The sequence below is a fragment of the Kocuria rhizosphaerae genome, from assembly GCF_044462265.1.
Taxonomy (GTDB): domain Bacteria; phylum Actinomycetota; class Actinomycetes; order Actinomycetales; family Micrococcaceae; genus Kocuria; species Kocuria rhizosphaerae.
This window is the reverse complement of record NZ_JBISWL010000155.1, coordinates 1-57671: the sequence shown is the minus strand read 5'-3', so window position 1 is coordinate 57671 and position 57671 is coordinate 1. Positions and strand designations below refer to the sequence as shown.

The 57671-nt window shown below is 69.8% G+C and carries 45 protein-coding genes and 1 tRNA gene (1 of these 46 running past the window's edge); 29 read left to right on the top strand and 17 right to left on the bottom strand.

Annotated elements, in window-relative coordinates; translation table 11 throughout:
* The 5 genes from ACH9EU_RS18280 to ACH9EU_RS18260 form a co-directional block, all read left to right on the top strand.
* On the top strand, positions 1 to 3601 hold the 3' portion of the coding sequence (locus tag ACH9EU_RS18280; RefSeq protein ID WP_396415334.1) for a PKD domain-containing protein. 401 nt of this gene lie to the left of the window's left edge; 3601 of the gene's 4002 nt are visible here — the last part of the coding sequence; its start codon lies off the left edge, out of view; it ends in the stop codon at positions 3599 to 3601.
* A 150-nt stretch (positions 3602 to 3751) separates the two neighbouring features.
* Positions 3752 to 5056, top strand: a complete 1305-nt coding sequence (locus ACH9EU_RS18275) for a DUF1972 domain-containing protein (protein ID WP_396415333.1) — start codon at positions 3752 to 3754, stop codon at positions 5054 to 5056.
* The gene (locus tag ACH9EU_RS18270; RefSeq protein WP_396415332.1) at positions 5053 to 5793 is read left to right on the top strand and encodes a CDP-alcohol phosphatidyltransferase family protein; all 741 of its coding nucleotides are present in this window, start codon (positions 5053 to 5055) and stop codon (positions 5791 to 5793) included. The genes ACH9EU_RS18275 and ACH9EU_RS18270 overlap by 4 nt, the downstream gene beginning before the upstream one ends.
* On the top strand, positions 5790 to 7040 hold the full coding sequence (locus ACH9EU_RS18265) for a glycosyltransferase (protein WP_396415331.1): 1251 nt from the start codon (positions 5790 to 5792) through the stop codon (positions 7038 to 7040). The genes ACH9EU_RS18270 and ACH9EU_RS18265 overlap by 4 nt, the downstream gene beginning before the upstream one ends.
* Positions 7037 to 7489: an adenylyltransferase/cytidyltransferase family protein gene (locus ACH9EU_RS18260; RefSeq protein ID WP_396415330.1), complete on the top strand. Its 453-nt coding sequence runs from the start codon at positions 7037 to 7039 to the stop codon at positions 7487 to 7489. Before ACH9EU_RS18265 ends, ACH9EU_RS18260 begins: the two co-directional genes overlap by 4 nt.
* Before the next feature lie 3 nt (positions 7490 to 7492).
* Here the strand turns inward: ACH9EU_RS18260 and ACH9EU_RS18255 are convergent, their stop codons facing one another.
* Complete coding sequence (locus ACH9EU_RS18255) at positions 7493 to 8971, bottom strand: hypothetical protein (RefSeq protein WP_396415329.1); 1479 nt, start codon at positions 8969 to 8971, stop codon at positions 7493 to 7495.
* Between the two features lie 208 nt (positions 8972 to 9179).
* Here ACH9EU_RS18255 and ACH9EU_RS18250 point away from each other — a divergent pair, with 208 nt between their 5' ends.
* Positions 9180 to 10433, top strand: coding sequence for a ScyD/ScyE family protein (locus ACH9EU_RS18250; protein WP_396415328.1), 1254 nt, complete (start codon positions 9180 to 9182; stop codon positions 10431 to 10433).
* Between the two features lie 163 nt (positions 10434 to 10596).
* On the opposite strand, the gene ACH9EU_RS18245 is transcribed toward ACH9EU_RS18250, so the two are convergent.
* Positions 10597 to 12444: an ATP-binding cassette domain-containing protein gene (locus ACH9EU_RS18245; protein ID WP_396415327.1), complete on the bottom strand. Its 1848-nt coding sequence runs from the start codon at positions 12442 to 12444 to the stop codon at positions 10597 to 10599.
* A gap of 1008 nt (positions 12445 to 13452) precedes the next feature.
* Between ACH9EU_RS18245 and ACH9EU_RS18240 the strand changes: the two genes are divergently transcribed.
* The 4 genes from ACH9EU_RS18240 (at position 13453) to ACH9EU_RS18225 (ending at position 17106) form a co-directional block, all read left to right on the top strand.
* Entirely contained in the window at positions 13453 to 14214 is a 762-nt protein-coding gene (locus ACH9EU_RS18240; protein WP_396415326.1) for a hypothetical protein, read from the top strand.
* 62 nt (positions 14215 to 14276) lie between these two features.
* Positions 14277 to 14349, top strand: a tRNA-Gln gene (locus tag ACH9EU_RS18235).
* Between the two features lie 229 nt (positions 14350 to 14578).
* Positions 14579 to 16123, top strand: coding sequence for a bifunctional UDP-N-acetylglucosamine diphosphorylase/glucosamine-1-phosphate N-acetyltransferase GlmU (gene glmU / locus ACH9EU_RS18230; RefSeq protein ID WP_396415325.1), 1545 nt, complete (start codon positions 14579 to 14581; stop codon positions 16121 to 16123).
* A 2-nt stretch (positions 16124 to 16125) separates the two neighbouring features.
* Positions 16126 to 17106: a ribose-phosphate diphosphokinase gene (locus tag ACH9EU_RS18225; RefSeq protein ID WP_396415324.1), complete on the top strand. Its 981-nt coding sequence runs from the start codon at positions 16126 to 16128 to the stop codon at positions 17104 to 17106.
* A gap of 87 nt (positions 17107 to 17193) precedes the next feature.
* Here the strand turns inward: ACH9EU_RS18225 and ACH9EU_RS18220 are convergent, their stop codons facing one another.
* The 4 genes from ACH9EU_RS18220 to ACH9EU_RS18205 form a co-directional block, all read right to left on the bottom strand.
* Positions 17194 to 18348 carry a CAP domain-containing protein gene (locus tag ACH9EU_RS18220; RefSeq protein WP_396415323.1) on the bottom strand — a complete coding sequence of 385 codons (1155 nt, stop codon included), beginning with the start codon at positions 18346 to 18348 and terminating at the stop codon, positions 17194 to 17196.
* Positions 18345 to 20183 (bottom strand): GH25 family lysozyme, encoded by a 1839-nt coding sequence (locus tag ACH9EU_RS18215; RefSeq protein ID WP_396415322.1) that lies wholly within the window; start codon positions 20181 to 20183, stop codon positions 18345 to 18347. The genes ACH9EU_RS18220 and ACH9EU_RS18215 overlap by 4 nt, the downstream gene beginning before the upstream one ends.
* 181 nt (positions 20184 to 20364) lie before the next feature.
* Positions 20365 to 20889 carry an arsenate reductase/protein-tyrosine-phosphatase family protein gene (locus ACH9EU_RS18210; RefSeq protein WP_396415321.1) on the bottom strand — a complete coding sequence of 175 codons (525 nt, stop codon included), beginning with the start codon at positions 20887 to 20889 and terminating at the stop codon, positions 20365 to 20367.
* A gap of 82 nt (positions 20890 to 20971) precedes the next feature.
* A complete protein-coding gene (locus ACH9EU_RS18205) occupies positions 20972 to 21922 on the bottom strand; it encodes a helix-turn-helix domain-containing protein (protein ID WP_396415320.1) in 951 nt (316 codons plus the stop codon).
* Between the two features lie 525 nt (positions 21923 to 22447).
* Between ACH9EU_RS18205 and ACH9EU_RS18200 the strand changes: the two genes are divergently transcribed.
* The 10 genes from ACH9EU_RS18200 (at position 22448) to ACH9EU_RS18155 (ending at position 34081) form a co-directional block, all read left to right on the top strand.
* Entirely contained in the window at positions 22448 to 23383 is a 936-nt protein-coding gene (locus ACH9EU_RS18200; protein ID WP_396415319.1) for a glycosyltransferase, read from the top strand.
* Positions 23380 to 24393 (top strand): CgeB family protein, encoded by a 1014-nt coding sequence (locus ACH9EU_RS18195; RefSeq protein ID WP_396415318.1) that lies wholly within the window; start codon positions 23380 to 23382, stop codon positions 24391 to 24393. The genes ACH9EU_RS18200 and ACH9EU_RS18195 overlap by 4 nt, the downstream gene beginning before the upstream one ends.
* Complete coding sequence (locus ACH9EU_RS18190) at positions 24393 to 25418, top strand: RNA-binding protein (RefSeq protein ID WP_396415339.1); 1026 nt, start codon at positions 24393 to 24395, stop codon at positions 25416 to 25418. Before ACH9EU_RS18195 ends, ACH9EU_RS18190 begins: the two co-directional genes overlap by 1 nt.
* Complete coding sequence (locus tag ACH9EU_RS18185; protein ID WP_396415317.1) at positions 25415 to 26206, top strand: acylneuraminate cytidylyltransferase family protein; 792 nt, start codon at positions 25415 to 25417, stop codon at positions 26204 to 26206. The genes ACH9EU_RS18190 and ACH9EU_RS18185 overlap by 4 nt, the downstream gene beginning before the upstream one ends.
* Entirely contained in the window at positions 26203 to 28458 is a 2256-nt protein-coding gene (locus ACH9EU_RS18180; RefSeq protein WP_396415316.1) for an N-acetylneuraminate synthase family protein, read from the top strand. The genes ACH9EU_RS18185 and ACH9EU_RS18180 overlap by 4 nt, the downstream gene beginning before the upstream one ends.
* Positions 28458 to 29606, top strand: coding sequence for a glycosyltransferase (locus ACH9EU_RS18175; RefSeq protein WP_396415315.1), 1149 nt, complete (start codon positions 28458 to 28460; stop codon positions 29604 to 29606). Before ACH9EU_RS18180 ends, ACH9EU_RS18175 begins: the two co-directional genes overlap by 1 nt.
* Positions 29603 to 30829 carry an ABC transporter permease gene (locus tag ACH9EU_RS18170; RefSeq protein ID WP_396415314.1) on the top strand — a complete coding sequence of 409 codons (1227 nt, stop codon included), beginning with the start codon at positions 29603 to 29605 and terminating at the stop codon, positions 30827 to 30829. Before ACH9EU_RS18175 ends, ACH9EU_RS18170 begins: the two co-directional genes overlap by 4 nt.
* Entirely contained in the window at positions 30826 to 31884 is a 1059-nt protein-coding gene (locus tag ACH9EU_RS18165) for a glycosyltransferase (RefSeq protein WP_396415313.1), read from the top strand. The genes ACH9EU_RS18170 and ACH9EU_RS18165 overlap by 4 nt, the downstream gene beginning before the upstream one ends.
* On the top strand, positions 31881 to 32843 hold the full coding sequence (locus ACH9EU_RS18160) for a glycosyltransferase (protein WP_396415312.1): 963 nt from the start codon (positions 31881 to 31883) through the stop codon (positions 32841 to 32843). Before ACH9EU_RS18165 ends, ACH9EU_RS18160 begins: the two co-directional genes overlap by 4 nt.
* Positions 32844 to 32959: 116 nt before the next feature.
* Complete coding sequence (locus tag ACH9EU_RS18155) at positions 32960 to 34081, top strand: glycosyltransferase (RefSeq protein ID WP_396415311.1); 1122 nt, start codon at positions 32960 to 32962, stop codon at positions 34079 to 34081.
* A 55-nt stretch (positions 34082 to 34136) separates the two neighbouring features.
* On the opposite strand, the gene ACH9EU_RS18150 is transcribed toward ACH9EU_RS18155, so the two are convergent.
* Positions 34137 to 35633, bottom strand: a complete 1497-nt coding sequence (locus ACH9EU_RS18150; RefSeq protein WP_396415310.1) for a polysaccharide biosynthesis tyrosine autokinase — start codon at positions 35631 to 35633, stop codon at positions 34137 to 34139.
* Between the two features lie 96 nt (positions 35634 to 35729).
* Between ACH9EU_RS18150 and ACH9EU_RS18145 the strand changes: the two genes are divergently transcribed.
* From ACH9EU_RS18145 to ACH9EU_RS18125, 5 genes are all read left to right on the top strand, one after another.
* On the top strand, positions 35730 to 36200 hold the full coding sequence (locus ACH9EU_RS18145) for a VanZ family protein (RefSeq protein WP_396415309.1): 471 nt from the start codon (positions 35730 to 35732) through the stop codon (positions 36198 to 36200).
* The gene (locus tag ACH9EU_RS18140) at positions 36197 to 37312 is read left to right on the top strand and encodes a glycosyltransferase (protein WP_396415308.1); all 1116 of its coding nucleotides are present in this window, start codon (positions 36197 to 36199) and stop codon (positions 37310 to 37312) included. Before ACH9EU_RS18145 ends, ACH9EU_RS18140 begins: the two co-directional genes overlap by 4 nt.
* Positions 37313 to 37615: 303 nt before the next feature.
* Positions 37616 to 39271: an ATP-binding cassette domain-containing protein gene (locus tag ACH9EU_RS18135; RefSeq protein ID WP_396415307.1), complete on the top strand. Its 1656-nt coding sequence runs from the start codon at positions 37616 to 37618 to the stop codon at positions 39269 to 39271.
* Positions 39272 to 39600: 329 nt separating this feature from the next.
* Positions 39601 to 40464, top strand: a complete 864-nt coding sequence (locus tag ACH9EU_RS18130; protein WP_396415306.1) for a glycosyltransferase family 4 protein — start codon at positions 39601 to 39603, stop codon at positions 40462 to 40464.
* Positions 40461 to 41363, top strand: a complete 903-nt coding sequence (locus ACH9EU_RS18125) for a glycosyltransferase (protein WP_396415305.1) — start codon at positions 40461 to 40463, stop codon at positions 41361 to 41363. Before ACH9EU_RS18130 ends, ACH9EU_RS18125 begins: the two co-directional genes overlap by 4 nt.
* A 99-nt stretch (positions 41364 to 41462) precedes the next feature.
* On the opposite strand, the gene ACH9EU_RS18120 is transcribed toward ACH9EU_RS18125, so the two are convergent.
* The 3 genes from ACH9EU_RS18120 to ACH9EU_RS18110 form a co-directional block, all read right to left on the bottom strand.
* Positions 41463 to 42542, bottom strand: a complete 1080-nt coding sequence (locus ACH9EU_RS18120; RefSeq protein WP_396415304.1) for a glycosyltransferase family protein — start codon at positions 42540 to 42542, stop codon at positions 41463 to 41465.
* 95 nt (positions 42543 to 42637) lie between these two features.
* A complete protein-coding gene (locus ACH9EU_RS18115) occupies positions 42638 to 43087 on the bottom strand; it encodes a DapH/DapD/GlmU-related protein (protein WP_396415303.1) in 450 nt (149 codons plus the stop codon).
* Between the two features lie 71 nt (positions 43088 to 43158).
* Positions 43159 to 44034 (bottom strand): hypothetical protein, encoded by an 876-nt coding sequence (locus ACH9EU_RS18110; RefSeq protein ID WP_396415302.1) that lies wholly within the window; start codon positions 44032 to 44034, stop codon positions 43159 to 43161.
* Positions 44035 to 44976: 942 nt separating this feature from the next.
* On the opposite strand from ACH9EU_RS18110, the gene ACH9EU_RS18105 reads away from it, so the two are divergent.
* Complete coding sequence (locus ACH9EU_RS18105; RefSeq protein ID WP_396415301.1) at positions 44977 to 45816, top strand: glycosyltransferase; 840 nt, start codon at positions 44977 to 44979, stop codon at positions 45814 to 45816.
* Between the two features lie 93 nt (positions 45817 to 45909).
* Here the strand turns inward: ACH9EU_RS18105 and ACH9EU_RS18100 are convergent, their stop codons facing one another.
* From ACH9EU_RS18100 to ACH9EU_RS18090, 3 genes are all read right to left on the bottom strand, one after another.
* Positions 45910 to 46413 carry a DapH/DapD/GlmU-related protein gene (locus ACH9EU_RS18100; protein ID WP_396415300.1) on the bottom strand — a complete coding sequence of 168 codons (504 nt, stop codon included), beginning with the start codon at positions 46411 to 46413 and terminating at the stop codon, positions 45910 to 45912.
* 241 nt (positions 46414 to 46654) lie between these two features.
* Positions 46655 to 47752 (bottom strand): glycosyltransferase, encoded by a 1098-nt coding sequence (locus ACH9EU_RS18095; RefSeq protein WP_396415299.1) that lies wholly within the window; start codon positions 47750 to 47752, stop codon positions 46655 to 46657.
* 25 nt (positions 47753 to 47777) lie between these two features.
* Positions 47778 to 48761, bottom strand: a complete 984-nt coding sequence (locus ACH9EU_RS18090; protein ID WP_396415298.1) for a GDP-mannose 4,6-dehydratase — start codon at positions 48759 to 48761, stop codon at positions 47778 to 47780.
* A 172-nt stretch (positions 48762 to 48933) separates the two neighbouring features.
* Between ACH9EU_RS18090 and rfbB the strand changes: the two genes are divergently transcribed.
* Positions 48934 to 49932: a dTDP-glucose 4,6-dehydratase gene (rfbB, locus tag ACH9EU_RS18085; RefSeq protein ID WP_396415297.1), complete on the top strand. Its 999-nt coding sequence runs from the start codon at positions 48934 to 48936 to the stop codon at positions 49930 to 49932.
* Positions 49933 to 49943: 11 nt separating this feature from the next.
* Positions 49944 to 51335, top strand: a complete 1392-nt coding sequence (locus tag ACH9EU_RS18080; protein ID WP_396415296.1) for a sugar nucleotide-binding protein — start codon at positions 49944 to 49946, stop codon at positions 51333 to 51335.
* A gap of 1 nt (position 51336) precedes the next feature.
* Here ACH9EU_RS18080 and ACH9EU_RS18075 read toward each other — a convergent pair whose 3' ends face one another.
* The 4 genes from ACH9EU_RS18075 to ACH9EU_RS18060 all read right to left on the bottom strand — a co-directional run bounded on the left by ACH9EU_RS18075 (position 51337) and on the right by ACH9EU_RS18060 (position 56486).
* On the bottom strand, positions 51337 to 52428 hold the full coding sequence (locus tag ACH9EU_RS18075) for an acyltransferase family protein (RefSeq protein ID WP_396415295.1): 1092 nt from the start codon (positions 52426 to 52428) through the stop codon (positions 51337 to 51339).
* Between the two features lie 127 nt (positions 52429 to 52555).
* Positions 52556 to 54088: an exopolysaccharide biosynthesis polyprenyl glycosylphosphotransferase gene (locus ACH9EU_RS18070; RefSeq protein WP_396415294.1), complete on the bottom strand. Its 1533-nt coding sequence runs from the start codon at positions 54086 to 54088 to the stop codon at positions 52556 to 52558.
* A 283-nt stretch (positions 54089 to 54371) separates the two neighbouring features.
* Positions 54372 to 54833, bottom strand: coding sequence for a hypothetical protein (locus tag ACH9EU_RS18065; RefSeq protein WP_396415293.1), 462 nt, complete (start codon positions 54831 to 54833; stop codon positions 54372 to 54374).
* 177 nt (positions 54834 to 55010) lie between these two features.
* Positions 55011 to 56486, bottom strand: a complete 1476-nt coding sequence (locus ACH9EU_RS18060; protein WP_396415292.1) for an exopolysaccharide biosynthesis polyprenyl glycosylphosphotransferase — start codon at positions 56484 to 56486, stop codon at positions 55011 to 55013.
* Positions 56487 to 56992: 506 nt separating this feature from the next.
* On the opposite strand from ACH9EU_RS18060, the gene ACH9EU_RS18055 reads away from it, so the two are divergent.
* Positions 56993 to 57610, top strand: a complete 618-nt coding sequence (locus ACH9EU_RS18055) for a 50S ribosomal protein L25/general stress protein Ctc (RefSeq protein WP_396415291.1) — start codon at positions 56993 to 56995, stop codon at positions 57608 to 57610.
* The last annotated feature ends 61 nt before the right edge of the window (positions 57611 to 57671 follow it).

The window sequence follows — 57671 nt, the reverse complement described above, 5'->3', positions numbered from 1 at the left end:
CAACGGGGAGACACGCAACCGGATCGCGGCCGTGAACCCCACGACGGGCGCCGTGGACGCCGGCTTCCGGCCGTCCCCGGACTCCCGCGTCAACGCGATCGTGACGGACGGCAAGACCGTCTACTTCGGCGGCTGGTTCAGCGCCGTCGGCAACCAGCCGCGCGGCCGGCTCGCCGCGGTCGACGCCACGACCGGGGAGCTGCGCAACTGGACGCCCGTGGCCGACGACATCGTGGAGGCGCTCGTCCTGTCCCCGGACGGGAAGAAGATCGTGGCCGGGGGCATGTTCGAGAGCCTCAACGGCTCCGACGATCCCGGCATGGGCATGGGCGCCCTGTCCACGGCCGACGGCACCCTGCTGCCGTGGAAGGTGGGCTCCACGGTGCGCAACGGCGTGGGCGACGGCGGCATCTCGGCGCTGAGCACCGACGGCACGCACGTCTACGGCACGGGGTGGACCTGGCTGCGGAACTCGAACCTCGAGGGCACGTTCAAGGCCACGTGGACGGACGGGTCCATCGCGTGGCTCCAGGACTGCCACGGCGACTCCTACGACGTCGCCCCGCACGCCGGGGCGGTCTACGTGGGCACCCACGCCCACAACTGCGAGTCCCTGGGGGAGTTCACCGACACCAACCCGCGCACGTTCTACCGCGGCGTGGCCTTCAGCGAGGCGACCACCGGGGTGCTCGGCAGCACCTACGACAAGTACTTCGACTTCTCCGGCAACCCGGCGCCGTCGATGCTCAATTGGTACCCCGACCTCGAGGCCGGCTCCTACACCGGCCAGTACCAGGCGGCGTGGACGGTCGAGGCGGCGGGCGACTACGTGCTCATGGGCGGGGAGTTCCCACGGGTCAACGGCAAGGGCCAGCAGGGCCTGGTCCGCTTCACCACCCGGGCCAAGGCGCCCAACGCCGTGGGCCCCCGTCCCGGCGGGGCCGAGATGGGCCTCACCGCGTCCTCGCACAGCGGCGGCACGGTCAGCCTCACCTGGACGGCCGCGTCCGACCAGGACAACCAGAACCTCACCTACCGCGTGGTCCGGGACGGCAACACGGCCCAGCCGGTCGGCGAGGTCAAGGGCCGGCACCGGTTCTTCAACCGCGCCCGCATGGGCTACACCGACCTCACCGCGCAGGCCGGCAAGCAGCACAGCTACCAGGTCGTGGCCGTGGACCCGACCGGGCGCACCGTCGCCTCGTCCCCGGTGCAGGTCACCACGGCGGGAGGCTCCGCGCCGACCGGGTTCACCCGCTCCGTGCTCCAGGACACCCCGACCCACTACTGGCGGATGGGCTCCCTGACCGCCGGGCTGCAGGACGTCGCCGGCGGCGCGCCGCTGGCGCCGGACGGCCGGGTCTCCGGCCCGGTGCCCGGAACGGTGGCCGGCTCGGCGGAGGCCACGAGCTTCGCGGGCCCCAGCCTCACCCAGTCGGGCGGGTTCGCCGTGACGAAACAGATCGAGCCCGCGCCGCAGTCGTTCACCGCCGAGACCTGGATCAAGACCACGACGAAGACCGGCGGGAAGATCCTCGGGTTCTCGAACTCCACGACCCGCACGCAGAGCAAGGTCGACCGGCACCTCTACATGGACACCGCCGGCCGGCTGCACGCCGGGGTCTACCCGGACCGTGCGGAGGTCGCCTCCTCGGCCCAGGCCTACAACGACGGCAAGTGGCACCACGTGGCCATGTCGCTCGGCGACGACGGCCTGACCCTGTACGTCGACGGCACGAAGGTGGCGCAGAACACCGAGGCCACGAGGGCCGAGTACTACAGCGGGTACTGGCACCTCGGCGGCGGCAGCCTCCGGAACTGGCCGAACGCCCCGCTCGTCACGGACTTCACCGGCCACGTGGACGACACCGTGGTCTACGGCACGGCGCTGCCCGCGGACCGGATCCGGGCGCACTACACCGCGGCCGGCTCCACGCAGACCGAGCCGGTGCCGCCCACCGCGTCCTTCACCGCCACGGCCACGGACCTCACGGCGGCGTTCGACGCGAGCGGCTCCACGCCCGGCGACGCCGCCCTGGAGTCCTGGACCTGGAAGTTCGGGGACGGGGCCACCGGCACGGGGAACAAGACCACGCACGACTACGCGAAGGCCGGCACCTACACGGTCGAGCTCACCGTGAAGGACGCCGACGGCCGGAGCGCGACGACGTCGCGCTCCGTGACCGTCACCGCCCCCGAGCCGGACCCGGACCCCGGTGACCCGGCCGAGCCCCGGGTGCTCGTGGACGACGCGTTCGACCGCACGGGCAGCGGCTTCGGCTCCCCGGGCGCGGGGATGACCTGGAGCCCGTGGAGCTCCAAGGCGACGCTGTCCACGGCCGACGGCTCCGGGCGGATGGCCTGGTCGGCGCCCGGGGCGATGGCCTCGGCACGGCTGATCGGGCTCAGCGCGCGGGACTCGGACGTGCGCACGAAGGTGCGGTTCGCCGACGCTCCCAACGGCGGCGGAGGCTGGTTCTCCGTGCAGTCCCGGCGCTCGGGCAGCGACTACTACGCCGCGACCCTGCGGGCCCGCACGGGCGGGGCGGCGTCGCTGGCGCTGGTCCGGTCCGGCGGGGGCCAGGAGGTGACGCTCGGCACCGCGACGCTCGCGGACCTGCCGGTGGGCAAGGACCAGGAGCTCAACATCCGCTTCGAGACGGTCTCGGCCGCGGGCGGGTCCGGCAGCACGCTGCGGGCGAAGGCCTGGCCGACCGGGACGGCGGAGCCGGAGCAGTGGCAGGTCGTGGCCGAGGACACGACCGCCGGCCTGCAGCGCGAGGGACTGTTCGAGCTCGGCTACTACGTCTCGGGCAGCGCGACCAACGCACCGGGGAACCTGCACGTCAACCACTTCACGGCCGCCGAGCCGGGTGCGTCACCCGCGCCCGAGCCCGAGCCCGAGCCCGAACCCGAACCGGAGCCCGAGCCGGATCCGGCCGAGCCGGCCGTGCTCCTGGACGACGCCTTCGACCGCACGGGTGCCGGTTTCGGGTCCCCCGCCGAGGGGCTGACCTGGAGCCAGTGGGGCAACAAGGCGACCCTGTCCACGGCGGACGGATCCGGGCGGATGTCCTGGACCGGCGCCGGGGCCGCGGCCTCGTCGCGGCTGTACGGCCTGAGCCGGCTGGACTCGGACGTCCGGACGAAGGTGCGGTTCGCACCGGCGCCCGACGGCGGCGGCGGGTGGTTCTCGGTGCAGTCCCGCCGTTCCGGTGGGGACTACTACGCCGCGACCCTCCGGGCGCGCACCGGCGGGGACGCCCAGCTGAGCCTGGTCCGGGCCCTGGGGAGCAAGGAGGAGGTCCTGGACGTGGTGACGCTGCCGGACCTGCCCGTGGCGGCCGACCGGGAGCTCAACGTCCGGCTGGAGACGGTCACGGCCGGCGCCGGCAGCACGCTGCGGGCGAAGGTCTGGCCCACCGGGACCGCGGAGCCGCAGCAGTGGCAGGTGGTCGCCGAGGACGCGACCGCCGGACTGCAGCGGGCAGGGCTGTTCGAGCTCGGCTACTACGTCTCGGGCAGCGCGACCAATGCACCGGGGACGCTGCACGTGAACCACTTCACGGCACGCGCCGCCGCATCCGGGGCGGCCGGCTGATCCGGCCGGACGCCGCGCGGAGGGGTCCTCCGCCGGACGCCGGGGGTGACCGGCGGAGGACCCCGCACCACATCGCACCATCAGCAACGGCAGGCCGTGGGGACGGCCGACCGGCTCCCGCACCGGGAGCGGCACAGGGGGAGAAGCACCATGACGACGAACACGGGCCGCACCACCGATCCACTGCGGATCGGCATGATCGGGACCCGAGGGGTCCCCGCGGCCTACGGGGGGTTCGAGACGGCGATCGAGGAGATCGGGTCCCGGCTGGCCGCCCGCGGCCACGAGGTGGTCGTGCACTGCCGGCCGGGCAACGCGGCCAAGCTCAGTGGGGACCCGGCCACCTCGGACCCGGACACGCACCTCGGCATGCGCCTGGTGCACCTGCCGGCCGTCCGCGGCAAGGCCGTGGAGACCCTCAGCCACACGACGGCGTCCGGACTGCACCACCTGGTGCGGCCGGACACGGACGTGAACTTCGTGTTCAACCCGGCCAACGCTCCGCTGCTGCCGCTGCTGCGCCGCAGTGGGACCCCGGTGGTCGTCCACGTCGACGGCCTCGACTGGCAGCGGGGCAAGTGGGGGCCCGCAGGGCGCGCCTACTACCGGCGCGCCGAGGCCCTGGCCGTGCGCTGGGCGGACGCCCTGATCGCCGACGCCGTGGGGATCCAGGACTACTACCGCTGCGAGTTCGGCGTCGAGACCACGCTGCTGGCCTACGGGGCTCCCGTCCTCGAGGACACCGGCTGCGCGGCGCTGGGCCGGTGGGACCTGGCCCCCCGCGGCTACCACCTCGTGGTCGCCCGGATGGAGCCGGAGAACCACGTGGAGATGATCGTGGAGGGCTACCACCGCAGCGCCGCGGAGTTGCCGCTCGCGGTCGTGGGCACCGCGCCCTACGCCGCCGAATACATCGACCGGATCCGGCGCACCGCCGAGGCCGACCGGCGCATCCGGCTGCTGGGCGGGGTGTGGGACCAGGACGCGCTCGACCAGCTCTACGCCAACGCCCTGACCTACGTGCACGGGCACTCGGTCGGCGGGACGAACCCGTCCCTGCTGCGCGCGATGGGCGCCGGGGCCTCGACCCTCGCCTACGACGTCGTCTTCAACCGCGAGGTCCTCGGACGGGACGCGGAGTTCTTCCGCGCGGCCGAGGACCTGCCCGCCCTCCTCGCGGCCGCGGAGGCCCACCCCGCCGAGCACCTGCGCCGCGGGCAGCGGTCCGCGGCACGGATCCGGCAGCGCTACGACTGGGACAGGGTGGCCGAGGGCTACGAGCGGCTGGCCCGGCGGGTGGTGGCCGGGGCGACGACCCGAGGCTCCGTCTCCGGCCGGCGCACCGGCCGCGTGTGGGTCTCGGACCCCGCGGTCGCGTGGGAGCCCGGCGGTGCCCCCGCCGGCCGCGGGGGCCCGCTCCGGGTGCCGGTCGTCGAGGAGGTGCGGGTCCCGTGAGCACGCTGACGGACCGGTCGCACCGGCCGACCTACCGCGAGACCGTCGCGCTGCTGGCCGCCGCCCAGAAGGGCCGGGCGGCCGGCTCCCCGGCCTACTCGGTGTTCGTGAACCGGCCCGCGGGGCGGCTGCTGGCCGCGGCCGCCCACCGGGCCGGGCTCGGCCCCGACCAGGTCACGGCGGTCAGCGCGGCGTGCTCGGGCGCCGGGATCCTCGTCCTCGCCCTCGTCCCGCCGACCGCGTGGTCGGGCGTGCTCGTGGCGTTCCTGCTGGCCCTGGGCTACGCCCTCGACTCCGCCGACGGGCAGGTCGCACGCCTGCGCGGCGGCGGCTCCGTGGCGGGGGAGTGGCTGGACCACGTCATCGACTGCCTGAAGATCTCGCTGCTGCACACGGCCGTGCTGCTCGCGGCCGTGCGCTTCTTCGACGTCCCGGCCGTCTGGCTGCTCGTGCCGCTGGGCTTCGCGGTGGCCGACAACGCGCTGTTCTTCGCCCAGATCCTCAACGACTCGCTCAAGCAGATCAAGGGCGCGCCCCTGCGCCGGCCCGGCGCGTTCCGCCCGTGGCGCTCGTTCGTGCTCCTGCCCGTCGACTACGGGGTGCTCTGCCTGAGCTTCCTGCTCCTGGGGTGGACCGGCGCGTTCGTCGTCGTCTACACCCTGCTCTTCGCGGCGACCGCCGGCTTCACGGCACTGGCGCTGCCCAAGTGGTTCCACGACATGAGGAGGCTCGGATGAACGACCGTCCCCGCACCGAGAACACCAGCACCGCCGACAGCACCGGGCGGGCCCCGATCCTCGTGGTGCACCCCAGCTCCGACCTCTACGGCGCCGACCGGATGCTCCTCGAGGCGGTCCGGGAGCTCGTCGTCGTCCACGGCGACGTCGTGGTCGCCGTCCCGGGGCCGGGGCCGCTGGTGCCGCTGCTGCTCGAGGCCGGCGCGCGCGTCGAGCACGTCTCCACCCTCGTGCTGGAGAAGCGCTTCCTGGATCCGCGCCACTGGCCCGCGCTCGTGCACGACACGCTGGCCGGGATCGGCCCGGCGCGGCGGATGCTGCGCCGCCTGCGGCCCCGGGCGGTCTACGTCAGCACGGAGGTGCTGCCCCTGTGGCCCCTGCTGTCGCGGCGGGCGGGGGCGTACTCCGTCGTGCACGTCCACGAGGCCGAGCTCGAGATGCCCGGCTTCATCCGCCTCGGCCTGGCGCTGCCGGTGATGCCGGCCAACCGGGCGCTCGTCAACAGCGAGTGCACGCTGGGCGGGCTCGTGGACTCCGTGCCCCGGCTGGCGCGCAAGTCCACGGTCGTGCTCAACGGCGTGGCCGCCCCGCCGGGAGGGCCCCGCCCCGCCCGGGAGCGGCTCGACGGCGAGCTGCGCATCCTCTACGTGGGGCGGCTCTCGGAGCGCAAGGGCGTCCACCTCCTCGTCGAGGCCCTGCGCCTGCTCGAGGAGCGCGGGGTGCCCGCGGTCCTCGACCTCGTCGGCGACGTGGTGCCCGGCAAGGAGTGGTACGAGCACAGCCTGCGCCGGCTCATCGCCGAGGCCGGGGTCACCGACCGAGTGCGCTTCCGCGGCTTCCACGCCGACGTGTGGCCGTGGATGGAGGCCGCCGACGTCGTCGTCGTCCCGCCCGTCGTGACCGAGGCGTTCGGCAACACCGCCGTCGAGGCGGTGCTCGCGGCCCGCCCCGTGGTGGTCGCCGACCACACGGGCCTGCGGGAGGCGGTGCGGGACTACGGGTGCGTGGTGGGCGTGGACACCCTCGCCCACGACGCCGTGTGGCAGCTCGCCGACGCGTTCGAGCAGGTCCGGGCCGACTGGCCCCGCCTGCGCGCCGCCGCGCTGGCCGACGCCGAGGAGGCGCGGGTCCGGCACGAGCCCCGCGTCTTCGGGCGCAAGGTGGCCCAGGCCGTCGCCGAGCCGTGGCCGGAGGCCCCGTCCGTGCCCCCCGCCCGGGGCCACGCGGCGAAGGAGATTCCGGCATGACCACGGACCGCGCCGTGACGAGGCCGCGCGTGGGCTACGCGGCAGGGGCCTTCGACCTCTTCCACGTGGGCCACCTGAACATCCTGCGCAAGGCCCGCCGGCACTGCGACCACCTGATCGCGGGCGTGGTCTCCGACGAGCTCATCGAGCTGACCAAGGGTCACCGCCCGGTGGTCCCGCTCGCGGAGCGGATGGAGATCGTGGAGCACATCCGCTACGTCGACCGGGTCCACGCCGAGGTGCTCCTCGACAAGCTGGAGACGTGGGAGCAGCTGCGCTTCGACGTCTTCTTCAAGGGCGACGACTGGCGCGGCACCCCGAAGGGGGAGCGGCTCGAGCGGCAGTTCGCGGCGGTGGGCGTGGAGGTCGTGTACTTCCCGTACACGGTCCACACGTCGTCCACGAAGCTGCGCGCCGCCCTGGAGGTGCTCTCGCTGCCGGTGGGCTGAGAGTCAGTGCCGGTTCTCCGGGGGGATCTGCCGTCCGGTGTTCTCACCCGCCCACGGCGGTCGCGGCGGTGGTCCCGGGAACGGCCGTCCCTGCGAGGGCAGCCCCTGAGGCGGTCCCGCCGGCGCGGCGTGCCCGGACCCGGTGTGCCCGCTCTGGTCCCGTTCCGCGCGGCGGCTCGCCCGGGCACGGCGCGCGGCGTCCCAGATCCACACCGCCAGCGCGCCGAGGCCGGACAGCGCCACGAGCAGGGCGACGACGGGACCCAGATAGGGCACGGCCCGCAGCAGCACGTAGACCAGCAGACCGAGGACCAGGGCCAGCACGCGCCGGCCGTATCCCGCCGGGGCCCTGTCCCGCAGCAGGAGCCCGACCGCGGTGTAGCCCACCACGACCGGGGCCAGCAGGGCCACGGCGAGCACCAGGCCGAGCACGAGCACGAGGTCGAGGACCACGCCCGTGGTCACGACCGCGGCGGCCAGCCCCGCGAGGGTCGTCCAGCCCAGGCCGACGGCCAGCAGGATCGATCCGACGAGCACGGCGATGACGGCGACCACCGTTCCGGCGACCGCCAGCGCACCCCACCCGAGGCTGAGCCAGGGCCTGGTGCGCAGAACGCCCGCCGCTCCGGTCATGGTCCGGGGCACCAGCCACAGCGCGAGCATGCCGACCACGAACAGCGTGATGAACAGACGCAGCCCCTCGATCAGGAGCGCGAGCGGGCCCGTGGGGCCGACCGGATCCTCCTCGATCGCGACCTGCTCGTAGGTGACCTCGCCGGCGATCTCGGAGCCCGGGGCGATGGCGGCCTCGGTCCTGGACCGGTAGGACAGGTCCCCCTCCAGTCGCGCCGCGTCGGTCAGGGTCAGACCGGGGTCCACGCGGGGCACGGCCACCTCGGTCATCGGCGCCCACGCAGGGCCGGCCTCGGCCGAGGAGCCCACGTTCGCCTGCACGTTCCCGCCGATCGTGCCGGCCAGGGCGAGGGCCGTGGCGCCGGCCGTCACGTCGCCGTCGACCGTTCCGGCCAGCAGGGCCTGGTAGGCGCCCAGGAGCACGTCGCCCCCGATCTCGGTGCCGGGGCGTGTCTCCAGGCTGTATCCCGCCGTGACCAGGTCGTCGGCCACCCTGGCCTGCTCACCGAGGGAGAGCACCTGACCGGCCACGCGGGCGTCGTCGCCCACGGTGCCCTCGATCACCACGGTCTGGGCGGCCGCCATCAGGTCCCCCTCCACCGTGCCGTTGATCGTCACCGTCCCGGCGGCGGCGAGGAGGTCGCCGCGCACGGTCCCGTCGACCACGACGCTCCCGCCGGTCACGTACAGGTCGTCGTCCACGACCTCGTCCGCCGCCACCACGACGTTCTCCGCACCGCGCACCTGGGCCGCCCCGGCGGCCCCGGCGGTGAGCAGGGTTGCCGTGAGCGCGAGGGCCAGGACGGCCGACAGGCGGAGCAGGAACGGAACGGGCGAGGTGCGAGGCACCGGCAGGGACTCCATGCCGTCGAGTGCACGCCCGGGGCAGCGCGGGTGTCAAGGAAGGGGCCGCGCATGACGGGCCGGCCGCCATGTACCCGAGCGTAGGTCAAGAGGTGATCACGGTTGGGGATCGTTCCTGGTGAGGGGGGAACCGTGGTCCTAGCCTGGGCCTGTCGCGCGGCTCGCGCGCGGCGAACGGGACCGGGGGTGGGTCATGGGAAAACTCGGAGCAGGAGCGGTCACGGCGGCGGTGGTGGTGGCCGGGCCGTTGCCGGCGGCTCTCGCGCACGGGGGCGAGAGTCCAGCGGGGCCGCGGGTGGTCGCGGAGGGCCTGGACAATCCGCGCCAGCTGAGCCTGGACGGCAGGCACAAGTCCCTGGTCGTGGCCGAGGCCGGCCGCGGCGGGACCGAGTGCACCGAGATGGGCTGTGCCGGGCCCACCGGCGCGGTGACGCTCGTGGAGAAGCCGTGGCAGCGCACGCCGGTGGTCTCGACCGTGGCGGAGGGCTTCATCTCCTACGCCGGCCCCGATGGGTCCTTCGCGGTGGGCGCCAACGGCGCGGACGCCACGGACGTGGCCGGCGAGTACATCGTCGCCGGCTACGACCCGGCCGGCCCGTTCATGGAGAACGGCTCGCTGCTCGTGACCTTCGAGCAGGAGCCGGACGTGCGGGCGATCTTCCCCTACGCGGACCTGCAGGCGGCGGAGGCGGAGCTGAATCCGGACGGGGCGCAGATCCACTCCAACCCGTACGCGGTTCTCTTCGTGGACCGGGACCGGCACAACTCCCCGGACGGCTACGCGCTCGTGGCCGATGCCGGGGCGAACGCCGTGTGGAAGATCGAGCCGGACTTCTCCACCGCCACCGAGACCAGCCCGCCGGAGTACGAGATCACCGTGTTCGCGTCCTGGCCCAACACGGCGCTGCCGGACGGCACGGACGATCCCGAGGGGCCCACCGAGTTCGTGCCCACGTCCCTCACGAGCGACGAGCACGGCAACGTGTTCGTGGGCGGTCTCGGCTCCGACCGGCCGGGTGAGGCCTCCGTGGTCCAGTTCTCCCCGGACGGCACCGAGCTGAAGCGGTGGGACGGCTTCACCGCCGTGACGGGCGTGGCCGTGGACGGCGGGCACCTCTACGTCTCGCAGCTGTTCGGCCCGACCCCGCCCATGCCTCCGGGGGAGACCCCGGCGGACGAGGCGCCGCCGGCCGCCGACGGGGCGCCGGGCCAGGTGGTCGTGCTGCACCGGCACGGGCACGGTCATCACCGATGGGCCATCGACGTCCCGCTGCCGGCCGGCCTGGCCGTCAGCAGGCACGGCCGCGTCTACGCCGCGGTGAACAGCGTGGCCCCGGCCGAGGGCATCCCGGCGGGACCCGAGAACCCGTTCGGCGCCATCGGCGGCGGCGCGGTCTGGGAGCTGGACTTCTCCGGCGCCTACCGGCTGGAGAGCCCGCAGTCGTAAGGCTGCGCACGCACCGGAACGACGACGACGGCGGTGGCGCGACCGGGTCGCGCCGCCGCCGTCCCCCGTCGCGGCCCGGACTCCTGTCGCGCTCCCGCAGCAGGCCGACGCCCACCCGAGGTCCCGGCCCGCGGACGGCGGCGCCACCGGCGCGTCGACGTGTCTAGACCAGCTCCTCGGAGAGCGCCAGCCAGCGGGATTCCAGCTCCTCGATCTCGTCCTGGACCGCGCGCAGCCGGGCGTTGACCTCGGCGAGGCCGGTGTAGTCGGACTGGTCGTGCGCGGCCATCTCCCGGTGGATGGTCTCGACCGTCGCGGTGAGCTTCTCCAGCTTCCGCTCGATCGCGCCCACCTCCTTCTGCGCGGCACGGGCCTGGGCGCCGGACATCCTCGGCGCCCCGTGCGCCGTCGTCCCCTTCCCGTCACCCGAGGACGCCCCGGTGGCCGCCAGCGGGTTCGAGGCGCCCGCGGAGCCGGCGGCCGTGCCGGTGCGGGACTGGGAGGCGAGCTCCAGGTACTGCTCCACACCGCGGGGCAGGTGCCGGAACCGGCCGTCGATCACGGCGTACTGCTGGTCGGTCACCCGCTCCAGGAGGTAGCGGTCGTGGGAGACCACCAGCAGCGTGCCGGGCCAGGTGTCGAGCAGGTCCTCCATCGCGGCGAGCATGTCGGTGTCGAGGTCGTTGGACGGCTCGTCGAGGATGAGCACGTTCGGCTCGTCCAGCAGGATCAGCAGCAGCTGCAGCCGCCGCTTCTGCCCGCCGGAGAGGTCCTTCACCGGGGTGGACAGCTGCTCGTTGGTGAAGCCCAGGCGCTCCAGGAGCTGCCCGGGGGTCATCTCCTTGCCGTCGGCCACGTAGGTGGTGCGCTTGGACGCGACCACGTCCGAGACCCGGTCCTCCGCCACGTCCTCGAGCTCCGAGAGCTGCTGGGTCAGCGTGGCGATCCGCACGGTCTTCCCGCGCTTCACGCGCCCGCTCGTGGGCCGCACCGCACCCGTGACCAGGCCCAGCAGCGTGGACTTCCCCGCGCCATTGACGCCCAGGATGCCCGTGCGCTCGCCCGGGGCGATCAGCCACGTCACGTCCCTGAGCACCTCGCGCCTGCCGCCGTCCTCGGTGGGGTAGGAGACGGAGACCTTCTCCAGGTCCACCACGTCCTTGCCCAGCCGGGAGACGGCCAGCTGGGACAGGGCCACGGTGTCGCGCGGCGGCGGGACGTCGTTGATCAGCTGGTTGGCGGCCTCGATCCGGAACTTCGGCTTGGCCGTGCGGGCCGGGGCGCCGCGGCGCAGCCACGCAAGCTCCTTCTTCATGAGGTTCTGCCGCTTCGCCTCGACCGTGGCGGCCTGGCGGTCCCGCTCCACCCGCTGCAGCACGTACGCCGCGTAGCCGCCCTCGAAGGCCTCCACCGTCCGGTCGTGGACCTCCCACGTGGTGGTGCACACGGCGTCCAGGAACCACCGGTCGTGGGTGACCACGGCCAGCCCGCCCTGGTTCTTCGGCCACCGGTTGTTCAGGTGGCGGGCCAGCCACGTGATGCCGTCGACGTCGAGGTGGTTCGTGGGCTCGTCCAGGAAGATCACGTCCCAGTCGCCGGCCAGCAGCGCGGCCAGCGCCACGCGGCGCTTCTGCCCGCCGGAGAGCTCGCCCGCCCTGGCCTCCCAGTCCAGGTCCTTGACGAGCCCGGAGATCACGTCCCGCACCTTCGCGTCGCCGGCCCACTCGTGCTCCTCACGGTCGCCGACGACGGCGCGGCCCACGGTCTGCTCCGGGTCGAGCGCGTCGGCCTGGTCGAGCATGCCCACACGCACCCCGGAGCGGACGGTCACGCGACCCCCGTCGGGCCGGAGGCGGCCCGCCAGCAGCTTCATGAGCGTGGACTTGCCGTCGCCGTTGCGGCCCACGATGCCGATCCGGTCGCCCTCGTCGATGCCCAGACTGACGGCGTCGAAGACGGTCTTGGTGGGGAATTCCAGGTGCAGGTTCTCGCCGCCGAGTAGATGTGCCACCCGTCAAGGGTACTCGGGGCCCGCCGGGCCCGATTCCTGTCCCGGTCCCTGGCCCGGTTCCTGTCCCGGCGGGGTCGCTCCGCGCGCGGCGGGACTGCCGAACTCCGGAACGTCTCGCTCCGCTGCGCCGAGTCGCCGGGCGCCCCGCCCTGAATCACCCAGTCCCCAGCCCGCCATGGCCCGCTGCCCCGCGCCCCAGGCGACCGCGCTCCGGGGTCGCCGACTCCCCAGCCGGCTGTGGCCTGTTGCCCCGCGCCCCAGGCGACCGCGCTCCGGGGTCGCCGACTCCCCAGCCGGCTGTGGCCTGTTGCCCCGCGCCCCAGGCGACCGCGCTCCGGGGTCGCCGACTCCCCAGCCGGCTGTGGCCTGTTGCCCCGCGCCCCAGGCGACCGCGCTCCGGGGTCGCCGACTCCCCAGCCGGCTGTGGCCTGTTGCATCCACTCCCCAAGCGACCGCGCCCCAGCGCCGCCGACTCCCCAGCCGGCCGTGGCCCGCTACATCCACTCCCCAATGCGGCTTCAGTCCCCCAAGCGCCGGTTTGGGGGACTGAAGCCGCATTGGGGAGTGGGCCGCGAGGGTGGGGAGTCGGCGGGAGAGCAGGGCAGCAAGGGCAGTGAGGGCAGTGAGGGCAGCAAGGGCAGCGAGGGCAGCGAGGGCAGCAAGGGCAGCAAGGGTGGCAAGGGCTGCAGTGAGGGCAGTGAGGGCAGCAAGGGCAGCGAGGGCAGCGAGGGCAGCAAGGGCAGCAAGGGTGGCAAGGGCTGCAGTGAGGGCAGTGAGGGCAGTGAGGGCGGCAAGGGCAGCAAGGGCAGTGAGGGCAGCGAGGGCAGCGAGGGCAGCAAGGGCAGCAAGGGTGGCAAGGGCTGCAGTGAGGGCAGTGAGGGCGGCAAGGGCAGCAGGGGGCAGCGGCAGAGCGGGGCCGGAGTAGCGGGGGAGGTTTGGTGTGCGAGGGGTGGTGTGCGAAGGGAAAGTTCACAGGGAGAATCGGCGTGCGGGTGACATCATGTGCGCATGGAGCAGAATTCCACCGAAGGTCCCCCGACCGCCCCGCGTCCGCTCGGCACGCGCCTGGACGGGGTCACGGACCTGGCCGCCGCGGTCCGGGCGGTGCGGGAGCACCCGGGACCCGTGGAGATCCCGGCCGGACCGGGCCAGCTGGCCGGACGCCATCTCGGCACGGTGCCCCAGCACCGGGTGGGGGAGGCCCTGCGCGAGGCCGGCGCCGACCCCCTCATCCTGCGGGCGGACATCTCCATCGACGAGGACATGCCGGACGAGGGCGTCATCGCGGTCCTCGACGACCAGCTCTCGCTCGCCGCCGGCGTGGGCGCCGAGTACCTCGTGGTTCCCCGGGCCGGTGTCAGCGGCCGGGGCCGGAGCGAGGACCGGCTGTTCTCCATGCTGGCGGCCCTCGCCGAGGCGGCCTCCGCGCACAAGGTCCACCTGCTGCTCGAGACGGAGGGGGCCACCGCGGACGAGGTGGCACTGGTCGAGTTCCTGGAACGCTCCCGCCGGGAGGGCACGCTCGACGTGGACCCGCACTACCTGGCCTCGGTGGCCTGGAACGTGGGCGCCTCCAGCGGGGCGGGGGAGGGGCCGGCCGCGGCGTTCGAGCGGATGCGCCCGCTCCTGGACCGGGCGCCGCTGATCGTGTGCGGCCTGGACGAGGAGATGGTGGAGGAGCTCTTCGCCGCCGTGCCGGAGCTCCGGGCTGCCGCCGAGGCGAGCCGGATCCTGGTGGTCCTGGGCCGTTCCGGGACGGCCGGGGCCTGAGGGCCGGGTGGTAGGGTAACTGCCTGTGCACAGCGTGCACCACTGCCGTGCCACGGCGGTGCTCCGCCTTGGTGTAATCGGCAGCACCCCGGCCTTTGGAGCCGTGGAGTCTAGGTTCGAGTCCTAGAGGCGGAACGTCCGCACCCCGCCCCAGGAGCCCGACGAACCCGAAGAGTCCGAGGGTCGTGACGGCGACGGACCCGGCGACGCCGCCGATCCGACGCCCGGGACGGCCGAGGACCGCACCGCCCGCCGGGACGGTCCAGGACCGCCTCGACGTGCTCCGGCCGACCGCATCGACGACCGACCCCTCCGACCGACCGCATCGACGACCGCATCGACGACCGAGGAGCTGCATCCCGCCGTGAGCATCCCCCCCACTTCCGCCACGCGTCCCGGTGCGGACGGCGGGCCCGCCGCCGTCATCGTGCTCGCCGCCGGCAAGGGCACGCGCATGAAGTCCAAGACCCCCAAGATCCTGCACAGGATCGGGGGTCGTTCCATGGTCGGGCACTCGCTGGTGGCCGCCCGGAGCCTGCGCCCGCGGCGGCTGGCTGCTGTGGTGCGCTTCGAGCGGGACCAGGTGGTCCCGCACATCCTCGAGCAGGACCCCGAGGCGCTGATCGTGGACCAGGACGAGGTCCCCGGCACCGGCCGGGCGGTCCAGGTGGCGGTGGAGGCGCTGGACGCCCAGGAGCGGCTGGCCGGGACCGTGGTGGTCACCTACGGCGACGTCCCGCTGCTGACCCCCGAGGCGCTGGAGCACCTGGTGTCCCACCACGAGCGGCACGGCAACGCGGTGACGGTGCTGACGGCCGACCACGAGCAGCCCGGCGGCTACGGCCGGATCCTGCGGGACGCGGACGGCTCGTTCCGGGAGATCAAGGAGGCCAAGGACGCGACCGAGGCCGAGCTCGCGGTGGCCGAGATCAACTCCGGGATCTTCGCCTTCGACGCCGACGTGCTGCGGGAGAGCCTCACGAGGGTCACCACGGACAACGCGCAGGGCGAGATGTACCTGACCGACGTCCCGCTGCTGGCGCGCGGGGCCGGACGCACCGTGGACGCGCTGAAGATCGAGGACCGCTGGGAGGTCGAGGGGGCCAACGACCGCGTGCAGCTGTCCCAGCTCGGCGCCCACCTCAACCGCCGGGTCCTCGAGGCGCACATGCGCAACGGCGTGACGATCGTGGACCCCGCCAGCACCTGGATCGACGTGCAGGTGCGCATCGGCGCGGACGTGACGATCCTGCCCGGGACCCAGCTGCACGGCGGAACCCGGGTGGCCGAGGACGCCGTCGTCGGCCCGGACACCACGCTCACGGACGTGGAGGTCGGCCCGGGGGCGCACGTGGTGCGCACGCACGGCTCCAGCTCGGTGATCGGGCCCCGTGCGAGCGTGGGCCCGTTCGCGTACCTGCGGCCCGGCACGGTCCTGGGCGAGGCCGGGAAGATCGGCACCTTCGTGGAGACGAAGAACTCGCGGATCGGCAACGGGTCCAAGGTCCCGCACCTGACGTACGTGGGGGACGCGACCATCGGCGACCACTCCAACATCGGTGCGGCCTCGGTCTTCGTCAACTACGACGGCGTGCGCAAGCACCGCACGGTGATCGGGGACCACGTGCGCATGGGCTCGGACAACATGTACGTGGCTCCCGTGAACGTCGGCGACGGCGCCTACTCGGGGGCCGGGACCACGATCCGCAAGGACGTGCCGCCGGGGGCCCTGGCCCTGACGGAGGGCGCGCAGCGGATCGTCGAGAACTGGGTCGTCGAGCACCGCGCCGGAACGGCCGCTGCCGAGGCCGCAGCCCGGGCGCTGGGCAACGGCGCCGGGACCTCCGAGCGCTCCGGCGCAGGAACAGGCGCAGCATCCCGCGCGGACACCACCGAGGAAAGCGAGTAAACATGACCACGATCACCAACGCAGGTGCCAAGCAGCTGGTCCTCGTCTCCGGGCGGGCGCACCCCCAGCTCGCGGAGCGCATCGCGTCGGCGCTGGGCACGGAGCTCATCCCCACGGACGCCTACGACTTCGCCAACGGCGAGACCTACGTGCGGTTCGGGGACTCGGTGCGCGGGGCCGACGCCTTCCTCATCCAGTCCCACCCCGCCCCGATCAACCAGTGGGTCATGGAGCAGCTGCTGATGATCGACTCCCTCAAGCGGGCCTCCGCGAAGTCGATCACCGTGGTCTCCCCGTTCTACCCCTACGCCCGGCAGGACAAGAAGCACCGGGGCCGCGAGCCCATCTCGGCCCGTCTCATCGCGGACCTCTACAAGACCGCCGGCGCGGACCGGCTGATGTCCGTGGACCTGCACACCGCGCAGATCCAGGGCTTCTTCGACGGCCCGGTCGACCACCTCATGGCCATCCCCCTGCTCGCGGAGCACGTGCGCTCGATCGTCGACGTCGACGAGGTGACCGTGGTCTCCCCGGACACCGGCCGCGTGCGGGTGGCGGAGCAGTGGACCGAGCTGCTGGGCGGCTGCCCGCTCGCGTTCGTGCACAAGACCCGGGACATCACCCGCCCCAACACGGCCGTGTCCAAGGAGGTCGTGGGGCAGATCGAGGGCCGCACGTGCGTGCTGATCGACGACATGATCGACACCGGCGGGACCATCACCGGAGCGGTCCAGGTGCTGCGGGAGAAGGGCGCCAAGGACGTCATCATCGCCGCGACCCACGCGGTGTTCTCGGACCCGGCGGTGCAGCGGCTCTCCTCGTGCGGCGCCCTCGAGGTGGTCGTCACCGACACCCTGCCCGTGCCCCCGGACCACCAGTTCCAGAACCTCACGGTCCTGTCCATTGCCCCGCTCATCGCCCGGGCGATCCAGGAGGTCTTCGAGGACGGCTCGGTGACGAGCCTGTTCAACGGCCGCTCCTGAGCCCTCCGGTTCCGGGCCCGACGACGACGAACCCCCTCACCGCTGCTGGTGAGGGGGTTCGTCGTCGCTGTGGCCGACGGGAGCGGGTCAGCGGGTGACCCAGGTGCGCTTGGTGACCGAGGACCAGTGGACGGTGTAGCCGTTCGAGTAGCGCTGGCGCACCTCGGAGCCGTGCCAGTACTCGTCGGTGGCCGGGTAGCCGTAGCCGCGCTCGTAGCCGGAGGCCTTCCACCGCTGGCCGATGGCGCTGTTCTCCTTCACGACGCGGGCCCCGGTGCCGGGGCTCCAGAGCACCTTGTGCACGTCCGCCCCGCTGCGGAAGACCTGGTAGGCGCCGCCGGGCAGGGGGCGCTCCGGGGTGGTGGGATAGCCGTAGCCGCGCTCGTGGCCGGCCCACGCGAACTTCTGGCCGACGGCGCTGCGCAGGTTCACGGGGGAGGCCCCGGTGCCGGGACTCCAGTAGAAGGTGCTGCCCCGGGCGAAGGACTGCAGGGCGCCGCCGCCCGGCAGCCCGCCGCGTTCGTAGCCGGTCGGCTCCCCGAACACGGGCGCCCCGCCGAGTGCCCGGTACGTGCGGCCGATCGCGCCCTGGACGGGGTAGCCGGAGTCCACGGCCGGGCTCGTCTGCACCGTGGTGTCGCCGGCGGGCACGGTGGTGCGGGTGTCCGCCGGGGCCTTGCCGTCCGGGTAGCCGTAGGAGGCCACGGTGCCGGCCAGCCGCCAGGCCTGCTTGTTTCCGGCGAGGGAGCCGTCCACGTAGGTCAGCCCGATGCCCACGACCTCCATCCGCGCGTCGGTCAGGATCTTGTGGTGCGCCGGGGAGTTCTTCCACCGGTCCATCAGCTCGGCGACCGAGACCTTCCAGGAGACCGCGTGGACCTCCCCGACGGCGTCCCACGAGCCGGCCCGCGGGTCGGTCATGAAGTCGTCCGTGTGGTCGACGACCTCCTCGCGGACCAGCCGGTCGGACTGGCCCTGGGCGATCTGGGACAGCGTGGCGGAGTACTTCACCGGGGACAGGCCCTTGGCCTTGCGGTGGGCGTTGATGAGGTCCAGCAGCTGCTGCGCGTCCGCGGCCCGGGTGCCGGTGCCCACGGTGAGGATGTCCGCGGCGGCCGCCGCGGCCGGGGCCGCCGAGAGCGTCCCGGTGGCGGGGACGGTCAGGGTCAGGGCGGCGGCGGTCAGCGCCAGCCGGGCGGGAACGTTCGGGCGGGTCCCGGCGCGGTGCCTGCCGCGGGTCACCGGGTGACCCAGGTCCGCTTGGTCACCGTGGAGTAGTGGACAGTGAAGCCCTTGGAGAACCGCTGACGGATCTCGGAGCCGTACGTGTACTCGGCGGAGGCGGGGTAGCCGTAGCCGCGCTCGTAGCCGGCGGCCTTCCACTCCTGGCCGATCGCGCTGTTCTCCTTGACGGGCTGGGCGCCGGTGGTGGGGCTCCAGAGGACCTTGTAGTAGTCGGCGCCGTTGCGGAACACCTGGAAGGCGCCGCCGCCGACCAGTCCGCCGAGCTCCTCGGTCGAGGGGTAGCCGTAGCCGCGCTCGTAGCCGGAGCGCTTCCAGGCCGCGCCGATCCCGCTGTTCTCCTTGACCACGTGGGCGCCGGTGGCGGAGCTCCACATGACCTTGTGGATGTCGTTGCCGCTGCGGAACACCTGGTAGGCGCCGGTGGGCAGGGCGCGCTCCTGCGTCGTCGGGTAGCCGTAGCCGTTCTCGTGCCGGGCGGCCACGAACTTCCTGCCGATGGCGCCGCCGAAGTTCACCGGCCAGGCGTTGGTGGCAGGGCTCCAGTAGAACGTCGAGTTCTTGGAGAAGGCCTGGTACACGCCGCCGTCCACGAGGCCGCCGCGCTCGTTCATGGTCGGGTTGCCGAAGGCGGCGGAGCCGCCCAGGCTGCGGTACTGGGTGCCGATGGCGCCCTTGACCGCGAACTGGGCCGAGGGGGTCACCTCGGTGGTGGAGCCGGCCGGTGCGCGGCCGCCGATCGGCTTGTAGTACCGGTTGCGCACGAGGTCCAGCAGCTGGGAGGCGGTGCCCTTGTAGACGTTGGCGTCGATCTTCTCGGCGAACCCGGCGTCGGTCCACTGCCAGAAGTCGTAGGTGGACCAGCCGTTGGGGTAGACCAGCGGGGAGCTCACACCGTAGGAGGCCAGGTGCAGCGGGTGGTCGTTGAAGGCGCTGGTGTTGCCGGTGCAGTCCCGCCACCAGTAGGCGTTGGTGTAGATCGCCGGCACGCGCCCGGTGCGGGACTTGTACCGGTCGGAGAAGTCGCGGATCCACTGGACCATCTCGGCCTGCGTGAAGTTGTAGCACTGGTTGCCGTACAGCGAGGGGTACGGGTTGTTCTCGACGTCGAGCAGGCCCGGCAGGGTCTTGCCGTCCGCGGACCAGCCGCCGCCGTTGTTGATGAAGTAGTCGGCCTGCTTGGCGCCCGAGGAGTCCTTCGTGGGGATCGCGAAGTGGTAGGCGCCGCGGTACATCCCCACGGCACCGGCGCCGTTGTACTGCTGGGTGAACAGGCTGTTGCGGATGCTGTCGCCCTCGGAGGACTTCACGTAGGCGAAGCGGGAGCCCTGGTTCCACAGGCTGGTCCAGCTGATCGAGGTCTGCCAGTTGGAGACGTCCGTGCCCTTGATGCCCGCGGGCGACCACGCGGCGGCGGAGGCCTCCGGGTCGGCCGAGGCCGCTCCCGCGACGCCCTCCGGGGTCTCCCCGGCGGCGTCGGTGCCGCCGTCGAGCTCCGCAGCGGTGCGCGCGGAGGCCTGGGCGAGCCGGTCGAAGTGGTCGCCGGACTTGGCCCACTGGCCCATCACGGCTCCGCCGCTCGGGCCGCCGTCGGTCGGCCGGGTCCCGGCCAGCCCCGGGTCGGCGAGGACGGTCTCACCGGTCGCGGCGTCCTCGAGCGTGGAGACGATCTCGCCGTCGGACTCCACGAGCTTGGAGACGAGTCCGCCCTGCTGCTCGGCGGAGAGCGTCGTGGTCGTCGCCTCGTCGGCGGCCGCGGCCGGGGACAGGGTGGTGATCGCGAGCACCGCCGCCGTGAGGGCAGCGGGCAGCGTCAGTCGGGGGGATGCTTTCACGCTGGGACGCCTAACTTGCATGGATCGTTTGGGGGGCAACGACTCGCATGGGCCATGGGGATGGGGGGAAGATCCGGGGAGCCAAGTCGAGTATAAAGGCGCGTTTGCATAAACAATCAATAACGATGACGCGTGTTACGGGGCCTCGGCTCCGACCCGGACCGCCGGCGGGTCAGTACAGCTAGGCGCGGGCCGGGCCGAGCCAGGGGAGGAGCCGGTCCAGGGCGCGCTCGATCTCCGCGACGGCGGTCCGCGCGGCGGCGGGACCGCGCCGGAAGGGATCGGCGACGTCGTCGTCGGCGACCGCCCGGCCCTGGTGGAGCTCGAGGTGGGCGAGGGGGTCCACGCGGCGCGCCGCCTGCTCCCGCAGGCGGACGGCCTGCCCGAGCACGAGGGTGCGGCCGGCGAGGTCGGGCCACTCGTCGAGGATCCAGGCCCGCTGGTAGCGCTCCATGGTCAGGACCAGGGTGGCGTCCTGCAGGAGGCCGCGCTCGGCCTGCCGTGCGCGGTGCGGGGACGGGTCCACGCCGCGGCCCCGCAGCTCCGCGGCCACGGTCTCCGTGACGCCCTCGCCCACCAGCGCGCCGATCCCGCAGCTGCCGAACTCCCAGCCCAGCCCGCCGAAGCGCGCGCGGGCGAGCAGCTCGGCGGCGGGGGAGCGCGCCACGTTGCCGTGGCAGACGAAGAGGATGCGAGGGTCCGGCATGGTCCGGGGGTCACCTCCTGAAGGGGCTCCCGCCCGATGCTAGGGCATGTCGCTCGCACCGTGTGAGCCGTTCCGGGACGGTCTAGTGGCGCAGGGTGTGCCCGGGGTTCTCGCCGTAGGCGGCCCGGTGGCGGCGGGCGAAGTCCCCGGGGTAGGCGAAGCCCCAGCGCACGGCGATCGCGGCCACCGTGTCCCCGGCTCCCGGGTCCCCGCGGAGGAGGTCCCGGTGGGCCGCGGCCAACCGCAGCCCGCGCAGGTAGGCCCCGGGGGTCGTCCCGGCGTGGGAGCGGAAGGTGCGGGTGAGCTCGATCGTGCTCATGGCCGCGTGGCGGGCGACGTCCTCGAGCGTGATCGGCAGCGACAGGGCGGCGTGCAGGAACTCCACCGCCCGGGTGTAGCCGGCCTGCCGGGCCGCCACCGAGACCCGCCGGGCTCGAGGGTCCCCGGCCAGAGGGAAGACCTCCAGGGTCGCCACCGCCATCCGGCGCAGCAGGTCGGCCCGCAGCAGTGGGACGGAGGCGATCTCGGGGTCGGTCAGGGCCTGGCGGACGAAATCGTGGGTGGCGTTCCAATAGCTCTCCTGCCCCGGGGAGACCGGGCGCGGGTCGTCGAAGGCGACCTGGAGCCGCTCATCGCCGTAGACGGTGCGGGCCGTCTCGGCCAGCGCGCTCAGGCTGAGATTGACCGAGTCGATCGTCAAGCCCTCGAGCACGGCGCGGTAGTCCTCCTGCGGCTGGATCACCACCAGATCCGTGCCGCGGCGACCGTCGACATCCCAGTTGTAGGTCCCCGACCGCCGCCGGGCCACGGTGACCCGGTCCTCGAGCACCAGGCGCGCGCGTCCGTAGCCCCCGAACTGGAACCGTCCCAGGGCCAGGTCAGCGTCGCCGTCCACCTCCTGGCGGAACGCGAACACGGGCTCGTCGCCGGGGGTGCGAATGTCCACGCCCGGGTAGATCTGGCCCAGCCTGTCATTGACGACCTCGGGGTCGGTGCTCGCAAAGCGCAGGTGGATCGGCAAGGCATCCGTCATGGTCCCCCCACCATCCGTCCGGTGCAGCGCGCGGGTGTTCGGGAGCACCGACGAGGGCCGGAGGCAACGTCTCCACCCGTGGTGCCCCCGACCGGCGCGCCGGTCGTCCCCACTGCAGCGGCGCTCATACGGACCAGGCTACCCGCGCGCCGGGGGCCGGCCCAGGCCCGGGCGGATTCATCTTCGGCGGCCGCCCAGCGTCCTCCGACCCGGAGGACTGCACGGGCCGCAACGTCGTCGGGCGATGCTTCGACGTATTCCAGCAGTGGCGCGGGCCGGCCACCCGCATGCGTCGTGCCGGCCACCCGCATGCGTCGTGCCGGCCGTCACCTACCGCGGCGCAGCCGTGCAGCGCGCCATCACCATCCGGACCAGCGACCTGTGGGCAGGGACCTGCTCAGGTCGTCCGGACCGCCGCGAAACGTCCGGGCGGCCGGTCCGCCCGGTGTGGCTCCACGCCATCCGACCAGGAGCGGCGTATGTAAGATCATGTACACCCCCACAGCGACCTCGGAAGCAGCCCCCATGATTCCAGCCGCACCCCGATCTCCCGGTGTCTCGGTCGTCGTCCCGCACTACGGCGACCCGGCGCCCACCCTGGCCCTGCTCGGCCGGATCCGGGAGCAGACCTGGACCGGCCCGCTGCAGGTGATCGTCAGCGACGACGCGTCGCCCGTTCCCCTGCCCGCGCCCGACCCGTCGGACGGGGTGGAGGTGGTGCGCCGGGAGCGCAACGGCGGGTTCGGCTCGGCCGTGAACTCCGGGGCGGCGCTGGCCCGGCACGAGCTGCTGCTCGTGCTCAACAGCGACCTCGGGATCGGCCGGACCTTCGTCGCGGACCTCGTGGCCGCCGCGGAGCCCTGGCAGCCCGCGGTGGTCAGTCCCGCGGTTGTGGGACACGACGGCGCCACGCAGTGGGCGGGCCGGCACTTCCCGACCGTCGGCCACCAGGTGGTCGAGTGGCTCACCCCGCTCGCCCGCTTCCGGCACACCCGGGCCTGGCACGAGAACGTCGGCCACGACACCGCTGTGGGGACGGGCGGCTGCCGGCCGGTCGACTGGGTCATGGGCGCGGCGATGCTCATCCCGACCACCGAGTTCCGGGCCGTGGGGGGCTTCGACGAGCGCTACTTCATGAACGCCGAGGAGGTCGACCTCCAGCGGCGGCTGCGGGACCGCGGCGTGCCCTCGGTCGTGGCGGCGTCCGTGACCGCCGAGCACGAGGGCGGGGGCTCCTCCGACCCGCAGCGGCGCCGGCAGTGGCTCGTGGACGCCCGGTTCCGGTACGCCCGCAAGTGGGGCGGGGCCCGCCGGCTGCGGGCGGCGCTGACCGCGGCGACCGTGGTCAACTTCCTCGTCAACACCCTCCGGCAGCTCAAGGGCACGGACGTGGACGCCCGGGCCGTGCTGCGACAGGAGCTCGGCTGCCTCGGCCGCCGGACCAGGGGAGGGGCCGCATGAGCGCGGGGGAGAAGCTGCTGCTGGTCGGTCCCGCCTTCCACGGGTACCACCGGTCGATCGCCCGGGCCTGGGAGGCGCTGGGCTACGACGTCGTCAGCCACTGCTACGACGCCTTCGGCACGACCGCCGAGAAGCTGCGGAACAAGCTCCGCCACGAGCTGCCGTCCCGCCTCGGCCTGGACGGGGCCCGGGCGGCGGAGCGGTGGGCCACGTCCCGGACCCTCGAGGTGTTGCGTGCGGTGGCCCCGGACCGGGTGGTCGTGATCAAGGGCGACTCCCTGGGGGACGCCTTCTGGGAGGAGGTCGACACCCGGGCCGTGCCGCGCATCCTGTGGCTCTACGACGACCTCAAGCGGCACCGCTACACCACCGAGTTCCTGCGCTGGGTCGGCCCGGTGGCCGGCTACGCCCGCTCCGAGACCGACGCCCTCCGGGCCGAGGGCGTGGACGCGCACTTCGTGCCCAACGCCTTCGACCCGGACCTGGCGGCCCCGCCCGCCGACCGCGTGCCGGAGGTGGTCTTCGTCGGCTCCCGGTACCCGAACCGGGTCGAGCTCATGACGGGGCTGCACCGGCAGGGCGTGCCCGTGCGCGTGTACGGGAGGCAGTGGTCCCACCACCCCTTCGACCGGCTGCGCACGTGGGAGCTGACGCGACCCGACCTGCCCGCGGAACGGGACGTCCCACTGCACGAGGCCTACACGGTGCAGGCCCGGGCGGCCGCGGCCGTCAACATCCACGGGCTGCAGGCCGGCCACGCCATGCGGTCCTTCGAGGTGCCCGGGATGAACGGCCTGCAGATCGTGGACCGCGCCGACATCGAGGAGTTCTACGACGTCGGGACCGAGGTCCTGCGCTACGGCTCCCCGGAGGAGCTGGCGGAGCTCAGCCGCCGCGCCCTGCGGGACACGGCCTGGGCCGAGGGCATCCGGGCGGCCGGGCGCCGCCGGACCCTGGCCGAGCACACGTTCGCGCACCGGGTCCGCGGGATGGAGGCGATGTGGCACTGATGTATCCGGCGGACCTCGCCGCCTGGCACGCGTGGCAGCGCCGGCAGTACCCGGCGCGTGCACTGCGCCACGCCGTGTCCCGCCGCCGGTCCGAGCCGGAACCGCTGCACCTGACGCTCTGCGGGAGGTCCCCGCGCGTCCTGGTGGCCCTGGAGGCCCGCACCCCCACCCAGATCGCGGCCCTCGTGCGTCCGGCCGAGGCCGTGGGCGGGATCGCGGTGCTGTCCCCCGTCCCGGCCGCCGACATCCTCGGCGGGACGACGACGACCGTGCGGCCCGGCGCGTCCGTGCCCGAGGCCCTCGGCTCCGTCCGGGCGGTCCTCGGGGTCGGGGACTACCTGCCCGCCGGCGCCCGCGCCCGCGCCTGGGCCGACGAGCTGCGCGCGGCGTTCGTCGTCGTCCAGCACGGGCTCCTCACCCCGCACGCCCCGCCCCTGCCGCGCCGCGCCCACCTGCTGGCGTTCACCGAGCGGGACGCCCGCTTCTGGACCCTCGGCCGCCCGGACGTCACGTGGGACGTGGTCGGCTCCCAGCTGCTGTGGGACGCCGCCGCCGGCAACGGGACCCGGAAGCCCGTCGACCCGTCCGCGCGGCCCGTGTTCCTGGGGCAGCTGCACGGCGCCGAGCTCCCGCGCTGGGGCAAGATCCGCCGGGCCACCGCCTTCTGCCGGGCCGAGGACGCCGTCTACCGCCCGCACCCCCGGGAGGAGGACAAGCTCTCCCGGCTCACCCACGCCGCGTGGGAGCGCCTGGGCATCACCGTCGAGCGGAACGGCGGCCCCCTGACGGAGGTCACGGGGCCCGTGGTCGCCGCCTTCTCCACGGGCGTGCTCGAGGCCGCCGCGCGGGGTCTCCCGGCCTGGGTGCACTACCCGGATCCGCCCGCCTGGCTCGAGGAGTTCTGGGACCGGTACGGCCTCCACGCGTGGGGGGACGACCCGACGCCTGCACCACCGCAACCGACCGTCGAGCCGGCGCAGGCCATCGCCGACCGGCTCACCGACCTGATCGAGGAGCGACCGTGAAGATCCTGTGCGTCATCCCCGTCCGTGGCGGCTCCAAGGGAGTGCCCCGGAAGAACCTGCGACCCGTGGCCGGCAAGCCCCTGCTGGTCTGGACGGTCGAGCAGGCGCTCACGGCGGAGGCCGACCTGGACGTGGTCGTCTCCACCGACGACGAGGAGCTGGCGGCAATCGCCCGGCAGGCCGGCGCAGAGGTCCCGTTCCTGCGCCCGGCCGAGCTCGCCCAGGACACGACGGCGACCGAGCCGGTCGTGGAGCACGCCATCCGGTGGATGACCGAGCACGGCCGCCGCCCCGACGCGGTGATGCTCCTGCAGGCCACCTCCCCGGTGCGCCTGCCCGGCACGATCGACCGCGCCGTGGCCCAGTTCGAGGCCTCCGGCGCGGACTCGATGGTGGGCGTGGTCCCGCAGGCCCCGTTCCTCTGGTCGATGCCCGAGGAGCCGGGCGGGCAGCCGGCCGCCCAGTACGAGGTCGGCCGGCGCCCCCGGCGCCAGGAGCTCACGGACCGGAGCCTCGCCTTCCGGGAGAACGGGTCCCTGTACATCACCCGCACCGAGGTCTACGAGCAGCAGCACAACCGGCTGGGCGGGCGGATCGAGCTCTTCGTCCTCGACGAGGCCGAGGGCGTGGACGTGGACACCGAGCTGGACCTCGCCGTGGCCGAGCAGCAGCTGCTGCGCGTGCTCGCCCCCGCGGGGCAGTCCGGGGGGCAGTCCGCGGACCTCTCCGCCGCGATCCCCGAGCCGCAGCCCACCCCCCAGTCCGCGCACCAGGGAGGCACCGCATGATCATCGAGCGCAACATCACCCCCTACGTCGTCTTCTCCGAGGACCCGGTGCTGACCGGGCTGCAGAAGATCACCGCCAACAAGGAGCGGATCGTCTTCTGCGTGGACGGGCACGGCATCCTGGAGGGGTCCCTCTCGGACGGGGACTTCCGGCGCTGGATCGTGGCCAACCCCACCGCGGACCTCGAGACCTCCTGCGTGGAGGTCGCCAACCGGCTGGCCCGCTCCGCGCCCTTCGGCGCCCCGCCCGCCCAGATCCGCGAGCACCTGGCCCCCGGGGTGTCCCACCTCCCGCTCGTGGACGAGCGCGGGCACCTGGTGGCCGTGGCCGTGGACAAGCAGGAGGAGCTGCGGATCGGCCGGCACACCGTGGGCAAGGACCACCCGGTGTTCGTCCTCGCCGAGATCGGCAACAACCACAACGGCTCCGTGGACCTGGCCAAGCAGCTCGTGGACCTCGCCAAGGAGTCCGGGGCGGACGCCGTGAAGTTCCAGCTGCGGGACATGGACGCGCTCTACCGCAACGACGCCGCCGACTCCACGGCGCTGTCCCACGGCGAGGACCTCGGCGCCCAGTACACGCTCGACCTGCTCACCAAGTACTCCCTGTCGGTCGAGCAGATGACCGAGGTCTTCGACCACTGCCGCGACGTGGACATCGACGTCCTGTGCACCCCCTGGGACGCCCCCAGCGTCCAGGCCCTGGTGGACTACGGCGTGCCCGCGATGAAGATCGCCTCCGCGGACCTCACCAACCACGGGCTGCTCCGGGACGCCGGCAGCCGCGGGGTCCCGCTGATCCTCTCCACCGGGATGTCCCGCGAGGAGGAGATCCGGGAGAGCGCCCAGCTCCTGCAGGGCCTCGGCACGCCGTTCGCCATGCTCCAGTGCCAGTCCACCTACCCCGCGCCCTTCAAGGACGTGAACCTCGCCTACATGGACCGCCTGGCCGAGATCGGCCAGTGCGCCGTCGGCTACTCCGGGCACGAGCGCGGCTGGCACGTGCCGGTGGCTGCGGTGGCGCGCGGGGCGATGATCGTGGAGAAGCACTTCACCGTGGACCGGGCCATGGAGGGCAACGACCACCGGGTCTCGCTGCTGCCCGACGAGTTCGCGCAGATGGTCCGCCAGATCCGCGACGTCGAGGACGCGATCGGCCGCAAGGCCCCGCGCGAGGTCTCACAGGGCGAGATGATGAACCGGATCAACCTCGCCAAGTCCCTGGTCGCCGCTCGCCCGCTGTCGGTGGGGGAGTCGGTGCGGGTCGACGACGTCGCGGTCAAGAGCCCGGGCCGCGGGCTCCAGCCCAACGCCCTGGACCAGCTCGTGGGCCGCACCCTGCGCCGGGACGTGCCCGCCGGGGACTTCTTCTACCCCGGGGACCTGGCCGACACGGTCTCCGCCGGCCGGCAGTACCGCTTCCGCCGCCCCTGGGGCGTGCCGGTGCGCTACCACGACATGGCGGCCATGACGAAGGACTGCACCCCGGACTTCCTGGAGTTCCACTTCTCCTACAAGGACCTCGAGATGAACCCCGCCGACCTGTTCGACCGCCGGCTGCCCATGGGGTTCACCACGCACCTGCCCGACCTGTTCTCGGGCGACTTCCTCGTGGACCTCGCCTCCCGGGACGAGGAGCACTGGGCCCGCTCCATCGCGGAGGTCCAGCGCACGGTCGACACCACCCGCCAGCTGTCCCAGTGGTTCACCCAGGACGACGACCCCCTGATGGTCGTGACCATGGGCGGCTTCACCAAGGACCGGCACATCGAGCCCGAGGCCCGCGCGGAGAAGTACGAGCGCATCGGGCAGGCCCTGAAACACCTGGACCTCTCCGGGGTGCACATGGTCGCCCAGACCCTCCCGCCCTACCCCTGGCTGATGGGCGGCCAGCAGTACCACAACCTGTTCCTGGACCCCCAGGACACCGCGGAGTTCTCCCGGGCCTACGACGTCCCGCTGTGCCTGGACGTCTCCCACACCAAGCTGGCCACCAACTTCCTCGGGACCTCCTTCGCCGAGGCCGTGGAGATCCTCGCGCCGCTCTCCGAGCACCTGCACGTGGTCGACGCCACCGGCGTGGACGGCGAGGGCGTCCAGGTGGGCGAGGGCGAGGTGGATTTCGCCGTGCTCGCCGAGCAGGTGGACCGGCTCTGCCCGGACGCCTGGTTCATCCCGGAGATCTGGATGGGCCACGTCAACGGCGGCGAGGGCTTCTGGACGGCCCTGGACCGCCTGGAGGCGTGGTTCTGATGACCGCCACGGCAACGGCCTCCCGGGACGGCACGACGACGACGGCGCCCGCGCCGATCGCGCTGTGGGTCGTTCCCGGGGCCGACCTCGGAGGAGTGGCCCGCCACGTGCTCGACGTGGCGCGCGCCGGCCTGCCCGGCCACCGGCTGGTCGTGCTGTGCCCCGAGGGGCCGCTGGCCGAGCGGCTGCGGGAGCTGCGCACGGCCGTCGTCACTGGGGCCTTCGGCACGCAGGCCGGGCCCGTTGCCTCCGAGGCGACGCTGCGGCGGGTGATCCGGACGCTGCAACCCGCCGTGGTGCACTCCCACCTGTCGTTCGCGGACGTGGTCGCCGCGGCGACCCTCATCAGGATCCGTGCCGAGCGCCGCGTGGGCCTCTGGAGCCGGCCCGTGCCCCTGTTGGTCACCACCGAGCACGGGATCGCCCGCGACGACGCCGTCTACCACGAGTCTCCGCGCCGGGCCCGGACCATGGCCCACGTGCACCGGGAGCGCCTGAAGGCGTTCGACGCGGTGCTCGCGGTCTCGGAGGCCACCCACGCGGCCATGGTCGAGAAGTGGCGGGCCCGCGGAGTGCGCGTGGTGCACAACGGCGTGGACCGCCCCGCCCACCCGCGGACGCGGACCACCGACCCCGAGGCCCCGCACCTGCTGTCCCTGGCCCGGCTGGCCCCAGAGAAGGACCTGCCCACGCTGCTGCGCGCGTTCGCCCGTATCGTGGAAGGTCGCCCGGGAGCCACGTTGGAGATCGCGGGCACCGGGGCTCTCGGCCCGGAGCTCGAGGCGCTGGCCATCGAGCTCGGTGTGGTCGACCGGGTACGCTTCCCCGGCTTCGTGGATGCCCAGGAGGCCATGGCCCGGGCGGACCTGGTTGTGCAGCTGTCCGTGTGGGAGAACTGCTCCTACACTCTGCTGGACGCCGTGGCCCATGGCGTCCCCGTGGTGGCCACCAAGGTGGGCGGCAACCCCGAGATCCTGCCCGAGAGCGCCCTCGCCTCCTTCGGGGACGTGGAGGCGGTGGCGGAGTCGATCGAGCATCAGCTGGACGCCGGCGGTGCCCCCGAGCTGCCCCTGCTGTGGCCGGACGTGGCCGCCATGGCCGGGCGCATTGCCCAGCAGTACCGGAGGGCCGCAGGGGGGCGGACATGAGTTCCGTGGCGCCCATGCGGCCCACCGGCCGACGACGCGCCGCGAGGCCGCTCGAAGGCTTCCTCGCCGACGTCAAGGACGACCTGAGGGACGAGCTCGGAAGGATCCGACTGCCCGAGTTCGTGCTCGGGTTCCTGCTCGTCGGCGCAGGGACGGCCACACCGCTGCTGCCGCTCTCGCTGCCGCTCGCCAGCACCGTCGTCCTGCTGCTGGGCGGACTTGCCCTCTTCCGCGTCCCTGAGCGCTCGCTGGGCAACCTTTCTTCCTGCGCGCTGCTCCTCACCGGCGTCCTGGGCTACCTGGTCGTGGTTTCGGTCCTCAGTCCTGTGGTTTCGACCGACGAGTGGACGCGACGGATTGTCCGTCTCACGGCTGTCGTTGCGATCGTTTTCTTCTTCGTGAGTCGCCGGCTCGATCTGGTCTCGCTCCTCAAAGGCCTCGCCACCGGCATGGTGGTGAACGCGGGACTTTTCTATGCAGGCGTTGCCCCGGATCGCTACGTCGGGTATCTCACGGGGTACTTTGGGGACAAGAACCAGGCGGGGCTCCACTACGCAGTCGTCGGCATCCTGCTCCTTGCGCTGTGCCGGCGCCGACGGACCCAGTTCATTGTTCTCGTCCTCTCGGGAATGGCTGTGTGGCTCACTGGCTCGCGGACCTCCATGGCGGCCTACGCCTTTGGCGTGCTGTGGATCTTGGTCAGCCCCAAGCTCGGCAACTTCTTCCGGATCCTCATCGCCGGAGCCGTGGTGTGGATCCTTCGATTCCTCGAGGAGAACCTCGCACAGGTGGGAGTCTTCGCGGACCGCGAGGGCTCCGACCAGCTACGGGACAGGATCCAAGAGGCCACCGAGCTGAAAATTGCGGGCACGCCGTTCGAAGGTATGGGCCTGGGCCAGGCCTTCGTCTGGCTCGAGGACGAGGACTGGTTCTTCCACGACGCCTACGCCACCCTCTTCGTCGAAGGCGGCTACCCCTATGTCGCCGCCATCGTGGGGATCACCGTCCTGCTGGGGTTCCGGCCCTTCCGCCGCGGATCGCCCACCCGCACGAGCCTCGTGGCGGAAGGGGCCACCCTGGCCGTCCTCATCTGTGCGTGGCAGCTAGGCGAGGTGTTCATGACCGTGCCCTGGGCCCTGGTGATGGCCATGGCCTTGATGAGCCAGGCCCCGCAGGACACGGCACGCTCATCTGCCGTCCCGGAACGGAAGGACGCGTCGTGAACGACCGCATCATTCTCGCGTCCAACCGCGGAGACATGGGCGGCGGAGAGGTTATGCTCCTCCACCTGGCGGAGGCCCTGCGGGATCTCGGGACAGATGCCGTCGTCGTGTCGCCCGAGCACCCGTCCGAACTGCGGGAGCGGGCCGAGCAGCGCGGCTTCGCGGTCGAGGTCATATCCGCCACGGACCGCCGCTCGTACCTGCTGAACCTCCGCGCTTGGGACCGAACGAGTCGCGACGGCCTCCTGTGGTGCAACGGGCTTCTGCCCGCCGTGGCCACCACAGGACACCGGCGCCGGCTGGTCCACCTGCACCAGCGGCCCACAGCCAGGCAGCGGCCTCTCGCGCTCACCGCTCGTCGCGGGGCCCTGGCCACCTTCGTGCCGTCCTGGTCCATGGCCGAGCACCTTCCGGGGAGCGCCGTCCTTCCAAATTTCGTCCCGCCGCTCGACACCGTGCACGAGCCCTCCGACGATTTTAGGGTCGGTTTTCTCGGGCGGCTGTCCCGGGACAAGGGAATGGACGTGTTGGTGGAAGCCATGGAAATCCTCGACCTCCGACTTGGGGATCGTTGTCGACTCATCGTCGGCGGCGAATCGCGATTTGTCAGCAACAACGAGGCCACGGAGCTCCAGCGTCGGATCGAGGCTCTTAGAATGCCGGTGGACTGGCTCGGCTGGGTCGCTCCTGACGAGTTTTTTGGTAAGACAGATGTGCTCGTGGTCCCATCGACGTGGCAAGAACCATTCGGGCTCGTCACGGCCGAAGCCATGGCGGCCGGTGTTCCCGTGATCGTTTCCGACGCCGGCGCGCTGCCCGAGGTCGTCGGTCCCGACCATCCCTGGATCGTCCCTGCCGGAGAGGCCCAAGCCTTGGCTCGGGCCCTGTACGACGTCGCGACCGCAGACGCGGACAGGATCGAGCGCACGGTCCGGGCTGCACGAGACCGGTGGGCGGAGCGGTTCTCCCCGACGGCGGGACGGCAGCACATCAGGGCTTTGCTGACGTCCATCGGCCTCCCCGTCCGAACGCTCGAGAGAGGAGCCAGCTCGTGACGCCCAACACTCACCCGGCGCCCGCGGCCAGCATCATCGTCCCCACCCGCGGCGGGGCCGGACGGCTGCCCATACTCCTAGAGAGCCTGGAGCGGCAGACCCGGCGGGACTTCGAGGTCGTCGTGGTCGTTGACGGCGACGTCGACGGGACCGCAGCGGTGCTCGAGGACTGGGCAGCGAAGCACCCACGGATGGAGCTCCGAAGCATCGTCTTCCCGGAGAACCGCGGTCGTTCTGCTGCGCTCAATGCCGGGAACGAAGCAGCGCTCGGGGGCGTGCTGATCCGGTGCGACGACGACCTCGAGCCCGCCCCCGAATACGTTCACCTGCACATCACCTCCCACACGGGGGAAATGAGCGGGGTGATTGGGCTGACCTCCAACGTGTATCCCGGTACATCCCACGCTCGCGCGTATGGCACGTCTCACGATGCTCTCCACCATGCGAATGCACTGGCCCTGCCACCGGACAAGCAATGGCGGCACTGGGCCGGCAACGTGTCACTGACCCGTGCGGCATGGGAGCTCGTCGGCGGTTACGACGAGGACTACCGGCGGTACGGGTGGGAGGACGTGGACTACGGATACCGCCTCCACGCAGCCGGAATCCAGGTCCGGATCGTTCCCAAGCTGACAACGCGCCACCACGTGGCGGCGACGACAACGGCAGTACGCGCGGCGCGTGCGCTCCACTCCGGCGCCTCCCGTGAGATCTTCCTCCGCAAACACGGGGCCGACGTGCTTCCGGCGCCGGCGGACGCCCTGACTCCCTGGAACATTGTGGTTCGCGCCGTAGCCCGCCGCATCACCGAGCCCCGTATCCGGCGGTGGGGCAAGGCAGTCGACCGAGTCGCCGACCGCCTTCCTGCCACCGTGTCCCGCAAGCTCGTGGCCCTGGTGGTCGAGAGCGCGGCGCGCGCCGGCGTCAAAGACCCGGCCAGAGCCCGCTCGACGTTCTGATGTGTGGACCCCGAAGCGAGAAACCGCCCATGACATCTCCTACGTCACAACGGGATGGGCCCAGTGCCGCGGGAGGCACGGATGGACTTACGTCTGCCTCCGGTGAACCCGCTGTGGTGATCGCCCACGACTACCTGACCCAGCGCGGAGGGGCAGAGCGCGTGGTCCTCGCAATGCACCGGGCTTTCCCCGGAGCCCCGATCTACACGACCTTCTACGACCCAGATCTCACGTTCCCGGAGTTCCGTGACGCCACCGTGATCACGTCCCCGCTCAACTGCATCGCGCCTCTGCGCCGGAACGTGCGGGCGGCGTTGCCCTTACTACCCTTTATCGTCTCTGCCGTGCGCGTCCCGGGAGACGTGGTGCTGACCTCCAGCACGGGATGGGCGCACGGCTTCCGGACGCGCGGACGCCAGCTGGTCTACTGCCATTCCCCGGCGCGCTGGCTGTATCTGAGCCGTCAGTATCTAGGCGGCCCGCTGTGGAAGACCCCTAGGGGGTGGGCCTTGGGCATCCTGCGACCCTTCCTAGTGCTATGGGACCGGCGCGCGGCCGCCCGTCCCGAGGCCTACGTCTGCAATTCTCGTGTGGTCGAACAAAGGATCCGGAAGGTCTACGGGCGTGAGGCACCCGTGCTGCATCCGCCCCACAGCTTCGACACAACGGGTGACCAGACGCCAATACCGGAGGCCGCATCGCATATGCACACTGGAGACTTTTTCCTCATGGTCAGCCGCCTGCTTCCGTACAAGAACGTTCAAGTCGCCGCGGAGGCCTTTCGGAGCCTTCCGGAGAACCTGCTCATCATTGGCAACGGTCCCCTGCGCGACGAACTGCGCCGGAACGCTCCCCGGAATGTCGTGATCGCCTCGGACGTCACCGACGCCCAGATGCGGTGGGCGTACGCACGGGCTCGCGCGGTCCTCGCACCGTCCTACGAGGACTTCGGCATCACGCCTCTGGAGGGAGCGGCCTACGGCAAACCGACCATCGCGCTGCGCGCGGGAGGATATCTGGACACCGTGGTGGAGAACACCACGGGCGTCTTCATGGAGATGGTCGACGTCGAGTCGATCCGCGAGGCGGTCCGCGACTTTCGCCCGGAGACCTGGGATGCGGACGCGATCATGACTCATGCGCGGTCGTTCTCGGAGCCGGTGTTCCGGGACCGGATCCGCGCCGCTGTGGGCGAGCTGCAGACGAGGACAGGACAGGACTCTCAAGCAGACGGTTGATTTTCTCCGTCGATGGCCGGGACGCCCTCGAGCACCCGGCGCGGCAGCCCAGCCCTCAGCTGTTGCCCTGTTGAGACGTCATGACGGGGTCGGAACGTGTCTCTCCGTGCGGTGCTGGGCCGTTCACCGTGCCGGCACCGGCACGGCGTTTTCCTCGGGCCCCGGGCTGTGGGCGCTTGCTCTTGCCCGTCCGACCGGGCTGGTGGTAGTAGGACTCGTACGCTCCGTAGCCGTAGCCGTAGTAGTGGGAGGTCAGGCCGCCGGTCGGAACCTGGTTCAGCACCACGCCCAGCACTTTGCCGTTGACCTTGCGTACCATCTCCCGGGCGACCCTGACATGCTCCTTGCGAGTCTCGCCGGCCTTCACGACCAGCACGACTCCGTCCACCGCGGTGGACAGCAACGAAGCATCGGTGACGGGCAGGAGCGGAGCCGCGTCGATGATGACCGTGAAGTCCTTGCGGAACCCCCGGATGAGCTCTCGCATCCGCGAGGAGCCTAGGAGCTCGGAGGGGTCCGGCGGGATGCGCCCGGCCGGCAGCACGAAGAGGCCGTCCTCGTCGACCTGCTTGACCGCCGCCTCGAATGCGATCTGACCGGTGATCATCTGCGTCAGGCCGACGGAGCCGTCGATGCCGAATACTTCGGCCACGGTGGGTCGTCGCAGGTCGGCGTCCACGAGAAGCACGGGTTCTCCCGCCCGTGCGAGAGCTCGAGCCATCGTGGTGGAGACCGTCGACTTCCCCTCCTCCGATCGGGCACTGGTGATCAGGATGGTGCGGGGAGGGGCGTCCACGCTGACGAAGCGCAGGTTGGTGCGGAGCTGTCGGATGGCCTCAGCGGCCCGGCCCTCGAGCGCGCTGGTTCGGCGGTTGTCGTCCTTCAGGGAAGGATCTTTGGGTAGGACGCCGAGGACTCCGACGCCGGCCGCCGTCTCCACGTCCGCAGTGGTGCGCACCTTGACGTCCGCAGCCTTGCGGAGAAAGGCGACCGCATATGCGAGAACGAGCCCGAGAACGGCGCCGGCCAGGAAGTACTTCTGGATGTCGGGGCTCGCTGGCTGCGTGGGCAACTGGGCATCCCCGAGGGGAATCACCTCCACGGGGCTGTCCCGCCCTTCGAGCTCGCCCACAACGGCTGCCGTGGCTACGAGAGAAGCATTGGCGAGGTCACGGGCTTCCTCGGGTGTGCTGCTCATTGCAGTGACCTGCATGAGCGCCGAGCCGGGGACGACAGTCGCCGTGAGTCGACCCATGATCTGATCAGCCGAATCCACACTGTCCGAGCGCTCCGCGATTTCCTCGGCCACAGGGCGGCTGGCCACCAGGGGAACATAAGCGGTGGCGCGGTTCTGCGCGGCCTGGCTACCGGAAACTACTTCGTCGACCCCCTCGTCGGACGAGGCCACGTTGACGTAACCGGTCGACGTCGACGTGTAGACCTTGGGGACAGTCAGCGAAAAGGCATAAGCCGCCAGAACGCCGAGCAGAAGTCCCGCCAGCAGCAATGGAAGGTTCGCGCGCGTCAAGCGCAAGAAGTCGAGAACGGTCATGAGTGGCAGTCCTGCGGGACTCGGGGACGGGGGACGCTCACAGCACTGCCCATCCTAGTCCGGTGAACATGCAAAGGTCTCGAATATGCTGGCCGTGTGGACGAGCAAATGTCGCGCGGAGACGTCGACCAACGAGACAGGACGCTTGCGCGTCGCGTCGGGGGTGTCCTGTGCGTGGTGCTGGGTGCCGGCATGCTTCTTCTGTTCTTCTGGCCGCGTGGGGAAGACGTCCGCCTGCTGATGCTGAATCTGTGGTCCCTCGCCAAATCGTGGGGCCTCCCCGAACAGGTGTCGCCCGAAGCCTTCGCCGTGGTGGCGAACGGATTCGTCTTTGTCCTGTTGGCCTTCGCGCTCACGCTATTGGTCCGGCGCATTTCACCTTGGGGATGGGGCCTTTCCGGCTTCGCCCTCGGCGGCGCCATCGAGTTCGTCCAGCTCGTCGCCATGGACGCGCGCGTCCCGGAGGTCATGGATATAGCGGCTAACGGACTCGGAGGCATGGTCGGCGCCGCACTCGGTGCATGGGCACTGCATTCATCAGCTCGCGACAGTAAGGCGTGCGAATGAAGATCTCTCTCGTGACTCCGTGGAACGTGGACGACCCGCGAGCTTGGTCAGGTGTGGTGCAACCGATGGTCCGACACCTTCGGGATGTGGCGGACATCGTCGTCGTGCCCTGCGGCCAGGAAGCAGCGTCTCCGGTTGACCGCGTGGCCGCTGGGGCGTTCGGCCGTGCGGCCGGGAAGCCCTATCTCACCGGGCACGCTGTGGCGACCGCCCGGCGCCGTGGGCGCGCTCTGACCGATCGTTTGGCGAACGTGACGTGCGATGTGGTCCTGGGTATAGCGGCGTCGGCGCCGCTCGCCTACACCGGGACGGAGCGCCCGATCGTACAGGTCACCGATGCCACTTTTGGCGCCATCACCGGCTACTACCCGCTCTTCACGGGACTGCCCGCGATCGTCCGCCGGCAGGGCGAGACCATCGAGCGACGATCAGCGTTAAAAACGGCCGGATGGGTAGTGGCGTCCCGCTGGGCGGCGAATTCTCTGATGCAGGATTACGCGGTCCACCCGGACAAGGTCCGAGTGGCACCTTTCGGTCCTGCAACGAATCCCACGGAGATCCGAGAGAAAGCCCCTTCAAAAGGACTTCGGGCCCTGCTCGTGACCAGCAATTGGGAACGCAAAGGCGGTGCGCTGGCCCTGGCCGCAGTCGAGCAGGCCCGGGCGGCAGGCACCCCCGTCCAGCTCACCGTGGTGGGGGACCACCCTGTCCTTCCTGACCATGTCACCTCGCTCGGGCGTCTCCCGGCAGAGCGCATGTCACAGGTCTATGCCGAACACGACGTCCTGCTCGAACTGGCGGCTGCGAACGCGGGAGGGGTGACGTTGACAGACGCGGCACACGCGGGGCTTCCCGTCATCGCTACGCGGACCGGCGGAGTCCCGGACATCGTTCGGGACGGTGTTTCGGGGTTCCTCGTACCCGTTGGTGCCGAAGGACCGGTTTTCGCCGCTCGACAACTGTTGGCGATGTCTCGCCCGGAGGTCCATGAGGGGCTGGTACGCGGATCTCGGCAGCACGCCCGGGACGTGTTGTCCTGGGACCGATGGGCCCATCAGGTGTTGGAGGCCTGTGTGCAAGTCACGGAGGGACTGCCGGCTAGCCGAGGATGAGCGACCCAGCTGGGAGGGTACAGGCGTTTCTTATGTGGGTGCATATGATGGGCCAATCATGACGGTGCAAACTGCGCAGCGGTTGCAACAGCATCTGGAACTCAGCAGGGCCCGCTATGACCGAGAATCACGCACCGGGAGAGAAGACCTGAGGATATGAGCACAAGGTCGTTCCGTCACGAACTCCGTCAGTCCGCCGGTCTGGTGCAGACTCCGATCCGGTCGTGGATTGCAGGTGCTGTACTGGGACCTGTGGCGGTCGCTGTCCTGGACACGCTGGGAGTAGCGGCCATGCTCCCGCTCATGCAGTTGCTCACCGGAGCCAATACCGACCAGGGCCCGCTCGCGACCATCTCGCGCATCACCGGGGCGCAGACCACGCAGGAGCTAGTGATTGTGATGGCCGGCCTGGTGGGCGGCGCCTTCGTCCTGAAGAGTCTGGCGACTCTCGCCTTCCGATGGTGGTTGCTCGGCAAAACAACGGCCATGGAGGCCGAGGCTGCCACCGAGCTCATGCGACGCTACTTGGCTGCCCCGTACTGGGCTCACCGCCAGCGCAAGGTCGCTGAGATCCACCGGACCCTCGCGTCCTCCGTGGCCCAGACTTTCGGCCAGGTCTTCCTCGGGATTTTCGGTTTGGTCGCGGACTTGTTGACCATCCTTCTGATTCTCGCTCTGCTCTTCTGGGTCTCTCCGTTGGCGACGCTCCTGGCAGCTGTGTTTTTCTTCCTGCTTAGCTGGGGCGTTCAGCGTTCACTGAAGCCGCACCACCGACGGATCGGCGAAGCGGGAGCACAGTCCGACCTCGATGCCTGGGCCGCGCTGATGCCCGGTCTCAGCGGATTCAGAGAATCTCGTATGGCAGGGAAAGGTTCTCTGTTTGTGGAACGGTTCCGCCGTGCGAAGGTTGATCGCGCTCGTGCTAACCGCAAGCTTTCCCTGGTCAACGAACTTCCCAAGTACGCACTGGAGGTAGGCCTCGTCGTCGGCATTGCGCTCATCGCCCTTGTCCTGTTCTCCCGAATGCCTGTGGACGGCGCCATCAGCGTGTTGGGCGTGTTTGCCGTGGCGGCAACTCGGATTCTCCCCGTTCTCAATCGCGTCACTGCGGCGTTCGGTGCAATACGAGCCGGCCGAGTCGCCTTGGAAATCCTGGTGGACGAGGTCGAGGAGCTCGAAGCCCACGGTTCGTTCCAGGAGTCAGCGGGTCAGCTTCGCCGTTTCTCGGGCGACATCGAAGTCCACGATGTGACATTCCGCTTTCAGGACAGCGATGACCTAATCCTTCGGCGAGTCAACACTGCAGTACCAGAGGGCAGCACGGTCGCTTTCGTCGGCACGTCGGGAGCGGGCAAATCCACGTTGCTGGACATCATCCTCGGTCTGCTGGATCCCACGAGCGGGAGCGTCACCTGCGGCGGAACGGATGTCCGTGCAGATCTTCCCTCCTGGTACGCGGGACTCGGCGTCGTACCACAGGATGTATTCCTCTTGGACGACACAGTGGCTGCCAACATCGCTTTCGGCGAGAGCGCCGCCACCATCGATCATGATCGATTGCGCCACGCCCTGGACAGTGCCCAGCTCACGGATCTCATAGGCCACCTCTCGGAAGGTCTCGAGACACGGTTGGGCGAGCGGGGGATCCGTCTGTCGGGCGGCCAGCGGCAGCGCATCGGTATTGCGCGAGCGCTCTACCGGGAGCCCTCGGTCTTGGTCCTCGATGAAGCTACCTCGGCCCTCGACAACATCACAGAGCGACAGATCACCGACACCATCGCCTCTCTGCGTGGTTCCATGACCATCATCCTTGTAGCTCATCGCCTGTCGACGGTGCGCCATGCGGACAAGGTCGTCTTCATGGCCGAAGGAACCATTCAGACCGAGGGCACTTTCGTGGAGGTCGAGCAGGTCAGTCCAGAGTTCGCACGGCTCGTGGAGCTGGGGAGACTGGCATGAACCGACCTCGGATCCTGACGCTGAGCCCCGTGCTGCCGTACCGCAATCCCAACAATGCGGGCGCACGGTTGGTGCAACATGTTCAGGATGTCCTGCATGAGAGCGGTGCGGAACTGTTGTCACTGGTCCCGGATGGGGACGCGACCGAGCACGCCCGAAGGGCGGGCTCAGCACCCCGCCATCTGGCTCTGGGAGGAGGGTGGTACCGGGGTGGACGTCTCCGGCAACGGACGAGGCAGTGGGTCCTCCCCGCGGCGCACCCGGCCGGCTTTGCTCTCCAGATGGTGCTTCGTCGGGAAGTGCGGCAGGCCGTGCAAAGCGCAGATATCGTGGACATTCAGTGGTCGCACTTTGCCACCCTGCTGCCAGTTGTGGCCATTTTGAATCCACGTGCGCGGACGGTGGTAATGGTCCACGATGTTCTCTCGCAGAGATTCGCCCGGGACAGGAAAGCTGCCCGGACGACCACAGCGCGAGTCCGATACTTCTGGGCACAGTGGCAAGCTGTCGCCGTCGAACGGTTTGCGGCCACCCATGCTGACGTGGTGGCGGTGCTCAGTGACAAGGACCGGGCACTGATCCCAGGTGACCGGGTGCGCGTACTGTTCCCGCCGCTGGCGGCGGACGCGCCCGAAGCCTTCAGGGCCCCGGAAATGGATTGTCTGCTCTTCGTCGCTGCCATGTATCGGGATGAGAACCGCGAAGCGCTCCGCTGGTTTCTTCGCGAGGTGTGGCCCGCCATCAGAGCTCAACGGCCGAGCGTGCGTCTCGACGTTGCGGGGGCTGGGCCGGGCGAGGAGCTCGAGCGGCTTGTGGACGACACCCCTGCTGTCCGGTTGCTTGGATTCGTGGAGAACTTGGACCCGCTGTATGAAAGGGCGACCTCCGTCGTTGTCCCCCTCCGACACGGGGCCGGCGTCAAGTTCAAGGTCGTCGATGCCTTGGTGAGGGGAGTTCCTGTGGTGACCACCACGGTGGGAGCTGAGGGCATTGGGGAGTCCTCCTGGTTCGCCGGCGTGCACGACGACGCGGCCGACTTCGCTGGCGCCGTCACTCGGGTTCTGAGGCACCCTGATGAGTTCGAGCGTCACGCAGATGTCGCCCGCGACTCTGCCCGGCAGGTATATGGATTGCCCGACTTCCGCGCCGCGGTCCGCCGAACGTACGGATTCGACCCCGAGGAGTCCCGATGACCAGAGTTGCCGGATCGCCGCGCATCAGCGTGGTCGTCCCGGTTCGCAACGGTGCCCGCGACATTCACCGGCAGCTTGGCGCCCTCAGCGAGCAGGACGTGGGGGAGCCTTTCGAGGTGGTGGTGGCCGACAACGGCTCGACGGATGACACCGTGGCGGTCGTGAAGAGCTGGGGCGACCGTTTGCCCTCTCTCCGGGTCATTGATGCCCAGGGGCCTGCGACCGTGGCGCACGGGCGCAACGTGGGAGCACAACAGGCCCGTGGGGAGTTGGTCCTGTTTTGCGACGCGGACGACCGGGTGCATCCAGAATGGGTGCGGGAGATGGCCAAGTCGCTCGATGATTACGACGCCGTGGGCGCACGCAGTCTGCTGATCGATGCCACCCAAGAACCAGAACAGGTGACGGGCGAACTCAAACTTGCATCAGTGCACGGCTACCTACCTTATGCTCTGGGTTGCAACTGTGGGGTCACGCGTAGCTGGTTGTTTAAGTTAGGAGGTTTCGACCTGTCCTATGAGGGAGGACACGAAGAGTCGGATTTTTTTTGGCGGCTCCAGAAGGCGGGCGGGTCATTGGGGTATGCGCCAAACGCCCTCTTGGACTACCGGCAGCGCACGAGCGCCATGGGTTTGTTTCGTCAACGGCGACGTTATGCGGCCTCGTCGATTCTCCTCTGGGTCCGTTTTCACGAGTACGCCGACCTGGACCCAATCTCGTTCAAGGGCGCCGTGAGACACTGTTTGGTGGCAATATTGAAGTCTTATCGTGTGTTGCGGCGTGCTACCAGGCAGGATCAGCTGGCTACCTATGGCTGGGTCGTCGGTCTGCTCGAAGGACATCTGCGGTACCGTGTGTGCAAAAGTCCGCCACCATGCCTCGGGATCGAAACTCGGTGACGGTTCGACGGCCACAAGGAGCCGGTCAGGGAGTTGAACGAACAGTCAGCCACTCGAGTGGCCTTGAGTGGCCGCTCCGGACCGCTTTCCCACATGTGTTCATCCGACTTCCGGAGTCACCCGCTGAGACAGATCTTCATGGACCTGGGTCCACATCAGTTCTTCGGTAAATGATTCACGAACCAGTTGAGCCGCCCTCTCGCCAATCGATGTCCGGAGTTCAGCATTGTCGTAAAGACCATTGATGCAACGACGTAGATCCAAGTGGTCACCGGGTTCGTACAGTCTGGAGTCGATCCCGTCCGTGAAGTAATGCTGCAGTGCGCTAGTGCGTGCGGTCACCACCGGCGCCCCCGTGCTCGCCGCTTGAAGCGCAACGGATTGGCCGCTCGGATAGGCCATCTTCTTGGAGGGCACGACGACAATCTTGGCCTTCTGAAGGAGGCATCGGTATTCGTCAAAACTCACCGGTCCACCTAGTTGCACGTTAGGTGGAAGATGACTGGTGGAGGGGCGGAATCCTTCGCTCGTTTTGATGACGACGTCCCACGAGACGCCCCGGGCCGCCTCGATCAGCGTGTCGTAGTCCCTGCCACGGTCCAAGCCGACAGAGACCACATCGATCGTCCGCTGTTCCTGCTGGCGCGGGAAGAGGTCTGGATTGATTCCAAAGTCGATGCACTGAAGTTTCTCCTCCGGTACTCCGTATCCAGCGAAAATGTCTTGTTGGTTCCGGCTGAGGAAGTAGACGACATCGCATTCCTGCAACAGGGCGAGCAGTTGTCGGCGGCGCTGTTCCGTTCCCGTCAGCAGTTCTTCAGCCGCCCAGCAGGACCACAGGGCGAGCGGTGTCGAGTGGAAGGGAGGGATGTGGTGGCGACGTGCCCACGCTGGGAAGGAGGCGTTCGGCTCAAGGAGCGCCAGCATCACGTCCGAGCGCTGAATTGCTCGAAGTCGTGTCAATCCCCGGCGCGGATAGGCCCGTGTTCTGTGCTCCAGGGCGGTCCATGCCCTCTCCGTCAACCTGGAGGGACCGCTGATGCGTGACCAACTTAGAGAATTTCCCAGTTGTGAGAGACGATCTGCCCCGTAGGGAAAGGCGCCATGGCGGATTGCTCCGGAGTCGAGATATCGGCCTGGGGAATCGAGGTCGTGCTCGGTGAATAGATGGATGTTCATGCCGTTCCCTTGTCGTCGATCGATCGAATGAGCCGCCAAGCCATTCATCTCCTCTCCGGGGGCCGGTCCACGCTGGACTACTGGGAGGGCAGGTCTCAAGTTATCGGCAAATCCCTGATTCGCTGAGCGGGGACGCCCAAGTACAGACCGTCCGGTGAACAGTCTCGAGTCACTACTGCGCCGGCTCCCACGACGCAACCAGGACCGATGTGCACGCCCGGCAGCACGGTGACATTGGCGCCGAGCCATGTTCCGTCATCGATAACCACAGGAGACGTGAATACCGCACCCCCCCGATGGCCCGGTCCCTCGACGCGATGGCTTGTGGAAATGATCGTCACACCCTGTCCTATCTGCACCCACTGGCCCAGGCGAACGTGATCGTCGATGAAGGAACCGCGGTTTACGAACGTCATCGGTCCGACGGTGATGTTCTTGCCTCCCAAGTGGACGCCGGGCATCAGGACCGCAGTGCGATCGATGGACGCTCCCCAGATGGATGCGACCAAGCCGCGGGCAACGGTGGGCACGATGGCCGAGGCCATGAAACCATTGATCCAGATTTCTCGCACGGGTGCTGGCCACCATCTCCTCAGCTTCTCCGCGAACGCTCCCATTACGCTCTGTAGTCCTTCAGCCGTGGTCGTACTGTGTCATCAAATCGAATATGTTGCTGATGCTTAAGACAGAGCGGCTGGGTGATGTCACCGAGGATCTCTGTCCAGCGAATGGGATAGGACCCCGGTGGATTGTACGGATCGCCTCCCGGGCTCTCCCGCAATGCCGACGCGTAGTAGTCCATCCGGCTGCTCAGTTCCCGCCACCATTCTTCCGTGAACGGCGTGCAAGGCCGGAAAATGAACGCGCTCGGGCCGAACACGGACTTGTAGTGGCGCTTCACGTCTGCCCCGAGAGCGTGAGGAAGGTCGGGGGTGTACTCCGACGTCACTTCCCGGTATCCGATTGCCCAAACGTCAGGGTGGTCATTCAAGGTATCAAATAGTCGGCCCCAGTCCGATGAGAGCGGCTTGATGTCGCAATACCCTCCGCCATGGAAGTGCATAAGGTATGCGCGCATGTAGTCCGACCGGTGAACGGGAGAGAGGAGGCCGAACGCATGGTGGATGGGACCCTCCGTCACAATCCAGTCCGTCCAGGAGATTTCATCGATCAGGACGACTTCGACATCGGTTTGAGCTTGCCTAATCGACTCCAAGCTCTCCGCGCGGCGTGGATTCATGGGGGTGTTGCCGACCCAAATGACAAAAATTCGGCGAGGAACGGATTGTGCCGGGCGGGTCGCCGGGGTCGGTCGCCGCAGAAAGGTATGCGGGTATTGGTCCTCGTGGTAGACGTACGGTTTCCTATCGGGATTGTTGGCGCGCCAGCGATCGTAGGCCTTGATTTTGACGGGTCTTAGACGCCATTTTAGGTGTTTTCTTCGGACGTGTAGGGCGTGCTTGGCCTGCCGGGCCAGGCTCACAATATTCAAGGCGTCCTCCTGTTGGCTAGTATCGGCCGACGAAGCGGTAGCTCCCAGGACTAGAGGCCCCGCCAGTATGCGGAGTGGTTCATCCAGAGCGTCCCGTGGTCAGCACCATGGAACCATGATGGCTCATTGGCTACCCGTGCCACAGTAGGTTCGCGCCGCGCGTTTCCGTGCCGTCACAAGGCCGCCGGATAGTAGGAAGCGCGGCAGCGCCCCGGCGCATATTGTGCGGATGGGGTGGAGTATTGGGTCTCCAGTTCAGGAGCGTGACCCTTGTATTTCGCAGAGGCCCAACATGCGCAGTTCAACGTGCGCCGCTCGTCCCGCCGGGTAAGGCGGTTCACGCGAGCCATCACAGGGCCGCGACCGGCGGGGTGGAGCCATGACTATGCGGCCCTGCCCCTGGTCGAAACCCGAGCCACTCAGACCCACGCCACATCCCGGATCGACCAGAGACGGCTCTCCCACGTCTGTCGGATCCAACAGCAGACCAATGCTTTAGGCTCCTCTCGGGCACCCGCATCAAAGATGTCCACGCAAGGTCCACTACACTGGGCAAGCGAGGACGGCTATCCAGGAAGAAGGTCCAGCACTCTGGCGAGTCAATCGCCCCTTTCGCTCCAGGGCTGTCCCCCTTTCTCTGCCAGAACATCGATGTAAACCTCCGAAGAAGACGGACGCGGGGCAGGTGTTTTGGTCGTCTCGAGCGTCGGAAGGCTGATCAGTATCAGAACCAATCGCCCATTCTGCAGCCCAGTTCTCTGCGGCAAAACCTCCTGGCTGGTCCGGGGTGCCGATCATTGGAGGCGCGATCCCATATTGGGGCCTACCTCGAGACATTCCGGGCAAGCATCCGTTGGGCAGCGTAATAGTCCGGGCGTTCTCGACGCCATATCGTTTTTCCATCTTATTTATGGATCAAGGTAATATCCGGAACGGAAAAAGATGCCCCGCGTATCGATAATAATACCCTGCTATAACGACGGCCAGTTCCTTCGTGAATCCGTGATGAGTGCCCTGGCTCAAAATTTTGAAGAGCTTGACGTGGTCGTTGTGGATGACGGATCGACCGACAAGCTCACCCAAGACGAATTGATGTCGATCGTCGAGCTCCCGCGGGTCATGGTGGTACGGCAGTCCAATTCAGGGCCGGCAGCGGCAAGGAACAGAGGTATTAGTTTGAGTTCCGCCCAATATTTCCTACCTCTCGATGCGGACGATGTAATTGAGCCGCAATACGTAGAGCTGTGTGTTCGAATTCTTGACAGTCAGCAGGCCGTCGGCGCAGTATATTCTCGCGCTGACCTTATTGGAGACGCGGAAGGCGAATGGCGGCTCCCTGAATTTGATTGGTCTACTATTCTCGTCCATAATCTGGTCTTCAATGCGTGTCTTTTTCGTCGAAATGATTGGGAGGCTGTTGGGGGATATGACGAGACCATGCGTGACGGCAGGGAAGATCATGATTACATATTGAAAGTTCTGGGATTAGGCCGAACGGTTTGGCGGCTCGATGAGGTTTGCTTTCATTACCGCCAGCGTCACAGTTCACGCAATAAGGGAATCGGGCTCAATCGGGAACAGCTGGTTGCTGCGAGCGCACAGATATTTCGGAACAACATTGCTCTCTACGAGGACAAGGCCGAAGAACTATTTTCTTTCATATACCGCCAGCACGATGAGATCGCTGATCTTCGGCACAGGTACGCCGCTCTCGAGGCGATGCGCACACGCTTTCCGGTTGCAATTATGCGGGTGAAGCGTCTTACCAGATTCCTGCGGTAATTTGAACGGCCCCGGTAGTCGTGGCCGCTCGCGTATGTGGGCTCCGCCTTCGTTTGGCCGATTTCTCGCCGTCGACGGCGCGTGTGACGAGCGTCAGGGCAGATCTCGGATGCGTCTGGCCGGGGCGCCGACGTAGACGCCGTTCGCGTCACAGTCGTGGGTGACTACTGCGCCAGCCCCGATGATGCACCCGGGCCCAATTGTGACTCCTGGCAGGATGACGGCCCGGGCCCCGATCCAGGTCCCATCGCCTACGGAGATCGGCGAGTCGGACCGTTGCCGTGCGCGGTGTTTGCTGTCTCCGATCTCGTGGGTGGCGCAGACGAACAAGACGTCCTGGGCAATGTCGCACCGTTCCCCCAGGTGGAGCGAAGCATGGCCGTCCCAGGCGACGCCTCGGTTGATGAACGTGTCCTGGCCGATGGTCAACGCCTGACCTGGCAGCCGGACATTGGCGCAGATATATGCGCCAGAGACCTCAGCACCGCTCGCGCGGAGAATCCGCCACCGTGCGGCAATGGGAACGAGGGGGTGTGCCACCACAGCTGCAAGGATGTCGCGGCCACGGATGGAGGGCAGAACACGATTCAATTGCATGTTTGCGAGTCTAGAAGCCGATCTCTATCTTCCCGCGCAGACACGAAGGACGGGTCCCTGCTCATATGCGTGGACGCGCGATCCTGGCCGCATGGACGCACACCTCAGTCGGATAGGAGAACGGTGGTCGCCGCCTGCAGCGGTTTCGAAAGGAGTGTATGTCGGCAAATATATGCCTCTGCCTGTGTATTCAGGAATATGCCTGCTCCTGCTGTGAAAGTCCATGCGTGCGTCGGTGGACTCAGCCGACCAAGCGCTCAATCGCCTCCCGGAACGTCGCTTCCTCGAATTCCGTAGCCTGCCGGCCGCAGTCCTCGGCCGTAATCGAGGTCAGTGACCCGGCGGCCGCCCTCATCTCCGAAGGAGAGAAACTGTCCAGCAGGACCCCGGACACGCCGTTGGCCACCGTTTCGGCCGAGCCCCCGATCCGTCCGGCCACCACCGGAGTCCCCGCCGCGTTGGCCTCCACCGGCATGATGCCGAAGTCCTCGACCGGCGGGAAGATGTACGCCAGCGCCCGCGCGTAGAGCTCGCGGAGCAGGGCCTGCGACGGTTTCGAGACGAAGAGGACCGGGACGGGCGCGGACGCGGCCAGAGTCCGCAGATGGTCCTCCTCGGGCCCTCCTCCGGCCAGCACCACCGGAATGTCGTTGACCGCGCCGAACTCGATCACCAGGTCCAGCCGCTTGTACGGGATGAACCGGGAGGCGCCGAGAACGTAGGTCCCGGGCAGGTACCCCAGGACGTCCAGCTCGGCAGCGTCGAGTTCGTGCTGCCGGCTGGACGCGTAGTACTCGAAGTTGACCGGGGGGTGGATGACCTCGCAGTCACGCTGCCAGGCGTCTTGGACGCGGGAGCGCACGAACTCACTGACGCACGCGATGGATGCCGCTTCCTTAGCGCGGGCGCGGTCCACCGCCTGCAGGGGCTTCGACACCAGTTTTGCCACCGGCGAGTTGCCCCGCTGGTCTAGCTCCGGATTCCAGATGTAGCGGGCCGGCGTGTACGCGTAGACGTACTTCGGAACTTCCCCGAATGTGCCGTCCAGCTTGGCATGGTGTGCGAACAGGTGGGAGCTGCACAGGATCCAGTCCGGCACCTCCGGAACTCGGATGGACCTCCACGTAGGAAGCATGAATGGCAACGCCACACTTTTGTGCCGACGTAGCGAAGTGCGGGCCAGCCAGGACTCTGTGACCGGCCGTCTCGCGAACCGTCCTGGGTAGTCGTCCCAGAGGCAGGCGATGCCGGCGTCAGGGAACACCCCGGCCATCTCCTCCACGACCTTCTCGGCCCCTCCGTACTGCTCGAACCACTCGTGGACGATCAGGCCGGCCATGCGACATCTCCTCCGTCGGAGCGGCTCATCGGACCAGGACCTTCTGCTCTGCGAGGTCGTGATTCACCATCATGGAGATCAGGCTGGGGAAGTCCATCTTCGGCTCCCAGCCCAGGACGGAACGAGCTTTGCTCGAGTCCCCGACGAGTGACTCGACGTCCGCCAGGCGCAGGTAGGCCGGGTCCCGGGTGACGTACTCGGACCAGTCGTTGATGCCGACCGTCGAGAACGCCACGTCCAGGAGGTCCCGGATGGAGTGGTCCCTGCCCGTGGCGATCACGTAGTCGTCCGGGGTGGGCTGCTGGAGCATCAGCCACATGGCCTCCACGAAGTCACCGGCAAAACCCCAATCCCGCCGGGCGTCCAGGTTGCCGAGGGCGAGCTCCTGCTGCAGCCCGAGGCTGATCCGGGCCACCGCCCGGGTCACCTTGCGGGTCACGAACTCCGGTCCGCGGCGGGGGGACTCGTGGTTGAAGAGGATCCCGCTGGAGGCGTGCATGCCGTAGGACTCGCGGTAGGTGATCGTCATGTAGTGGCCGTAGACCTTCGCCACTCCGTAGGGCGATCGCGGCCACAGGAGGGTCCGCTCGGTCTGCGGCACCTCTTGGGCCTTGCCGAACATCTCCGAGGAGGAGGCCTGGTAGAAGCGCACCTTCTCGATGTCCCGGCCGGCGTAGAGCCGGGTCGCCTCGAGCATGTTCAGCACCCCGAACGCCGTCACGTCACTCGTCAGCGAGGCGTTCTCCCAGGAGTACCCCACGAACGAGATGGCCCCGAGGTTGTAGACCTCGTCCGGCTCGGCGATACTCAGCACGCGGATGAGGCTGGAGATGTCCGTCAGATCCCCGGTGAGGATCTTCACCTCGGGGATCATCCGGTGGAGGATCTCGCGGCGGGGATTGCTCTGGCCCCGGACGAGACCGTAGACCTCGTATCCCTTGTCGATCAGGTACTCGGCGAGATACAGCCCGTCCTGACCAGTGATCCCGGTGATGAGCGCGCGCGGCATGCTGGACCTTCAGCTTTCGTGTTCCGGAGTGGGGGGATGAGGACAGCAAGTGCCCTTCCGGTTGTCCTGAGGTTATCCGATGATGCCGTCCTGGCCAGGTTCTTCCGATGGCGCCGGTCGACACGGAGGCATGTCGCGCTCCACGGACCGCCCGTCACTAGACTCCATGCACATGGGACAAATTCTGGTCACCGGCGGAGCCGGCTTCATCGGTTCCAACTTCGTCCATCACGTCCTGGAGCACCGGGAGCACTCGGTCGTGGTCCTGGACAGCATGACCTACGCGGCCAACCGCGCTTCCCTGGACCGTGCCGACCCCGAGCGGTGCCGCCTCGTGGAGGGGGACATCTGCGACCGAGGCCTGGTCCACGACCTCGTGGGTGCCGCGGACGCCGTGGTGCACTTCGCGGCGGAATCCCACAACGACAACTCGCTGTCCGATCCGTCCCCGTTCGTGCGCACCAACCTGATCGGCACATTCACGCTGCTGGAGGCGGTCCGGGCCACGGGCACGCGTTTCCACCACATCTCCACGGACGAGGTGTTCGGGGACCTGGAGCTCGACGACCCCGCGAAGTTCACGGAGCAGACCCCGTACAACCCCTCGAGCCCGTACTCCTCGACGAAGGCCGGATCGGATCTGCTCGTGCGGGCGTGGGTGCGCTCCTACGGGATCGAAGCCACGCTGAGCAACTGTTCCAACAACTACGGGCCCTACCAGCACGTGGAGAAGTTCATCCCGCGCCAGGTCACCAATGTGCTCTCCGGCATCCGCCCGAAGCTCTACGGGGAAGGCAAGAACGTCCGTGACTGGATCCATGCCGAGGATCACTCCTCGGCCGTGCTGACCGTCCTCGAGAAGGGGCGGATGGGCGAGACCTATCTCGTCGGAGCCGACGGAGAGGTCGACAACCTCACGGTCCTGCGCACGATCCTGCGGCTGATGGGCCGACCGCAGGACGAGTTCGACCACGTGGTGGACCGTCCCGGCCACGACCTGCGCTACGCGATCGACGGCACCCGGACCCGCCAGGAGCTGGGCTGGGAGCCGCGCTTCACCGACTTCGAGGCCGGTCTGGCCGACACCATCAAGTGGTACCGGGATCACCGGGACTGGTGGGAGCCGGTCAAGGCCGCCACCGAGGCCAAGTACGCGGCGGTGGGTCAGTGAACGCGCCGCAGGTGAGCATCACGGCCATCCCGGGTCTGCTCGTCGTGGACCTGCCCGTGCACGGAGACAATCGTGGCTGGTTCAAGGAGAACTGGCAGCAGGAGAAGCTAGCGGCCGCCGGGCTGCCGGACTTCGGCCCGGTACAGAACAACATCTCCTTCAACGCCGCCCGCGGCACCACCCGCGGCATCCACGCCGAGCCGTGGGACAAGTACGTCTCCGTGGCCACCGGACGGATCTTCGGCGCCTGGGTCGACCTGCGCGGGGGCGAGACCTTCGGCGCCGTGGTCACGGTGGAACTCGGCCCGGAGAAAGCCGTGTTCGTCCCGCGCGGGGTGGGCAACGCCTTCCAGACACTGGAGGACGACACCGCTTACACCTATCTGGTCAACGACCACTGGTCGGCCGAGAATCAGGACGCCTATTCCTTCCTCAACCTCGCCGACGAGACCGTGGCGATCGAGTGGCCGATCCTGCTGGAGCACGCGCAGCTCTCGGAGAAGGACCGCCACCACCCGCGGATGGCCGAGGTCGAGCCGCTCGATCCGGCTCCGGTGCTGGTGGTGGGGAAGAACGGTCAGCTCGGCCGGGCCCTCGTCCACCTGCTCGAGGAGCGAAGCCTGCCGTACCTGGCCCTGGGCCGGGACGAGCTGGACCTGGCCGCGCCGGGGGAGTGGCCGGCGATCCGCTGGCGGGACTACCGGGCGGTCATCAACGCCGCCGCCTGTACCGCCGTGGATACGGCGGAGACCCCGGAGGGCCGCCTGGACGCCTGGGCGGTCAATGCCACGGGCGTGACCACGCTCGCCCGGGCCTGCGGTGAGGCAGGCGTGCCGCTACTCCACGTCTCGACCGACTACGTCTTCGACGGCACCCTGCCCGCGGGGCAGCAGTACGAGGTCGACGACGCCGTGTGCCCCGTCTCCGTGTACGGCCAGTCCAAGGCGGCCGGTGAGGCCGCCGTCGCGGCCCTGCCCGCCCACCACGTCGTGCGCACCAGCTGGGTGATCGGGGAGGGCAAGAACTTCGTCTCAACGATGGCCGCGCTCGCCGAGAAGGGGATCGACCCGGACGTCGTGGACGATCAGACCGGGCGGCTGACCTTCGCCGCGGATCTGGCCGAGGGCCTCTTGGCGCTACTGGACCAGCAGGTGCCGTGGGGTACGCACCACTTCACGAACGCGGGCGAGCCGATCACCTGGTACGGGGTGGCCCGAGAGGTCTACGCGGCCGTGGGCGCCGACCCGGAGCGGGTGTCACCCATCACCACGGCCGAGTTCACGGCAGACAAGGACGGCATCGCCCCGCGGCCCGAGAACTCCGTGCTGTGCCGGACCGTGCCGCCGGGCACGGCGCTGGACGTGGACCACCTGGCACGCCTGCACGAGTTCCTCACCGGCTGACTCAGGCCCGGTGCCGTGCTCCGGCGCCCGTGGGCAAGGCGGTCTCAGCGCCGGCGGCGGAGATCCGCTTGTCGGGCCGGTGACGGGGATCGAGCCACGCCTTGGCCTTCAGTGCCGGCTTCTCAACCAGCTTCCACGACATCAGTGCCAGCGGGAGGGTCAGCAGGAGGACGAGCACCGAGTTGGCGGCCACACCCCACGACGCCGTGCCGAGCAGCACAAGGATCTGCTGCACCGGGAAGGCGTAGATGTACACGCCGTAGGAGAGGTCGGTGCGCGTGGTCCAGTCGCTGGAGGGGGCGGCGCCCAGCCCGAGAAGCAGCACGGCGAGGGGCAGCTGGCCATAGAGATCCGCCCAGCCGGTCGCCAACAGGGCTGTGTAGACCAGTCCTGCGACGGCGACCTGCGCACCTGTCGGACGCCATTTGCTCGCCCAGGCCCAGATGGCCGCACCGACCAGGAAGTAGCCCGCCAGTCGAAGGCCGTTGAGATAGAGGTTGGTCGTGACGTCCAGCGGGCCGAGGGCCAGGGGGCGGAAGACGAGGACGGCGAGGAACAACGACGGCAGCACCCACCGGGCGTGCCGCACCGCCACGGCGAGACTGAGCACCAGGCCGATCGCCACGTAGGCGACGGCCTCGTAGAACAGGGTCCACAGGGAGCCGTTCCAGGCACCCGCGTACGGGATATTTGTGAGCGATCCTTCGATGCCCCACTGTGAGATCTTCAGGTCGCTGTTTCCAAGGACGAAGCCGACCGCGGATGCCACGTTCAGCGATGAGCCGTCGATCATGCCTGCGAGGGGTGCAAAGACGAACGCCACCGCGAGCAGACTGACGACGAAGGCCGGGTAGATGCGCAGAAGCCGCCGCCAGAGGTACGGCACGAACTTGGTCCGCACCCGGCTCTCGGCGATGAGGTATCCGCTGAGAACGAAGAACCCGTTGACGGCCACATCGGCCAGAAATTCGAGGCTCGTCCGCTCCGTGCCCGTCAACGGCCAGGCGTGGCCGAGAATGACCAGAGATGCCAGGATCAGACGAATCATGTTGAGCCGGTTGTGCCGGGTGCCCAATCGTTCCTTGAGGCTCATGGGGGAGGACGTGCCTTCCAGGGGGTGGGCAACGCGGCCGGTGCCGGATGCTGAGGGATAGAGGCCGGTCCTCGTGGCGCGGGGTAGGCGTGAGGCTGGCATGAGAGGTGCGACGGCCGGTACCGGGTCAGTACGCCCCTTCCTTCGCCAGCACCGCCTTGAGCGTGCGGACCATGATGAGGACGTCCTGGACCGGCGACCAGTTCTCCACGTAGTAGAGGTCCAGGCGCACGGACTGGTCCCAGTTGAGGTCGGAGCGGCCCGAGACCTGCCACAGACCGGTGATGCCGGGCTTCACGCGCATCCGGCGGTGCACGTAGTCCTCGTAGAGGTCCACCTCCGAGGGCAGGGGCGGGCGCGGGCCCACGATCGACATGTCGCCCTTGAGGACGTTGAGGAACTGCGGCAGCTCGTCCAGGCTGTACCGGCGCATCCAGGTGCCGGGGCCGGTGATCCGGGGGTCCTCCTTGAGCTTGAACAGCAGCCCGTGCCCCTCGTTCTGGCCCTCGAGCAGCTCGCGGACCTGCTCGGCGTCGGTGCGCATGCTGCGGAACTTCAGCATCTTGAACCGCGACCCGTCCTGGCCCACGCGCTCCTGGGCGAAGAACGCGGGCCCGCCGTCGTGGGTCCGCACGACGAGGGCGAGGGCCACCAGGACCGGCGAGAGGACGAGCAGCGCGGCCGCGGAGAGCACGATGTCCATGAGCCGCTTGGTCAGGGCCCGGCTGCGGCTCAGCCGCGGGGTGGCGACGTGGATGAGGGGGAGCCCGGCCACCTGCTGCATGTGGATCCGCGGTCCGGCGATGTCGGTCAGGCCGGTCTCCATGACCAGGCGGATGTGCTGGTCGGTGAGCTGCCAGCTGAGGTGGCGGATCTCGCGGGTGCTCAGGGGGACGTTGGAGGACATGATGACCGTCTCGATCCCGAGCTGGTGGCAGACCTCCATGACGCCCTCGACGGACGGCCGGTCGTGCAGGCTCAAGCCGTTGGGCGGCAGCTGCACGTGCTCGAGGTCCCGCGGCAGGGGGTACTTCGACGGCGGGGCGTAGACCGCCGTGGTCGCGAAGCCCGCCATGGGGTTGCCGCGCAGGGAGTCCACGAGCTCGGCCACGCCGCGCATCCGCCCGACGACGAGCGTCCGTGACATGGACCGGCCGGCCTGCCGGCTCTTCGCGAGCCGGTGGCGCACGGCGAAACGGCCCAGCACGAGCAGGCACAGCCCCAGGGGCAGGGCGATCAGCACGTAGCTGCGGGCGGTGGGGATGTTCAGGGCGAAGGAGAAGAGCGCGACGGTTCCGAACAGGACCAGCGTGGAGCTGACGACCTCCCGGGTCTCCTCGAGCCCGTAGCCGATGAGCCGGACGTCCCGGGTCCCGCTGAGTCCCAGGTGCACCCACCAGGCGAGCGCGAGGGCCACGCCGACGGCCCAGTACGGCACGGACACCGCGCCCAGGTGCAGTCCGGCGTTCTCGAGCTGGAACCGGATCAGCTGCGTGGCGGCCAGCGTGAGGACCAGCGCGAGGGCGTCCGAGGTCAGCATCAGCCGGACGTAGCTCTTCCGCCAGCCGCCGAGGGACCGCGGAACGAGTTCCTCCGTGAGGCGCGGGAACTCCTCGACCTCGGCGTTCTCGGCCCTGGCGATCTGGTCCACCTTCAGCACGGCACAGCTCCTCCCCGTGGCGGACGCGGCCCTCCGGGGATCGTCTTCCGCCCAGCCCGGGCGGAAGCCGTGGACGACGCGCTGCCACACTTCTGAGGACAAGTTTAGGGATGCAAATGCATGCATTCACGACTATGACGCCGGAAGATGACACGACCACGGCCAGGAGCGGCATCGGGCCAGGTCCTGGACGGGTGGGTGCAAGGGCGGAGCTCCGCCCGCCGTGCGCAAAGTGGATGTTTAGTGCAGGGGCCGTCTGCGGTCCCGTGTGTGGGGACGGTCGTCAGGCCGCGTTCGAGGCCCGCGCGCCGCCGGTGGCGCCGCGGGGGTGCGCCTTCTTCAGCCGGCGCAGGACGTGCACCAGGCAGGACGGGTGGTACGCGGGGTCGACGACGATGGGGGTCCCCTCGTGGCCGTGGGCGGCCAGGACCGACTCCAGCTCGCCCTCGTGGCGCTCGAAGACCGTGTGCTTGAGGTAGTGCTCGTTGAAGAGCTCGGCCAGCTCCTGGGCGTAGGCCCACGTGGGGGAGCCGGGCTCGGTGCAGGCGCGCGGGTCCTCCCAGTCGGAGGGGGCGCCGACGGTCCGCAGCTGCTCCTCCACCACCCGCTCGAGCGCCTCGGGAGTGAAGGCCAGGGTCAGCTGGGCGACGTCGTCAACGATCTCCAGGCGGGTGACCGTCAGTCCCGCGGGGGAGCAGGACTGCAGGGAGCGCTGGGCGTCGGTCAGGAGGCTGCTGGAGGCCATCGGAGTCTCGCTTCTCCATCGAAGGTGGGTGCCGTCGGGGGGATGCTTCGATGGTATCCGGGCAAAGTCCCTGGTGGGGGCGGAGATCTGTCCCCACATGGTCCCCTTGGGCCCGGACAATAGTCTATTGTCCGGACAGGGGTCCTATGCAGATGGGGCTATTTTGCCGACCTTCGTCTAGTGGGCCCCGTGCGGCGCGAGCACCGCCCGGACGGTGCGGAGCAGGATCACGAGGTCCTGGACCGGCGACCAGTTCTCCACGTAGTAGAGGTCCAGGCGGACGGCCTGCTCCCAGTCGAGGTCGTCCCGGCCCGAGACCTGCCACAGCCCGGTGATGCCCGGCTTGACCCGCAGCCGGCGGCGGACGTGCTCCTCGTACCGGTCCACCTCCGTGGGGAGCGGCGGCCGCGGGCCCACGAGGGACATCTCGCCCTTGAGCACGTTGAGGAACTGGGGGAGTTCGTCCAGGCTGTGCTTGCGCATCCAGCGCCCGGGACCGGTGACCCGGGGGTCGTCCGCCATGAAGAACATGACCCCGCCCTTGGCGTCGTTGGCCGCCAGCAGCTCGGCCTGTCGCCGCTCGGCGTCGGGGTGCATGGAGCGGAACTTCAGCATCCGGAACCGGGAGCCGTCCAGGCCGATCCGCTCCTGGGCGAAGAGCACCGGACCGCCGTCGTGGGTCCTGACGATCGCGGCGAGCACGATCATGACCGGGCCGAGCACCAGCAGCGCGGAGCCGGCGCCCAGGACGTCCACGAGGCGCTTGAGCAGCAGCCGGGAACGCTGCAGGCGCGGAGTGGAGACGTGGATGAGCGGCAGCCCGGAGAGGTGCTGGGTGTGGACGCGCGGGCCGGCCACGTCGGTCAGCCCGGTGTCGAGGACCAGCCGGATGCGGGCGTCGGCCAGGTGCCAGCTCAGGTGCCGCACCTGCTCCGTGCTCAGCGGCGTGCTCGCGGCGAGCACGAGGGTCTCGGCGCGGTGGGCCCGGCACGCGGCCAGGATCCCCTCGACCGTGGGGAGCTGCCCGGCGGGCAGCGTGTTCGGCGGCACGGGCACCGCGGCCAGGTGGGCCGGCAGCGGCCGCTCGGCGGCGGGCGCGTAGACCGCCACGGGCTCGAAGCCCGACGCCGGGTGCTCCTGCAGGGTCTTCAGCATCTCCACGACGCCGGGCTCGCGGCCGACCACGAGGGTGCGGGACATCGCCTCGCCGGCCAGCCGCCGGCGGGTCAGCCCCCGGCGCACGGCGCTGCGCCCGGCCAGGAGCAGCAGCGTGCCCAGCGGAAGGGCGATCACCACGTAGCTGCGCGCCACCGGCACGGCCAGCACCCAGGCGGCGACGGCGACCGCCCCGAAGAGCACGAGCGTGGCGGAGACCACCTCGCGGTTCTCCTCGACCCCGGAGCCGATCAGGCGCACGTCCCGCGCGCCCCGCAGGTCCAGCCAGCCCCACCAGGCGGCGCCGAGCAGGAGTCCGACCAGCCAGTAGGGCACCGCGAGGCCGCCGAGCACGAGGTCTCCGGGGCCCGTGCCGAAGCGCACCAGCTGGGTCAGCCCGAGCGCGGTGATCAGGGCCGCGGCGTCCGCGCGCCGCAGCCGCCCGGCGTGGTCCTCGCGCCACGCGGCGCGCCGGCTTCTCGTGGTCGTCTTGAGCACCCTGGCCACTCCCCCCTGACGTGTCACGGTGGCCGGACCCGTTCCGCCCCCCGGCGTGGATCCTGCCCCTGTCGATGACTTTACAAGTGCACATCGAGGAAAGCACATGGGTCTCGGTGCGCCGGCGCCCGTCCGGAGCCCCTCCGCGGGCGGGTGTCCGCAGACCCGGGGACAGGATCCGGCCGCCGCGCCGGCGGCTGCGGAGGGCGCCGCGCCGTCGTCCCGCACCGTGTGCCCGGTCCGGCTCCCGGCCCGGCCCCCGGCGGGCCGGGGGTCGCGGCCCGGCGGGCGGCCCGTGCTACCCTGGTGCGGTTGCCAAGGCGAGGGGACCCCGCGGGGTCCCGTGATCGACGACGGCTGGTTGAACGTTCCCGTCCCCACTTGTGCGGCGGCGCCCCGAGAGGCGCGTCGCACGGCGTCCCGGACGCCGGGGGAGGGTCTGCGGCCGGTGTCGCCCGGTCGAATTGCCGAGAGAGCACGCACAGACCCGACACCGAGGAGTTCCCATGGTCGACACCATCCGCATCCCCGCCTCCACGCGCAGCGACTTCGGCAAGGGCTACGCCCGCCGCATCCGCGCCAACGACCAGATCCCCGCGGTCGTCTACGGCCACGGCGAGCCGCCCCAGCACGTGGTCATCCCCGGCCACACCACCATGCTCGCCGTGCGCCACTCCAACGCAGTGCTCGAGCTCGACATCGAGGGCGAGAGCCAGCTCGTCATGGTCAAGGACATCCAGCGCCACGCGACCCGCCCCGAGATCCTGCACGTGGACCTGCTCGCGGTCCGCCGCGGCGAGCGGGTCGAGGTCGAGATCCCCGTCCACGTCCACGGCGAGGTCGAGCCCAACGCCGTGCACAACGTCGAGGAGAACACCCTCACGGTCGAGGCCGACGCCCTGAACGTCCCGGAGGACGTCAACATCAACCTCGACGGCCACGGCGTGGGCGACCACGTCTACGCCGCCGACGTGCGCCTGCCCGAGGGCGTCGTCATGGTCTCGGACCCCGAGCTGCTCGTGATCAACGTCTCCGCGCCCCAGGCCCAGGACCTGGGCGAGGAGGCCGGCGAGGAGACCGCAGCGGCCCCCGAGGGCGACGTCGTGCCCGAGAACGAGGCCTGAGCCCCGGTTCCCGACCGACCCCGGTGATCCCGCGAGTGCGGGGCGGCACGCGTGCCGCCCC

Coding starts and splice junctions, on each gene's coding strand:
- ACH9EU_RS18100 (WP_396415300.1), bottom strand. CDS start 46,413: ATGCAATTGAATCGTGTTCTGCCCTCCATCCGTGGCCGCGACATCCTT.
- ACH9EU_RS18170 (WP_396415314.1), top strand. CDS start 29,603: ATGAGTTCCGTGGCGCCCATGCGGCCCACCGGCCGACGACGCGCCGCG.
- ACH9EU_RS18250 (WP_396415328.1), top strand. CDS start 9,180: ATGGGAAAACTCGGAGCAGGAGCGGTCACGGCGGCGGTGGTGGTGGCC.
- ACH9EU_RS18095 (WP_396415299.1), bottom strand. CDS start 47,752: ATGGCCGGCCTGATCGTCCACGAGTGGTTCGAGCAGTACGGAGGGGCC.
- ACH9EU_RS18105 (WP_396415301.1), top strand. CDS start 44,977: ATGCCCCGCGTATCGATAATAATACCCTGCTATAACGACGGCCAGTTC.
- ACH9EU_RS18065 (WP_396415293.1), bottom strand. CDS start 54,833: ATGGCCTCCAGCAGCCTCCTGACCGACGCCCAGCGCTCCCTGCAGTCC.
- ACH9EU_RS18075 (WP_396415295.1), bottom strand. CDS start 52,428: ATGAGCCTCAAGGAACGATTGGGCACCCGGCACAACCGGCTCAACATG.
- ACH9EU_RS18260 (WP_396415330.1), top strand. CDS start 7,037: ATGACCACGGACCGCGCCGTGACGAGGCCGCGCGTGGGCTACGCGGCA.
- ACH9EU_RS18195 (WP_396415318.1), top strand. CDS start 23,380: ATGAGCGCGGGGGAGAAGCTGCTGCTGGTCGGTCCCGCCTTCCACGGG.
- ACH9EU_RS18265 (WP_396415331.1), top strand. CDS start 5,790: ATGAACGACCGTCCCCGCACCGAGAACACCAGCACCGCCGACAGCACC.
- ACH9EU_RS18205 (WP_396415320.1), bottom strand. CDS start 21,922: ATGACGGATGCCTTGCCGATCCACCTGCGCTTTGCGAGCACCGACCCC.
- ACH9EU_RS18150 (WP_396415310.1), bottom strand. CDS start 35,633: ATGACCGTTCTCGACTTCTTGCGCTTGACGCGCGCGAACCTTCCATTG.
- ACH9EU_RS18210 (WP_396415321.1), bottom strand. CDS start 20,889: ATGCCGGACCCTCGCATCCTCTTCGTCTGCCACGGCAACGTGGCGCGC.
- ACH9EU_RS18090 (WP_396415298.1), bottom strand. CDS start 48,761: ATGCCGCGCGCGCTCATCACCGGGATCACTGGTCAGGACGGGCTGTAT.
- ACH9EU_RS18240 (WP_396415326.1), top strand. CDS start 13,453: ATGGAGCAGAATTCCACCGAAGGTCCCCCGACCGCCCCGCGTCCGCTC.
- ACH9EU_RS18200 (WP_396415319.1), top strand. CDS start 22,448: ATGATTCCAGCCGCACCCCGATCTCCCGGTGTCTCGGTCGTCGTCCCG.
- ACH9EU_RS18275 (WP_396415333.1), top strand. CDS start 3,752: ATGACGACGAACACGGGCCGCACCACCGATCCACTGCGGATCGGCATG.
- ACH9EU_RS18190 (WP_396415339.1), top strand. CDS start 24,393: ATGTATCCGGCGGACCTCGCCGCCTGGCACGCGTGGCAGCGCCGGCAG.
- ACH9EU_RS18115 (WP_396415303.1), bottom strand. CDS start 43,087: ATGGCCTCGGCCATCGTGCCCACCGTTGCCCGCGGCTTGGTCGCATCC.
- ACH9EU_RS18055 (WP_396415291.1), top strand. CDS start 56,993: ATGGTCGACACCATCCGCATCCCCGCCTCCACGCGCAGCGACTTCGGC.
- ACH9EU_RS18225 (WP_396415324.1), top strand. CDS start 16,126: ATGACCACGATCACCAACGCAGGTGCCAAGCAGCTGGTCCTCGTCTCC.
- ACH9EU_RS18135 (WP_396415307.1), top strand. CDS start 37,616: ATGCAGTTGCTCACCGGAGCCAATACCGACCAGGGCCCGCTCGCGACC.
- ACH9EU_RS18125 (WP_396415305.1), top strand. CDS start 40,461: ATGACCAGAGTTGCCGGATCGCCGCGCATCAGCGTGGTCGTCCCGGTT.
- ACH9EU_RS18140 (WP_396415308.1), top strand. CDS start 36,197: ATGAAGATCTCTCTCGTGACTCCGTGGAACGTGGACGACCCGCGAGCT.
- ACH9EU_RS18175 (WP_396415315.1), top strand. CDS start 28,458: ATGACCGCCACGGCAACGGCCTCCCGGGACGGCACGACGACGACGGCG.
- ACH9EU_RS18180 (WP_396415316.1), top strand. CDS start 26,203: ATGATCATCGAGCGCAACATCACCCCCTACGTCGTCTTCTCCGAGGAC.
- rfbB (WP_396415297.1), top strand. CDS start 48,934: ATGGGACAAATTCTGGTCACCGGCGGAGCCGGCTTCATCGGTTCCAAC.
- ACH9EU_RS18120 (WP_396415304.1), bottom strand. CDS start 42,542: ATGAACATCCATCTATTCACCGAGCACGACCTCGATTCCCCAGGCCGA.